Here is a 57,671-nt window from a genome sequence, read left to right as displayed (position 1 = left end):
AGTAGCAGAAGAGGTTTTAACCGGAGCAAATAAAACGATTATAAATAATAATCTTTTACCTCACATGGCTATTAAACCTTCTGGGTATTAGAGTTAGTAGAAATGTATTTTATGTCATCCTGAATTTATTTCAGGATATTTTTATTGTTATACTAAAACAAGTTCAACATGACAATAAAAAGTCTGGATTCCCGCCTACGCGGGAATGACATAAGGAACAGCAGGAATGACATAAAGAACAGCAGGAATGACATAAGGAACAGCGGAAATGATATCGAACACGCTTTAAATTATCCACATAACAATGCTTCACAGGAATAGCACACAACACCAAAAAGTATTATTGTGATAAAATCATCCATTCAATATATTCCTTTTGCTAGAAAATATCGCCCTGGCGGCTTTTCTGAGCTACAGGGGCAAGAAGTACTTGTAAAAGTGCTCAGCCACACGATTCTTAATAATCGTCTTGCACAAGGTTATCTTTTAACTGGTATTAGAGGAGTTGGTAAAACTAGCTCTGCTCGTATTATTGCAAAAACTGTTAATTGTACTGCTTTGATTACTGAAGGGATAAATATAAGGACATGCGAGCAATGCTCAAATTGTATTAGTTTTAATAACCACAACCACCCCGATATAATTGAGATTGACGCCGCAAGCCGCACTAGTGTTGAGGATATACGTAAGGTAATAGAATCGGCAGAATATAAACCTCTATTATCGCAATATAAAATCTTTATTATCGATGAAGTACATATGCTATCTAAAGGTGCTTTTAATGCCTTACTTAAAACTTTAGAAGAACCACCCCCCCATATAATATTTATTTTTGCTACTACTGAAGTGCAAAAAATTCCTGCTACTATTATTTCAAGATGTCAAAGATATGACTTAAGAAGACTGACTTTTGAAGAAATTTTTAATTTACTTACATCTATCGCCAATAAAGAAGGCTTAAAAATTGAGCCCGCCGCTTTAAAAATAATTGCTGTTAAATCTGAAGGATCTGCAAGAGATGCCGTTTCTATTTTAGATCAGGCTGCCGGTATGTCGGCAAAGTCAGAAAGCTTAATCACTTGCCAAATGATCAATCAAATACTTGGATTGGCCGATATTGCCGTTATAATAGAGTTTATTAATTATGTAATTAAGAAAGACGTAAAGAACGCTATCGCTTTAGTAGAAAAATTATATATGTCTTCGAGCAATCTTGAGATTTTTATTGAGTCAGTAGCGGACTTTATAGCTTATCTTAGTAAAGTAAAAATGCTGCCTAATTACAGCCTGCCGATATATGAATCTTTTAGCGAAATTAAAGATATTTTAGCTAAAGTTAGTTTTTCGCATTTATCAATTCTTTGGCAAATTTATAGCAAAGGAACACAGGAAATTAAAATCTCCTATAATCAGCTAACCGAAACAGAAATGCTGACAATAAAGTCGATTTATTCCCAATCTCTGCCATCGATAGAGGAGCTAACAGGTATTAGCAAAGAAGTTGGCCCTCATACCAAACTTGCTTGTTCTCAGGAATTTGAAGGAAGTACGGAGCCTCAACCTGCAGCATACGCTATGGTACGTAAGGATTCGAGTGCAAGCTCATTGTCCCAATTACCAGAAGAAATGGAGTTTCATAAGAAGTCTGGTAAAAAAGATTATGAAATTATAGATTTCCTTAAATATCTCCATCAAAATAATGAAATGGAAATTTATTATTTATTGTTAAATGAAGTTGAGATAAAGAGCTTCGATAATAATAAATTAAGAATTGCCGGGCGCAACATTAGCAATAAAATACTACAACAAATTACAGAGTTGCTATTTCACTGGAGCAAAGAAAAATTTGAAGTAATAGGGACTAAACAGTTAGAAATTCAAAATCTAAAAAGTCAATTGACTAGTAAAATAGAGGCAAGTAAAGACTTGGAATTAATTAAAAAACATTTTCCTAATTCAGTAATTTCGGATATATTACTCAAAAACTAAAAGGTATAATCATGGTAAATATTAATCAGTTTGTTAAACAAGCGAAAATAATGCAAGAAAAAATGCAAGAGGCTCAGGCCCAGATGGCAAATACTAAATATACTGGTAAGGCAGGAGGCGGGCTAGTAGAAATAATCGCAACAGGACGTGGAGAAATCGAAAAAGTTTCAATAGATGCGTCTTTATTAAAGGAAGAAGAAAAAGAAATGTTAGAGGATTTAATTAAGGTTGCTATGAACGATGCAAAACAAAAATGTGATCAGGATTCGCAAAATTCTTTATCAGGCGCTTTTGACGGTTTAAGTTTACCGCCGGGTTTTAAAATGCCGTTTTAAGCACAAGTTATTTGATTTTTTAGTTAAATGAAAAATATTTTTCTGCAATCTTTAATCTTAGAAAATTATCGTAATTTCCGACATTTTGAGATCAAAATAGATAATAAACCGATAATATTAATCGGTGAAAACGGAAGCGGTAAAACCAGTATTTTAGAAGCGATCTCATTATTTTATCCGGGAAGAGGCCTGCGCTCTGCAAAACTTGCAGATATTTGTAAAAGTTCAGGGGATTATTGTTCTGTTAGTTCATTGTTACAAAGCAAACTTGGACTAGCAGAAATTATTACAAAATTTAATCGTAATTCTAATAAACGTATTACCGAATTTAACGGTGCCAAAATACCAAATAACGAACTAGGTAAATTTACTAGCATAGTGTGGCTGACTCCGCAAATGGAAGGTATTTTTTCTGCAGGAGTTAGCGAGCGAAGAAAATTTTTTGATAAAATTGTTTATAATTTTGACCCTAATCATGCGGTCCTGGTTAGTAAATATGAATATTATATGCAAGAACGCAATAAAATTATTGTAGAAGATTACATAGATGAGAACTGGCTTAAAGTAATTGAGGAAAAAATAGCAGAGATATCTGTTCAAATTGCCTCTAATCGACTTAAGACTTTAAGATATATGCAACAAGCAATTGATGAGCTTGATAATGAATTTCCTAAAGCCAATTTAGCCATTGATGGGTTAGTAGAGCAAAAAATATTAGCAAACGAAGAAGAAGTAACGGGGTTTATCATCGATGAGCTTTATAAAGCCCGCTCTAAAGATAAATTAATAGGACGCACTAGTTTCGGTGTTCATAAAAGCGATATTTTAGTTAAACATAAGAAAAAAGATATTTTAGCAAAATTTTGCTCTACCGGTGAGCAGAAAGCTATATTAATTGCCGTAATGCTGGCGGAAGTTAATTATTTTATTAAATCTAATCAAACCACACCTATTTTATTATTAGATGAGGTTTTTGTTCACCTTGATAATAGAAGGCGTGAATATTTGACAGAGTTTTTTATAAAAGCCGGTTTGCAATTATGGATTACCGCAACCGATTTGCAAGGCATCGAAAGCTTAGCAAGACATGCTCGGCTAGTAAAGTTGTAATACTGTTATATTCTCATTTAAATGGAAAAGATTGGGATAGCTTGAAAAAGCAGCCGTATGTTATTCTCACAGAGTGTTAGCATTGTTGCGTAAATCGGAATCGTTACAAAGTGTTCAGTGTCATACCGTGGCTTGACCACGGTATCCAGAAAAATAATTTATTAGTAGTAATTATTTTAGTTTTAACTGGATCCCGTGAATAAATCACGGGATGACATCCGTTTGGCTGATCCACCCAACAACACTTTCGCAGGAATGACATCTTAGAGTTTTTGTTGTACATAAAAATAAGGCGTTATTAAATAACGCCTTATTTATTAAGTAGAGGTAAGTTAAAGATAAAAATATTATTTACTCTCAGTATTAGTCGTTTCTGCTTTTTGAGGTAATAATATTTTTACATCGGCTTTGCTTTCCAGATCAGCGATATATTGCTTTAATGCTTCTCCTGCCAACTTATTATTTATCATTGTTTTAGCTTCTTCAAACGACGGCACACTTACAGGCCTTTTCTCAAGCACGGTAATGATATGCCAACCGAAATCAGTCTTTATAGGAGCGGAAACTTCGTTAACTTTTAAAGCAAATGCTTTCTTTTCAAATTCCGGTACTAGCTGACCTTGTTGATTTAAAATAATATATCCGATATCCCCACCATTTGATTTTGTAGCAGTATCGGTAGAGTAAGTTTTGGCTAATTTAGCAAAATTCTGACCTTTGCTTAATTTAGTTTTCACTTCATCCGCTTTTTCTTTAGTCTTAACTAAAATATGAGCAACTTTTATTTCTTCTTTACCTTTAAGGGTAGCAACAAGTTTATTATAATCTTCCTCAAGCATTTTATCGGTAACATGAGATTTTACATAATTTGATATTAATTCTTGCTGTGCTAGTTGATTTTTAACATTGTTGAGCTTTTCCTGAAATTCTTTAGAAGATTCAATACCTGATCTTTCAGCTTCTTGTTTTAACAAAATATTATTAACAAAAATCTTTATTAATTGTTCCTGTTGCTCAGGAGCGAAATCGGTAAATGTTTTATCCTTTAACTCCGGTTGCATGCTAAGTTGTGGAGCAAGCTCCTTCATAATTTGTGATTCTTTTACTTCTCCGCCTTTATAGGTAGCAATTACTTTATCGTCGGCAAACGCTATGCTTGATAACATACTGACAGATAAAAATATAACAGATAATTTTTTCATTAGATTATGGCTCATAATTGTTAAATATAAGTTAAATTCTATAAAAACTAATAACCCCCGTCAACAGCTATTTTATAATATTGTTTGATAATTTTATAACAATGTCTTATTTTAGTATTTTGTGTATATTCTAATAACTTGGAAATTTATCATGCCGTGGTGCATGATTAGCTGAACCCGTCATTGCGAGCGAAGCGAAGCAATCTAATTTCATAAGATTGCCGCGCGACCGAAGGTCGCTCGCAATGACAGATTGGGATTACAGATTAACACGTCGTTGCTATTGCAACTCCTCCCAATAACGGAGTGAGGTCGAAACTGCGTTTATTACTCGCAATGACGGTCTATGTTTTGCTACTTAAAACTATATTAACTAATTCAGGATTTTAATGTTTTCTTTATTTAAAAAACTTTTCGGAACGGCAAATGATCGTGCGGTAAAAAAACTATTTTTAGAAGTTAATAAAATTAATTCATTTGAGCCGATAATTCAAAAGCTTTCAGATGATGAGCTTAAAAATAAAGCGGCGGAATTTAGGCAAAAGCTGAAGAGCGGTGCTACGCTAGACGAAATTGCTTATGAGGCGTTTGCGGTTGTACGTGAGGCGGCCAAAAGAGTTCATGGAACAAGGCATTTTGACGTTCAGCTGATCGGCGGTTTGATATTGCATCGGGGTATGATAACTGAGATGCGCACCGGTGAAGGTAAAACCTTAACTTCAACGCTACCCGTATATTTAAATGCGCTACGTGGAAGAGGTGTACATGTGGTAACAGTTAATGATTATCTAGCAAAACGTGACTCCGAATGGATGGGGAAAATTTATAATTTTCTTGGTTTATCGGTCGGTTGTGTTGTTAGCGGTGTCAGCGATAATTTAAGACGTGAAGCCTATAATGCTGATATTACTTACGCTACCAATAATGAACTTGGCTTTGATTATTTAAGAGATAATATGAAGTATAGCTTACAGGAGAAAGTACTTCGTCCTTTTGAATTTGCCGTTATTGATGAGGTGGATTCGATTTTAATAGATGAGGCTAGAACTCCGTTAGTTATTTCAGGTCCTGTTGACGATAATTCTGAACTATATAGCAAAATTGATAAAATAATACGCAAGCTAGAGCAAGCTGATTATGAAAAAGATGAAAAATTAAAGACTATTAATTTAACGGAAAAAGGTATAACTCATACGGAAGAATTATTAACTCAGGAAAATATTATAAAGCCGGAGTCCGGTTTGTATGATTTTGAGAATCTAAGTCTGGTTCACTATGTTAACCAGGCATTAAGAGCCCATAACATGTTTATAATCGATGTAGATTATTTAGTTCGTGATGGCAAAGTAATGATTATTGACGAATTTACTGGTCGTGTCATGGATGGACGCCGCTATTCTGAAGGACTACATCAGGCATTAGAGGCAAAGGAAGGAGTAAAAATTCAAAATGAAAATCAAACTTTAGCTTCTATCACTTTTCAAAATTATTTTCGTAATTACCCTAAGTTATCGGGCATGACTGGTACGGCGATGACTGAAGCTTCAGAGTTAAAGGATATTTATAACCTTGACGTAGTTGCGGTGCCGACCAATAACAAAATTAGTAGAATTGACCTTGACGATGAAATTTACGGTACTAAGCAAGATAAATATGACGCTATTTTAAAACTTATTAAAGATTGTTATGAACGGGGGCAGCCGGTATTAGTCGGCACGGTTAGTATAGAAAAGTCGGAAGAGATATCCAGTTTACTAAATAAAAATCAGATTATCCATAAAGTATTAAATGCTAAATTTCATGAACATGAAGCTTTTATTATTGCTCAAGCAGGTCGATTTAAGGCTATAACTATTGCAACAAATATGGCGGGCCGTGGTACTGATATTATGCTAGGCGGTAATCCAGAAATGCTAATAGAGCAATTAACTAAAGAAAACCCATCCCCTGAAAATTATGACATAAAGATAGCTGAAATAAAGCAGCAAACAGCTGACGAAAAAAATCAAGTTATTCAGGCTGGAGGGTTGTTTGTTATAGGTACGGAAAGGCATGAAAGCCGCCGAATCGATAATCAATTAAGAGGTAGATCTGGTAGGCAAGGCGATCCTGGGACTACTAAATTCTTTCTATCGCTTGAAGATGATTTAATGAGGATTTTTGCTTCTGATCGTATTTCAGGAATTTTAAGGACTTTAGGACTTAAAGATGGTGAAGCAATACACCATCCGATGATTAGCCGTTCCTTAGAAAAAGCCCAGCAAAAAGTTGAAGGGCATAACTACGAAATACGTAAAAATTTATTACGCTATGATGACGTAATGAACGATCAGCGTAAAATAATATATGAACAACGAAATGAGATTATTAAATCTAAAGATAGTTACGGTTTTTTACAGGTAACAACAGAAGAATTAGTTAAAAAAATAATTTTAATATTTATGCCCGCAGGTTCGTATCGTGAAGATTGGGATTTAGAAAATTTGACTGTAGAATTACATCGTATTTTTGCTATTAAATTTGATCCTAATTTAGTAAATAAAAATGATGCAACCGAAGAAGATGTTATAAAAATAGTTACTCAAAACGCAAATGAAATATATAAAGCAAAAGAAGAGGCATATACTGTAGATTTAATGCATAATGCAGTAAAATATATTTTATTAACTAATTTAGATCAAGTTTGGAAAGATCATTTACATAGTTTAGATCATTTAAGGCAAGGTATATCCCTGCGTGCTTATGCTCAAAAAGACCCGCTTAGCGAGTATAAAAGAGAAGCATTTAATTTATTCGAACAAATGTTAAATAATTTAAAAGAGTTATTTATTCAAACCGTTTATCATTTTCATATCGATACTAGTCATATTCAGAAAGAAGATTTGTCGCTTGAGCATAAAAAGCTACAAAAAAATATGCGCGAGAGTAGAGAAGATCCAGCATTTAGTAAATATAATGCCGGCAGTAGCGTAGAAACGGAGTTAAAGCCAGTTATCTCCCGCGTCAACCCACAAGAGAGGATTGCATCCGATCCAGCTAGTTGGGGTAGGGTATCACGTAATGAATTATGCCCTTGCGGGTCAGGTAAAAAATACAAATATTGCCATGGCGCGAATGAGTAAATAAATAATATTATATTCATGAAAACTATTTACTTCCAGGTAATGCTGTAAAACATGGCTCCGATGTCATTCCCGCGAAGGCGGGAATCCAGATTTTTCTTTGTCATGCTGAACTTGTTTCAGCATCTTTTTTCTGGATTCCCGCCTTCGCGGGAATGACATAGAGAGCAGGAAATTACATAAAGGACAATGGGAATAATATACTGCTCTTTTATTGATCTACGCACAATGGGTCTTACGGGAATGACACAGAGCATGCTAACCTATCCCTAAAACAATACTAACCTAAAAAACTATAAAGCTACTTTAAATTCTGCTTCAGTTTTAGCTGTAATTTCGTCTAGTGTTGTACCATTGGCTATTTTGGTTAGTAACATTTCATCTTTATTAATATCAAAAATTCCAAGGTCGGTGATAACTCTACTGACCACCCCGGTACCAGTTAAAGGAAAGCTACATTCTTTAAGTAATTTAATACCGCCATCTTTTGCTGTATGCTCCATTATCACGACAACCCTTTTGGTATTTGCCACCAAATCCATAGCACCGCCCATACCTTTAACCATCTTCCCCGGAATAGTCCAGTTAGCAAGATCACCTTTTTGTGATACTTGCATTGCTCCCAAAATAGTTAAATCGATATGCGACCCTCTAATCATACCGAATGAAAAAGCACTATCGAAATAGCTACTTTCCGCTAAAGCGGTAATAGTTTGCTTACCGGCATTGATTAAATCAGGATCTTCTTCACCCGCATAAGGAAAAGGCCCCATACCTAGCATGCCGTTTTCGCTTTGAAATATTATATTCATTCCTTTAGGTATATAATTTGTAACAAGAGTAGGAATACCTATACCGACATTGACATATGATCCGTCTTGAAGTTCCTCCGCGGCTATTTGGCACATTTGTTCTTTATTCCACGCCATATTATCTTTCCCTAATTGTTAATTGCTCTATACGTTTTTCGTATTTTTCTCCTAAAACCAATCGCTGTACGAAAATATTAGGAGTGTGAATATTATTGGGATCAAGCTCACCTGTTTCAACTATTTCCTCTACTTCGCAAACAGTGACTTTAGCTGCTCCTGCCATTATAGGGTTAAAATTTCTTGCCGTCTTATTATATATAACGTTACCGCTTTTATCAGCTTTATAGCCTTTAATAATAGCTAGATCAGCATAAAGTGCGGTTTCCATTAAATATTTTTCACCGTTAAATTCACGTACTTCTTTCCCTTCTTCCACTATTGTTCCGACACCGGTTTTAGTATAGAATGCCGGAATACCGTTGCTACCGGCTCTAATTCGTTCCGCTAAAGTTCCTTGCGGATTGAGTTCCAGCTCTAACGTTTTATCCAAATATTGTTGTTCAAAAATTTTGTTTTCTCCGACATAAGAGGAAATCATTTTTTTTATCTGCTTGGTTTGTAGAAGTAGCCCAAGCCCGAAATTATCAACACCACAATTATTACTAATAACAGTTAGGTTTTGGACATTACTATTAAGTAGGGCGTTTATTAGATTTTCAGGGATGCCGCAAAGGCCAAAACCGCCTGCCATAATCGTCATACCGTCGTAAAGCAAATCTTTTAGCGCTGACTCAGAAGAGGAGTAAATTTTATTCATGTTAATTTTACCTGAAATAGTTAAGAACTATTGACTTTTTTTCTTAAATTATTATAAAATATAAAATTAGTCAATTTTTAAAGAGCTATTTATTATGCAATTAAAGTATCTTAAGACAATTTTACTTTCCGGTTGCTTATTCTATTCCACTGTAAGTAATGCGGCGGCGCAGGACTATCAAGATCGAAATCTGCCGAAGAAAAATTATAGTTATGTATTTACCTATGATAAGGATATGTCATCAAGAGCAAGTGCCGATATAGCAATGTCAGCAATTGAGGGCTATCGTCAACTTGATGATGCTGTTTTTGGCGATTCTGATAATATAGCAGTGAATATTTTAAGTTATATTACCAGATTTACAGCAACATCGTGGATTATGGTGGGTAACCATGAAATAGGGGGGCATGGTGCAAGAGCAAGAGAGTTTAATGTAAAAATAAGAAGCTACGAGGTAAGACCTTTTGATGGAGTAACTAAATTTAAGACATATCCTGGTCAGGTACATCAACGAGCTGCCATAAATACTGGCGGAATGCAAGCTAGTTATTTATTATCTGAAAATATAAAAGATAGATATATGGCGGGTAATAAAATAAACCCTACTTACGGTATAGCATATTTCCATTCAAGAACGGATCAACCAAGCTATATTTTTACTACTAAATTTAATGAAAGCGATAAAGATGGTAACGATATTAATGCTTATACCAAAGAGATTAATAGCATATACGGTGATAATTATATCACAAAAAATAAAATGCGTTCTTACGGTTATCTTGACCTTATTGATCCGTATTTATTCTATTCAGCTTACTCTTTTATAATGAATAAAGATCTCGACAATATTCCGATGATTGAATTGGGATCAGTTAGATATTTACCAGCTACCAGAGCGATTTTAGCACCATATGGTCTTGAGCGTGGTTTGCTTAATCATTTTATAATTAATGATCGCTACATTCAGCTTGGTATTAATTATGGTAAAAATTCAAAGTTTAAGTCTTATGGTGTTGGAGTTAAAACCGGTCCGTTAGTAGATTTAGACCTTATTTCTTTGGGTATTGAAGCTGCTTACTGGTCTCAGCCTAAAATGCTAACCGCTACTCCATTGCAGGAAAGTTGTAAAAAAGGTGGTTTTGGAGCCATTAACTTTGAGCTTAGCTTAAATGAAACCTTTAAAATAGTAGGTTCTGGCGGATATAAAACAGCCGGGTTCATTGAAGGGATGCCTTTAAAATCTTCAGCAATAATTAGAGCCGGTTTAAAACTGGATTTATAATTTTTAAATTCCTTCCTATATGGTATATAGTCATATAAAATAATATTGTATGACTATATGCTAATCTCTCTTGAAAAATTTTTATTTTCCCCCGTAAAAACGCAAATTAGCATTAGCCCGAATGCCCCAGATGTTTTAAAAAGATTAGGTATTGATAATATTCGTGATTTATTATTTTATCGCCCTGTTTCTTATCAGACAAAAATAGTAGAGCCAAATTTAGCAGAGGTAAAAGAAGGGCAGTTAATTCAAACTAAAGTAACGATTGAGCAAATATTTTTACCGGTAAAAAAGCATCAGCCATTAAAGGTTACGGCCGCTAATGATACCGGTTCTTTATTAATGGTATTCTTTCATAAATTACCACCATTTATTTTTAATAAATTAAAAATCGGAACCACCCATATAATTAGCGGTAAAGCGCAATTTTTTGATCATTATCTACAAATTTCCCATCCTGAATTTATTTATAATCCTAAATTTGAGAAGGCATACTCAAATGATTTGGATAATTGGAACGTAAAACAAGGGGTGAGTGCGCGCAGCCTATACTTAATAGGTGAGCACACGAATCCCCCGAAGTTTTACGGAGCCAATTCTTCAAATCAGAAGAGTATTGAACCGATCTATCCTTTAACGTTTGGTATTAATAATAAACAAATTTATTCCTATATATTAAAGCTAATTGATATATTTGAAGAGAAATATAATAAGTTAAAGCAAGAAACTAATATTAAGATAATAGAATATATAGAATCATTATTAGCCGATTTAAAAATTCTTCATTTTTATGAGGGACTAGATTCCCGCCTGCGCGGGAATGACATAAAAGAGCCCGGGAGTGACACTGAAGTAAAAGGTAATGCAAGTAGGGACAGCGTTATAGAAAAAGCTATAAAAAACTTAGCTGCTAAGGAACTTATCGCAAATCAAATATCTCTTTATAATATCCGCAAACAAATTCAGTTAAAACAGGGTAATAGCTTTAAAAAAGCTACCGACATACAACAATCTGTATTAGAGGAATTAGATTTTGAATTAACGGAAGGACAGCAACAAGTTATAGAAGAAATAGAGCGTGATCAGCAATCAGCAACTGAGATGATGAGGTTATTGCAAGGTGATGTTGGCGCAGGCAAAACTTTAGTAGCATTATTGACTATGTTAAATGCAGTATATTCAGGGTTTCAAACAACGCTCATGGCGCCTACCGATTTGCTGGCAAACCAGCATTATGAGTTTTTTGTTAAAGCATTAAGTAAAGTAGATATTAAGATTGCGCTGTTAACAGGTAAAATACTTGGAACTGCTAGGAAAAATATTATGGAGCAGTTGGAAAACGGCGAGATTGATATATTAATAGGTACGCATGCTTTATTTCAAGAAAAAGTAAATTTTAAAAATCTCGGCTATATTGTTATAGATGAACAACATCGGTTTGGGGTACAACAGCGTTTGAACTTGATAAATAAAGGCGAGCATCCTGATGTACTAGTTATGACGGCAACACCGATTCCTAGGAGCTTAGCGCTGACGGTATTCGGCGATATGGCTATTTCAAAATTAATGAGCAAGCCTAAAAATCGATTACCTATCACGACAAATGTTATGCCCTTTAGTAAAATAGAAAATATCATAGAGGTACTGGATAAAAAGCTTAATGTAGGCGAAAGAATTTACTGGATATGTCCGTTAATCGATCAAAATGATAAAGAGGTTAAAATAGCAGAAAATGATACTCCTCTTATCGACGTGATGAGTCGTTTTGCGGCGATTGACCTAGTATATCCAAATATAGGCGGTATTATTCACGGTAAAATGAAAAATGAGCAAAAAGATGCGATAATGAGGCAATTTAAGGAAGGAGAAATTAAATTATTAGTAGCCACCACCGTTATTGAGGTAGGTATAGACGTTCCAGAAGCTACTTTAATTGTTATAGAAAATGCCGAACAATTTGGCCTCGCTCAGCTTCATCAGCTACGTGGAAGAGTAGGACGGGGAGCAAATCCCTCTTATTGTATATTATTATATAATCCGAAAAGATTAAGCAAAGTAGCGAGAGAGCGGTTTGAAATAATGAAAGCAATAAATAACGGCTTTTATATAGCCGAACAAGATTTAAAACTTCGTGGTGGGGGTGAGATTTTAGGCATGAAACAAAGCGGTGAAGTGCAATTTTTCTTTGCCGATATCGTACGTGATTTAGACATGTTAATCAACGCCAATAAATTTGCTGAAACAACCGCTAGTGAAAATAATGATTTTATTAATTTTCAGATTAAATTATTTGCAAGGACAGAATTAAGTGAATTGAATTGAGTACAGCGTCATTCTAGTTCCGTCCTGTCGCGTAGTTTGAAAAGTAGCAGTATGTCATTCCTGCGAATGCAGGAATCCAGTCTTTTCTTTGTCATACTGAACTTGTTTCAGCATTTTTTAGTAGTTTCAGAAATAAATTTAGAATCATAAAAAATATTTTTCTGGATTCCCGTTTTCACGGGAATGACATCGAACACGTTGCACTACTATACTTTTCTCAAAAATCGGTTTTTTATTTTTAATGCTATTAGTAAAGAAGGGATAGTAATAATAGTTGTAAAAGCAAAGAAATTTTGCCAGCCGAAATTTACTACTATATAGCCGGAAATAATCGGAAAAATTGCTCTTGAAAATCCCATCATAGAAGAGAAAAAAGAATATTGAGTAGCTCTAAACTTACCGTGGCAAAGCGAAGAAATAAATGCAATATAAGCTGTCATGGCCATACCTCCCGTGATGCTTTCTATACCTACCGTAATGAATAATAAAGAAAAGTTTTTGCCATATATTTCTAATGCTATGAATAAAATATGCGCTAATGAGTGGAGAATACCGAATAAAAATAGACTATCTAATATATTCTTTTTTTTCATCACAAAACTGGCTATTAAACCCCCGATTATAGCCCCTATTACGCCAAAAAATTTGCCGACGCTAGCTATTTCAATCGCATTATAACCTATGTGAATTAGAAACGGATTGATCATAACGTTAATAAAATTATCGGGTAGCCTATATAAAATTAGAAAGGTTATTATTAAAAAAATAAAGGAAAGTGATCCGATAGGTTTTAATATGCTTAATATAAAATTACCGACACCGGTAGAATAATTTTCTGAAGTATTATTTGCCGTAATATTAAAATCTTTGGTAAAGAAAATGAGAGGGATCAAATAAATAATTATCGATACGGCAAAAAATTTATATATTTCATTAAATGTTAAATAACTAGATAGGTAAATAGCACCTGAGCTAGAAAGCAGCATTCCGATTCGATAACCGAATATATATATCCCTGAGGCGGTTCCTTGAGCTTCTTTTGCTATTATTTCCGTTCTAAATGCGCTTAGAATAGTATCTTGCGCTGAACTTAAAAAAGAAATAATCAAAGCTACTAGAGCAAATAATAATAAGTTTTCAGTAGGATTTAGAAAACTTAAAATAAATATAGCAAATGTTAAAAAAATACCGATAAGGAAAAGCCAAGATAATCTATGACCGAATATTTTATTTAATCGTCCAAGTTGTACCGTGTCAAAAATCGGTGCCCATAAAAAATTAATAGAGTAGGGAAGAAGAATAAAAGAAAATATACCGATTAGTTGTAAATTAATATTTTCCTTAGCAAGCCAATAATTCAAAGTATTGCCGCTGATCATTAGCACAAAACCGCTGATAAAACCAAATAACGAAGCAATAAATAATTGAAAATTTCTTGCCATAAATAATTAAATTTTTAGATATTAGCTACGATATAATAATAAATCTATCCCTGCAAGGGTATACTTATCTTTTTTAAGATTGCTTTATTACCTTCGGGTAGTTATATTATTTTTTTTAAATAATAATAATAATGTTTTATATGAATCTTAAAAAATTTTTAACTATTAAGTTTTGCAGTAAGATATTATTGTTATTAATATTATTTCTTGTAATTCTAGGTTTATTTATTAGATATAAAAAAATAAATTATATTTTAACTCATGCAGAGGATGTCATTCCTTATAGTTATATGAAATTTTATAGTATAGCTAATGAAAATAGACTAATATTTGATCTAGCGCTTGAAGATTTAAATAAAAAAAACTTAAATAAAGATGACAAGAAAAAACTAGAAAAAATATGTAATTTTCATATTGAAGAAGGAGTAGAAAGATTAGAAGTAGCAAAAGGTTATGACTGTTTACTACGATTATATGCGAACGATAATTCTACATTAGTAGAAAAATATAAAGCGATAAAAAACGGTAGTCATGGTTTAGAGGCCTTGTATACTAAAAATGCTGCTTTAAATTTAGCAAAATTAATTATCACTGGTCACGAAAAAGAAGTAAAAGAGTTATTAAGTTTAGAAAATAGTGAAGACTTTTTAAAATATTTTACTGGCTATGCTTCTAGCGAAATACTTTTCTTAAAAAAACTAATTTCTCTAAATATACCTGAGCTCACGGCAAAAAGCTTGTATAGGCTCAGTTTAATTCATATTTTGGGGAGATCGTCTTTTAATGAGGAAGCTTTGCCTCCTAATTTTATTCTTGCGGCGAAAGAAGCAGAGCAGGTTATTAAGCTTACGAAAATTAAACAAGATAATATGTTTGATATAGCGTTAACTATTAATGACAAATTTGCGGAGCATGCAGCAGTAGTCATTGCTTCCGCTTTGCTTAATTCAGACTTAAATAGTTTCTATAGATTTCATATAATTATGGATCCGAATGATCCAGTACTACCAGAATCGCAAGAAAAATTAGCGACTATGAAATATATAAAAGATTACTCTATAGATTTTACTAGTTTTCCTGAAAACTTAATAGATAAACATTTGATACAAAAGAAGTTAAAATTTTCATCTAGTTGGCCGTTGCTAGTGCTTTATCGTTTATACTTAGATCAAATTTTTCCTAAATTAAATTCCATATTATATCTTGATTCAGATATAGTAATATTGCAAGATTTAACTTCTCTTAAAAAAATAAATATGGAAGATTATATTGCAGCGGGCGTTATAGATAATGGCTTAGTTCATGGCACAGGCGTTCAATATGAATGTAATAAAAGTATAAATGTTTTCTATAAAAATGGTGGCATAATGTTTTTTAATTTAGAAAATCTAAAAAAGAAAAAAGAAAAAGAAAAAGAATTTTTATTAAAGATATTAAATAAATCAAAATGTAATTTTTTCTTTCTAGATCAAGATTTATTTAATATTGCTTTTCATAATTATATATATCCTTTGTCAATAAGATGGAATTTTTCTACTTATTTTGATAATGTAAGTTTATATTTTTCTAATTTTATCTTGCATTATGCAGGCCCTCAAAAACCTTGGGATAAAAAAATAAAAGAGTTATGGAAATCTGACCCTAATAAATTAAGTGAAAATGTAAAAAATTACTGGCGGTACAGAGAGTTAACGCCATGGAAAAATTAATAATATATCGTACTAAATAAAAATTGATATTGTTGAGCGGCTCAATCTTACCACGTCATTGCGAGCGGGCATCGTTGCATGGATACCTCAACCGTCATTGCGAGCGACCAGCGAGAGCGCGGCAATCTAAAAAATAATAAATTTATAGCGTTTTTTGCTATTTTATTTTAGATTGCCACGTCGTTGCTATCGCAACTCCTCGCAATGACAATATCTATATTTAGTAAGTAACACTAGATTAATAATATATTTGTTGTTGACTTTAATAGTTAAGAGATTTAAAAGTTTATTTTACTCTTTATAAAGGGTTACAGTATAAAATAATGTTACCGGCAAAAACCATTCTTAATAAAATTCAAGAAATCATTTGGCCGATAGAAAAAGAAGAGCTGAAGCTTTTTTTGCCTATGGCCTTAATGATGCTTTGTATACTTTTTAATTTTGGAGCTCTACGTTCCATTAAAGACGCGCTTGTAGTCCCTTCCATGGGGGCAGAAGTTATTAGCTTCTTAAAATTATGGTTAGTTCTCCCTTCTTGTATTATTTTTACTATTTTATATGTTAAACTTAGCAATAAGTTTAATTTTGAATATATCTTTTACATTATAGTTAGTTGCTTTTTATTATTTTTCTTAATATTTGCTTATGTTATTTTTCCAAATCAAGATTTTTATCATCCAAATCCTGAATTAATAAATCGTTTAATTCTTTCTTATCCTAATTTTCAATGGTTCATCAAAATAGCTAGTAAGTGGAGCTATGCGGTGATGTATATTTTCTCCGAATTATGGAGTGCAGTAGTTATTAATTTAATGTTTTGGCAATTTGCCAACCATATTTTTGATACCAGCAACGCAAAAAGATTTTATCCTGTTCTCGGTATGGTTGGAAATGTCGGTCTTATACTTGCCGGAAATGTTTTAGTTGCTTTTTCGCAGGTGAAAGAAGTAATAGATTTTGATTTATTACCTACTTCTTTTACCCCGGAATATCAATCAGAAGCAATGCTAAAGCCTGTTATGTCGATAATAGTTATTGCGGGCATAACGGCAATGATATTATTCAGGGTAATTAACCGTTTTATTTTAACCGATGCGACACATACTCTTGATTTGAAAAAAGTAAAAGCTAAAACAAAAACATCACTTTCAGTGATGGATAGTCTTAAGTTAATAATTAAGTCGAAATATATTGGCCGTATAGCATTATTAATAATTTGTTACGGATTGCTTATTAATATAGTCGAAGGGCCATGGAAAGCTAAAGTAAAAGAACTTTATCCAAATACGATAGATTACGTTCATTTTATGGGCAAATTTAATATTTGGATGGGGTTATCGTGTGTTACATTTATGGTAATCGGTAGTAATATCCTCAGACGGCTTAGCTGGCTTATTGCTGCTTTATTAACGCCGCTTATGTTATTCATCACTGGCTTTTTATTCTTTATCTTTATAATCTTCCTGGATGAAATAGGGGCAGCTGTAGAAAATATTAATCTTTTATATGCGGCAGTACTGGTCGGCGGAATACAAAATATATTAAGTAAATCAGCAAAATATTCTTTATTTGATTCTACGAAAGAAATGGCTTACATTCCGTTATCTTTAGAGCTTAGGACTAAAGGAAAAGCTGCAGTTGAAGTTATCGGGACCAAATTTGGTAAGTCTCTCGGCGCATTTACTCAATCTTTAATATTTATAATAATTCCGAGCGCTACTTTTGACTCAATAATATTCTATTTATTAATAGTATTTATTGTTATAGTGGCCGTATGGCTATGGGATATAGTAAAGCTAAATCAAGAATATATTAAATTGTGTAAGTAATATTGTTAGGTTGATACCTCAAACGTCATTACGAGGAAGCGTTGTTGTGTGGAAGGAAAAAGCAGTGGTATGTGTCATTCCCACGTAGGCGTTTGCCCGCGTGGATCAGAATCGTTACAAAAACACCGTCATTGCGAGAAGGGACGTAGTCCCGACGTGGCAATCTAGACTTTCACCGTCATTGCGCCATGGAGCGAAGCAATCCAGATATTTTTTGTTTAGATTGTCGCGTCGCTACGCTCCTCGCAATGACGCGTGGGGTATATCCACGCGCGCAACACTGACACGGTATACCACTTTATATTGTAAGCATTTAAAATTATTATACCAATGAAAAAAAAGCTTAAGTTAATATTAGCTTTACTTGTAACACTTCTATTATCATATACTGCAATATGGTTTGCACTTCTTTTCTCTTTATCAAACTATATTAATAAGCAATATGCTAATCGTTATATTGATGCGAAAGAATTAAATATTAATGAACCGTATTTTATAAAATTCTCTAAAGTTAAACCTCAGGGTTTTCCTTTTAAATTTGCTATTAATATAATTAATTGGTCGGAAGAAAGTGCGACCAGAAAAATTGAAACTAATTTTCCTATTCATATCGGTTATGATTTATTAAAACAACATTTATTCTTGTCTTTCAGCGGAGAAGCAATAGGATGGCATAAACCTATAGAAAGAGGCTTTGGCGTAAAATATAATAATAAAGGAAATATTTTATCCGTTAAAATTCCTTTAAGTTTTCGATTATTTAAAATATTTTGGTATCAAAAAGATTTATTTGAAGTTGTCAATTTAATAAAAAACTTAAAATTTCAATCTGATAAAATAGAAATTTTTGACTTAGTCGATAATAAAAAACTTTATGAAGAAGATTATACGTTATTTTTTTTAGCCTTTAATAAAAGTAAATACTATTTAAATAAAGAAGATTTTTTGAATAATATACCGCAGAAGTTAGATATTACTTATTCAACTAAAATATTGGAAAGTAATCTTGTGGATAGAATAATACCCGCTGGATTATTATTCTATAGATTTGCGTGGCCGGAGAAATTTACTTTTGATAGTAAATTTTATATTGAGACTAAAACATCAAATTTTAACGATCTAGCTAAAGATTTAGCAATAAAAATAAATTATGCAAAAATTACGAGTAATAATTATGAGGCTTCCGCAAGCTTATTATATAAGGGTAAATTGGATGATTTAGGTAATAATAATATAGCTCTTAAAATTGATTCACAAATTAAGTTAAATCAAGGTTTTATAGAAAAATTATTAAATAATATAAAAACCTATAGTGAAATCTATAATAATAGGCAAGCATATTTATTAAATCTTACCGAACTTAAGGGGACCGAAGAAGAACTTATATATATAATTAACAATAAAGATAAGTTTGATTTCACTCCTCTTGAAAATCGTGGATATACATTTGCCTTGGATATAGATTTAATTACGCAATTAAATCAGGTGACCAGAGCGCAAATAAATAATTTAAGTTTATTCTCAGGTAATTCCGGCTTTAATTTAACTAATGAAACTACATTAAACATACTTAAAAAATCTGTGAGTAAAGGAATAGTAATATTTAATAATTATTGCAAAATAATAGATATGTTAAGTCCATATTTTTATAATTTAGGAAAATTTAAAGATTTTTCAGATGAGAGTAGAGTTGTACATAAAAGCGCTTTACAATCCTTTTTAAAAACTATCTCGGATCATCCTAATTCAACCTCAAATGATATAAGTTTTGAGTATGAATTGGATTTAGCTAATTTCAATAATTCTAAAATAGGAAAGATTGACGATATAAATAAAATTATACCATTATATTACTTATCTTTATATAAAAGTGCGATGAGAGAAGTTAAGCCAGGAGATAATATAAAAGAAAAAATGCAGGAGTTAATACCTGATTTCAATCAACATCAAAAAATATTAGAACAATTAATATTGCCGGAGTTTCAAGAGATTAATAAAAACCTTTGGCAAGAAATTATAAAATAAAGCATTCTAGATGTCATTCCTGGGAAGGCCTTGTTGCGGTGGATCGAAATCGTTACAAAGTGTACAGTGTCATGCCGTGGCTTGACCACGGTATCCAGTCTCTTTTTAAGGTTTTTTTCTGGATGCCGTGGTCAAGCCACGGCATGACACTGTACTTGCATTAACCTTAATACGATAATATGATCCACGCAACAATTCTTTCACGGGAAGGACATAACAAAAAATTAAAAAATAAGGTTTGAAAATTGGACATTATAGAAAAAATACAGCATGATTTGAAAGATGAGATCATTAAATTAAATATCTTAATTATTAGTTGTTTAAAAAGTGATGAAGAGTTAATTGAGTGCGTCGGAAAATATTTACTAGAAGCAGGGGGGAAAAGAATACGCCCCCTTCTTACTATTCTAACTAGCAAAATATTTGACTATCAAGGTGACGATCATATAAAGCTTGCCAGTGCTGTGGAATTTATCCATACCGCAACATTGCTACATGATGATGTGGTGGATGATAGCACTATGAGAAGATTTAAACCTACGGCAAATGTGATTTGGGGAAGTAAAACTAGTATTTTAGTTGGCGATTTTCTTTTCAGTCAATCTTTTAAATTAATGGTAGCTTCCGGTTCTGTTCCAGCTATGGAAATTTTAGCAAAAGCCTCAGCAATTATTTCTGAAGGAGAAGTAGCGCAGCTAGTAAAACTGAATGAACACCGAATTATTACGAAAGAAGAATATTATGAAATAGTTCGCTCGAAAACTGCTGAATTATTCGGTGCTTCCTGCGCAGTTGGCGCTGTTATTGCCGGGCAATCCGTTGCTATTTCTACTGTAATGCAGAATTTTGGTAAGTTATTAGGCAATATATTTCAAATTATCGATGATTTACTTGATTATTTAGGCAACAGTAAGCAAGTTGGGAAAAATATTGGGGATGACTTTCTAGAAGGAAAAGTTACGTTACCGCTAATTTTTTTATATGAAAAATTAGATGAAGTAGGCAAGTTAAGGCTTGAAAATATGATTAAAGCTGATAAGCGTACTAACGATGAATTTCAGGAAATACAAGTTTTAATAATAAAAAATAATATAAAAAAGCAAATTATAGATCATTTAAATATTTTAGAAAATGAGGCTAATAAATTGTTAGCACACATTACACCACAAAATATTTATAAAGACTATCTTTCTTCTCTTATTAAATTTATTGCAAATAGGTCGTATTAAAATCAGTTTTTGTAAATTCTTTTATTAATCAATATAATGGGACCAAAATTAAAACTTTTTTTAAGAGAAAATCTAGAATCCTGAGTTAACAAAATAATAATTCTTAATTCTTCTGACTGTATAAAACCAATAAAAGCAGTAATATCATTAATATAACTGAAGTGAAAATTAAGTCTTTTTAGCTCAATTACTCATGACGAAACAGCCTTTAAGACTTGATGCTAGAAAAAAATAAAGTTTCCTTGGTAATAGCTTCTATATCACCTTTTTGATTTCCAAAAAGTTATTTTATAAACAGCCTCTCCCTTATAAAAAGTTGCAATTACGCTTTCTTGCAATTCAGTTTTTTGTAGTTCGATCTTTTCAATAAAATTTTTTAGTTTTAGCAGTAATTTTATCCGTGACTATGCAAAAGCGGTAAAAGACAACAATAGCATTATTACGCTAAAAAATATGATAAAAAATTTATTTAAGTTGCTGCTCATAAATAATAAGTTATCAAATCAAAGCCTAAATCTATTTTTAACTAAAATAATAATTTTAAATTTTCCTCACATTATAAAACCAATAAAAAAATTTAAATAGCTTAATCATTCTATTTTTCAACGCAAAAATACTGCGTTGTGTCATATAAATTTTAGCTTTTTTAGTTAAAATTTTCCAACTCTTCTATTCGCGTAGGATATTTAGAATATTTCTTTATCCATCCATCTTTTCCATATAATTTCTCACATAGATTATCACTAATTTTGCCCAAAGAACGCTCATGATAATCTTCATCAAGCATAATTAATTGCATTTCTTCCTCATATTCTTGTAGCATAAGTAAGGTAGAATGTAGAGTTTTATCAATAGTTGTGGCTACTATAATTTTTAGAAGCTCTAATTGGTTAGGCATAAGTTCATTATATTCATTATTTACAATTTCCTCCATTCCTTTTAATACGCTATCGCGCACAAAATCAATATATATATTTCCAAATTTTTCTAATAATCTTTCTTTTCTCATAGTTTTACCTTTAATTGTTATTCCTACTTTTTATTATACTAGATATATGCTCTTGTAAAGTATATATTTATACAATCAAAATAAAAAATATTACTTTTCCTAAACTATCTAAAATCCTACATTATACTAACTAATTTTGTTTTCAGAACCTAAACCTTAAGTTTTGAATTTTCTATTATTTTATAATTTTGATAAATCAAGAGATTCTTTAATAACATAGCGCCATAGTTTATCTATGCCTTTAGTAATACCGATACGAGAGGTTATAGAAAAAGAAGGTTTAAGTCCTATATCACTTACGAAAAATTCAGGATTATTAATAAGATCATATTTATTATGAGAAATATTAATTCCTAAATATCGGCATAATTTACCCGGTCCATTGAGATATTGAGTTTCAGGAGTAACAATATGCGCACCTCTTATTAATACTGCAGCAGGGAAACCTTCCGTTTCGGTTACGAAATTTAAACAATAATACATTCCGTAAATTAAGTAAACATAACTATAGCCCGCCGGACCAAACATAATATCCGTTCTTTTAGTTCTGCCCCTTGCAGCATGACAGGCGGGATCATCCTGACCGATATAACTTTCTGTTTCGGTAATAATAGCCGTCTTACCTTGGAAATATAGGGCTTTACCAATTAGCTCCTGGCTCACTATATTGGTATCACGAGCGAAAAACTCGCGTGGCAAGGGGACTAAATTCATTATACTCCTAGCTAAAAGCAATTTTGTGTTATAGTTCCTATGTCATTCCTAGCTAAAAGCAGAAACTCAGAGAATACTTATACTCGTCATTGCGAGAAGCGTAGTGACGTGTCAATCTCTCTTAAATTTTATTAGATTGCTTCGTCGGCATAAATACCTCCTCGCAATGACGAAGGTAGAAAAGTCTAGATTCCCGCTTTCGCGGGAATGACATCGAGATTTTTTTAAAAATTTTCCAGTACTATGATTTTGACCTGGAACGGCATCATATCCACCATCGCAAAATGGTTGGCATTTGATTATTCGTTTAAAAGTTAGCCATAATCCTTTCATATTGCCGTGCAGTGTTACAGCCTCTTTAGCATATTCGGAGCAAGTAGGGTAGAAACGACAATTATTGCCGAGTAACGGTGATATAAAAAATTGATAAAATTTAATTATAAGTAATAAGAGCTTAGTCATTTTGAAGTTTATTTATTATTTCTTCCATTTTTTCTGCGGTTAAATCCTCAAAATAGTCATCGTTAATTTGTACAACGGGAGCGTTTACGCAAGCTCCTAAACATTCTATTTCTACTAAACTAAACTTTTTATCTGGCGTTACTTCACCGCATTTAATTTTTAGTGTTCGCTCGCAAGCTTCAACTATTTGATCGCTACCACGAAGCCAGCAAGGTGTAGTAGTACATATTTGAATATGATGTTTGCCGACAGGCTTTAAATTAAACATAGTATAAAAGCTTGCTACTTCGTAAGCGCGCATATAAGGCATATCAAGTAAGTTTGCGACATATTCTATAGTAGCGTTAGGAAGCCAGCCGCCTATTTGACGTTGAGCAAGATCAAGCAGGGGTAAAATAGCACTTCTTTTGCCTTCCGCCGGATATTTTTTTATAATATCCTCTGCTAAATTTAAATTTTTCTTATCAAATGTGAAATTTATAATTTTTGTAGTCATATATTTATAATAAATAGGTTAATGTCATTCCGTTGATCGCAGGAATCCAGCATAAAGCGAGATAAATCGAGCTTTTAATTTTAAAAATTTGCCGTATTATATTTTTTCCTGGATTCCTGCGATCAACGGAATGACATAGGAATCATTTAAAAAGTTCCAGGGCTACGATCAGAAAACTATTCAACTAAATCCTTCCAGTCGGGATTAGTTTTTTCTATCAATTCTATTTTCCAGCTACGTTTCCATTTTTTTAAGTTTTTCTCTCTTGTAAGTGCTTCTTTGATATCAGCAAATTCTTCTGTATAAACAAGCTTTATAATATTATATTTTGAAGTAAAACCTTTTATTGTTTTTTGTCTATGTTCATAAGCACGACGTATTATATTATTAGTAATACCAATATATAAGGTACCATTGCGATCAGAGCATAATATATATACCCAATATGTTTTCATTTTTTAGTTTATTTTCTAGATTCCTGCTTTTAGCTAAGAATGACATAAGAATCTTTCTAATATTTATAATAACTACTATCTATCAATCTCGCCAAATACAATATCAAGCGTAGCAATAATAGCCACTATGTCAGCCATCAAGTGACCTTTCGCCATAAAATCAAGTCCTTGAAGGTGAGCGAAGCCTGGAGCTTTAATTCGGCATCGATATGGTCTGTTACTGCCATCAGAATATAAATATACACCAAACTCGCCTTTTGGAGCTTCCACTGCTTTGTAAGTTTCTCCTTTTGGTACGTCGTAACCTTCAGTGTAAAGCTTAAAATGATGAATCATGGCTTCCATAGATTCTTTCATTTTAGCACGCGAGGGCGGTGCAATTTTAGAGTCATTAGTTTTAATTTCCCCTTGCGGCATTTTTTCAATACATTGCTTAATTATTCTCAATGATTGATATATTTCTTCAACACGAACAAAATATCGATCATAACAATCGCCTGATTTGCCGATAGGGATATCGAAATCCATTTCATCATAAATATCGTAAGGGTTTGATTTACGTAAATCCCAAGCAATTCCTGATCCTCTAAGCATTGGGCCGGAAAATCCCCAATCCATAGCTTCTTTCTGTGAAACAACACCGATATCGACTAATCTTTGCTTCCATAACCTATTGTTATTCAGTAATGTTTCGACGTCTTGCAAGCGGGCAGGGAACTGCTCTATAAAAATAGCGATATCTTCTAATAAGCGATCTGGTAAATCCTGTGCAACACCCCCTGGTCTAAAATAATTGGCATGCATGCGAGAACCTGAAACACGCTCGTAAAATTCCATAATTTTCTCACGTTCCTCAAACAGCCATAATAAAGGAGTAGTCGCCCCGACGTCTAACGCTTGACTACCGATATTTAAAGTGTGATTCAGAATGCGGGTAAGTTCAGAAAACATAACTCTAATAAACTGTGCACGCCGTGGCACATCGCAGCCAAGTAGCGACTCAACTGCTAAAGCAAAAGCATGTTCTTGACACATTGGGGACACATAATCCAGCCGATCAAAGTAAGGTATGGCTTGCAGATAAGTTTTGTGCTCAATTAATTTTTCAGTACCCCGATGTAACAAACCGATATGAGGGTCGGCTAGATTTACTACTTCGCCATCCATTTCTAAAATTAGCCGCAACACTCCATGCGTTGCCGGATGCTGAGGGCCAAGATTTAAAGTTATAGTTTTGGGGTTATCGGTCATAATAAATGTATTATTTTAAAATTATTTTTTTTTAATCCTGAACAATACCTAATACCTGTAAAGCATCGTCTATCTCAAAATAATCAGCTGGTAAAGGATTAGAATGGTAAAAATCATATTTAGGAGAATTTTCACCTACCAGCATAACGCAACGCTCATTTGTATTGAAGCCATTAATTATTTCCAATATATTCTTATAAGTATCATTATTATTGCCCATTTTTATTTGATCAAAAATAATACCCCGAACTATATCTGATTCCTTACTATTTTCTGTACCGGGATTACCAAATACAGTAGATATTTCCCATTTATCATCCTTACTTGTATCGTTATATTCTATAAATGAACGATTTGAAGGAATAATTACTATATGCTTTAAAGTGTTTGTAACAGAACTAAAAATTACATAAGGTGTTTCTAGTTCCTTGAAAATGTTAAAAGATTCTTGATCCACTCCAGCTTCTACATCTTTAAGAAGTATAAAATTAATTGGCACACCTTTTTTTTTGACATTCTTAATTGCGTCTTTGAAAGAAATCATAGTGCCTTTGATTATATTAATGTTAGTAAAGTTTTTTATTAATTCTATTTCTGGATTCCTGCTTTCGCAGGAATGACATTGGTTGTCTTCTCATCACCCGGTAACACGTAACTCGGACCTTGCCAAGGTGAAGAAAAATCAAATTCTCGATACTCTATATCAAGTTTGACAGGTTCATATATCACTTTTTGTAAAGTTTCATCATACTTAACTTGCGTATAACCTGTTAACGGAAAATCTTTACGTAATGGATGTCCTTCAAAGCCATAATCGGTTAAGATACGCCGCATATCATGGCTATTTTCAAAACTTATACCGAACATGTCAAATATTTCACGCTCATACCAACAGGCAGCATTAAATATTTTAGTTATAGAAAGCGGAGTTTCATTCTCGGCAACAGCAATTTTTAGCAATAAACGCCTATTTAATTTTAAACTTAGTAGGTTATAAACTACTTCAAATCTTCTAGCACGCTCCGGAAAATCTGCACCGAATAAATCAGTTAAGATAGTAAAACGTAAATCTTCCGACTCTTTTAAAATCGTTAGAAATGATAATAAATTATTAGCCTCTATTTTATACGCTATAAAATCTTTTACCTTTATAGGTTGTGCATTGATATTATGCTTAGCTATAAGTTTATTAATAATTTCTACTGAATCATTCATATTTTCTGCCGTCATACTTAAAGCCCGTAGTACGCTTAATCTTTTTTTGTAACTGCATTAATCCGTAAATTAAAGCTTCGGCAGTCGGCGGGCAACCGGGAACATATACGTCAACCGGTACGATTCGGTCACAACCACGCACTACCGCATAGGAAAAATGATAATACCCGCCGCCATTGGCACAGCTTCCCATAGATAAAACCCATTTAGGTTCAGCCATTTGGTCGTATACTTTGCGCAGTGCCGGAGCCATTTTGTTAGTTAAAGTGCCTGCAACTATCATTAAATCAGCTTGCCGCGGACTCGGTCTAAATAACATCCCGAAACGATCCATATCATAGCGACTAGCTGCTGCCTGCATCATCTCAACCGCACAGCAAGCAAGCCCGAAAGTCATTGGCCACAAAGAATTTGCTCGTGCCCAACCGACTACGTCATCAACCGTAGTTAATAAAAAACCACGATTAGAAAGCTCTTCGCTAATTAATTCGTTTTCTGCCTGAAAATTATTTTTCATATAATTTTTAATTCCGAAAGTTGACATGTCCCTGTGCGATGCATAGTTCATCGAGTATACTCAAATGATTTTAAGAATTAAATTTTATTTTGAGGGACGACTGCACGGAATGTACACTTAGTACATGAGTACAGGAGTTCTCGATAAAATGAAAGAGTAATTCTTAAAATCATTTGAGTATATGATTATTCCCATTCCAGAGCTCCTTTCCTCCACTCATATATGAATCCTATAATAAGCACAAAGAGGAAAAACATCATTGAGAAAAAACCTATTTTACCGATTTTTCCAAGAGTTAAAGCCCATGGAATTAAAAACGTCACTTCAAGGTCAAAAATAATAAATAAAATAGCGACTAAATAAAAACGTATATCGAATTTAGCTCGTGCATCGCTAAAAGGTTCAAAGCCGCATTCATATGGCTCTAATTTATCTTTATTATATTTTTTATTAGCTAATAAATTCGGTAAAATCATTATTAACGTTGAGATTAATACCGCGATACCAAAAAAAACGCTGATCGGTAAATATTCCTGTAAAATTTTTGATTCTTGCAACATTATATTGTTTATATTTTGGTAGCTATGTTTTGGTATTTTTTGTACGATTTCCTTCATCGTCATTGCGAGCAACTGCAAGGAGCAGAGTAATCTAGAAAATAATAATTTTCATAACATTTTTTACTATTTTTTAGATTGCCACGTCGATTTTTCAAATCTCCTCGCAATGATGAGGTACAATTGCTCTACGCAACGGTGCCTACCCGGGGAAGGACATCGAAAATTCGAGCTAGCAACAATGACATCTATGAATTTTATATTTCCCTAGATTATATCAATCAATCTTAATTATCAATTATTATATCAGGTTTGACTAGTAACTTCATTAAGATCAATACCCAAATGCTGACGGCTACCCACCATACTTGCCAAATACTATAAGAAATCATACCAATAATATAATAATTTATAAAACAGGCATAGGAAATAGAACGATAGTTTATTGGTAAATTATTAATTTGTTTAAGATATTTATAAACTAAAGCTAAAAATAATAGAAATCCAATCAAACCCGTTTCAAGAATAATTTGTAGTATGTTATTATGAGGGTGCAAAGGCAAAGGATGCCATGCCATATTATTATATTTTATTATTTCATTATCCTTCACCTCTATATATTTTGAAGAAGCAAATCCATATCCAAAAATTGGTTTTTCTACAATTTTATCGGCAACAAAATGCCAGATAAATAGTCGATGTTTTGCTGAGTCCTGAATAGCTGTAGAATATTTTTCTGATATATATTGTGGATTTATATTACTCATAATCATTGGAATTGATAATGAGCCGGCTATTAAGCTTATAGTTATTAACCGAAAAAATATTTTTTTTATTATTTTGCTAATTAAAAATGTTAATCCTCCAACTAAAAAACCTAGAAAACTTGCTAAGCTATCAGAGATAAACAGTAAATAAAGCACTGATGCGTAAAATAATAAGGAAATAAAAGTTTTTCTATAAGAAATTAAGATTGCTATTATTACCCATGCAGTGATTGCGAGTAATGCGCAACCTCGATCTAGCATAAAAAGGTTAAAACTTTGTGTAGAAGAAGGCTGAAAAATAGCACGAAAAAATTTAGTTATTAAACCATTAGTCAGATATTCAATAAAAAATAAAATTATTGCTAAAAGAAATCCGCTTATAAGGTAGCATTTAATAGTTTGGTTATTATAAAATATAGATTTATTTAGGTGGTTATTAACAATAAAACCTAGAAATAACACCGAAAAAACTTGTAAAAAAGTTAGTAAACTATTTATAGGATTAATGGCGTAGGAGCATGATATAAAACACCAGCTAGTAAATAATAATTCTAATTTATAGTTAATGAAAAATTGAAATGTTATTTTATCTCTTATAGAAAATAAAATAATTATTAGAAAAATAGGTATGGTAGCTGCAAGTGATAATCCACCTATTATACCGATAGCAGGAATTAAAAATATTAAGCCAAAAATTAAATAATTATACATATCAATATCTTACAGGCAATCTTTAGCGAAAATCTCATAAATTGGATGTTCAAAAGTGGAGAGTGAGATACTGCTACTTAGCATCCATCCTTGAAAAAGTAATTTGGGGTCTTCATCAATTTTATATTCAGTAATTGTTAATAATAAATAATTGTCTTCTTTATAAGGATCAAGGTTTTTAATACATTTATGTAGTTTAATTTTTATATTACTAAAATATTTTTCTTCACCAGTTTTAAAAATTAACTCCTGCGAAGCGGCAGTAATTTTGTTTAAAGCAATAATTTTGCCCTGCTGATAATTTTTTAATTCCGCATTATTATTAAGCTCAATATTATCGGAACTAGGTAAAGTATTCTCAATATTAGGAGTAAAATCCCCACTTTCAGTATCTTCGGTAGTATAAAAAGATTCTATATCAATATCCGTATTTTCAGCATGTACTAAGCTAGTAAAACCTAGCAGGATAGCAAAAACTAAAATAATTTTAGGTAATATCATAAGTCGTAATATATTTTTTAAAAATTATACAGCATCACCGATTAATCACAACAAAGTTTTATGTTAATCTGCTTACAAATATAAAAAAACATAAATATCAATGCCTTACTCGAAAGATCTACTAAATGCTGTATTACGTCAAGATTTTCATAGTTTTATTATTAAAGTTTTTAATACTATTAATCCAGGCGTAGAATACCGTCTAAATTGGCATACCGAGCTAATTAGCAATTATTTACAGGCAGTGCAAAACGGCGATATTAAACGTTTAATAATTAATGTACCGCCAAGGTCTCTAAAATCATTGTGTATTAGCGTTGCCTGGGCAGCCTGGATACTAGGGCATGATCCAACTAAAAGAATTATGACTGCTAGCTATTCGCAAATATTAAGTATTAAACATTCTTTAGATTGCCGGTTTGTTTTATCCTCTAATTGGTATAAGCAACTTTTTCCGGATACTATTTTAAGCAAAGAACATAACCAAAAAAGTAAATTTTTAACTACAGTTAACGGTTTCAGATTTGCGACTTCCATTGGAGGTTCAGCAACAGGTGAGGGCGGGGATATTTTAATTATCGATGATCCTCATAACCCTGGCCAAATAAATTCTTATAAAATGCGTAAAAAAGTAATTGAGTGGTTTGAACAGGTTTTTGTAACCAGACTGAATAATAGAAATGCTGGAGCAATAATATTAGTTATGCAAAGATTACATGAGGAAGATTTAACCGGCTATCTTTTAGCAAATTCTAATTCCTGGTATCATTTAAAAATTCCGGCCATCGCTGATAAAGATTATTTTTTTAATTTAACAATAGATAGACAAATAAAAGAATATCAATACCTTAGTGGCAGTATATTAGATAATTTTAAAGATTCTCCGAGTGAGCTAATTAAATTAGAGGAAGAAATAGGTAGCTCTAATTACTCAGCGCAATATTTACAACAACCTCTACCTAAAGGGTCTTCACTGCTTAATATTGAAGATATTAGTTTTTATGATTTTTTACCGGAAAAGTTTGACTATTTTATTCAGAGCTGGGATACGGCCATTAAAATTTCAGAAAATTCCGATTATAGCGTTTGTACCATTTGGGGAATTCTGGATAAAAAATACTATCTTGTTACAATGATGCGAAAAAAACTTGCCTACCCTGAACTTAAAAATTTAGTAGAGAAATTAGCGGAGCAATATAATCCACGATATATATTAATTGAAGATAAAGCCAGCGGGCAACAAATACTTCAGGACTTACGAAGCTTTAGCGATAATATACGTATAATCGGTATAAAACCGAAGCTTGATAAAATTACCAGATTTGCGTCGGTAGTACCATTATTTCAAGCATCTAAGGTTTTAATCCCTAAGCAGTCAACATTAAATAATACAATTTTGAAAGAACTATTATATTTTCCACATGTGAAAAATGACGATATTGTAGATTCTATTAGCCAATTTTTAAATTTTGTTAAAGAGTTATCATTAAAACCAGTAGCGAGGATTAGGGAGTTGTAGTTATATAGATACTTGAAACGTCCTCGGTGTCTCATTCCCGCGAAAGCGGGAAGCCAGAAAATTATAGTCATCCTGAATTTATTTCAGGATCTAATTACAAAAAGATGCTGAAACAAGTTCAGCATGACAAAGTAAAGCCTGGGTTCCCGTTTTCACGGGAATGACATCAAAAATTTGAGCCCTGCAACAAAGCTCGCCGCAGCTAGGAATAACATCCTCAAAGTTCGTATAGTACAAGCCGCGGTATCTCAAGCTTATTTACCAAAAATCTTAAAAATAAACACTAGCTCATCGGCTGCTTCTTTGAGATAGTCAAAACGACCTGATGCACCTTGATGTCCAAATTCCATGTTGGTTTTTAACAGTAAAATATTATCATCTGTTTTAGAGTCTCGCAGCCTAGCAACCCACTTTGCTGCTTCCCAGTAACCTACACGTGGGTCAGATAGACCGCAAATTACAAATAGAGCAGGGTAGTTTTGTGGCTTAACGTTATCATAAGGAGAATAGGATTTGATATAATTAAAATATTCTAGCTCTTTAGGATTTCCCCATTCCTTATATTCCAGAAGAGTTAGCGGCAAACTCTCATCTAACATAGTGTTTAACACGTCAACAAACGGCACGTGAGCAATAGCAACTTTATAAAGCTCTGGCTTTTCATTAATAACATAACCGATTAACATTCCCCCGGCACTTCCGCCGGCTATCACTATATTACCTTTACTAGTATATTTTTCTTTAATTAATGTTTCGGTAGCCCTAATAAAATCTTCAAATGTTCTTTTTTTATTTAAGAATTTAGCTGCTTCATACCAATCATGACCAAGATCGTCACCACCTCTAATATGAGCAAGTGCATAAACAAACCCACGATCAGCAATGGAAATAGCGGTATTTCTAAATGCAGCGGGCATATTAATACCGTAAGAGCCGTAACCGTATAAATATAAAGGATTTGAACCATCTTTTTTAAACAAGGATTTTTTATACAATAACGTAATCGGAACACGTACATTTTCGTTATCGGCAAATATTCGCTCTACTTGATATTCATCTGGATTAAAACCACTGGGAATTTCCTGTACTTTCAATATCGATAATTTATCATTATTAAAATCGTAACTATAAGTAGTAGCGGGTCTCGCTAGTGAAGAGTAATTTACTCTAATATCGTCTTCGTCGAAATTTGTGGAATAGCTACTAGCTTCAAAAGCGCTATCGGGAAAATGAATATTATTTTCTGTGCTATCTTTAAGGTTTTTGACTTTAATTAATGGTAAGCCCTGATCACGATAATTTAATATCAAATAATTATTAGTGATATCGAAGCTTTTTAAATACTTATCTTTCTCTTCCTTAATATAGTTATCATCCCAATTGATATTTTCAAGATTATCTATTTTTACTCTGGTGATTCGGAAATTTTTAGCACCTAAATTGGTTTTGATATAAAAATAATCACCGTTATGATCGATATCGTAAAATATGTTATTTTGAGCAGCTCGCAGTAATTTTGGGGTAAAGCTTGCATCTTGCATTGAAATTATATAAACCTCATCTTCATTATGATCACCGGAATGAATAAAAATATACTTCCGACTTGAAGATTTTCCGGTACTAACAAAATGCAAGGGATTTTTTACATGAAATATTAATTTATCATTATCTGGGTTTTCACCAAGGCGGTGAAACATAATTTTATCCGGACGCTGTTTTTCGTTAATCGTAACGTAGAAGAAACCGTTTAATTTTTCATGCCAAGTTATAGCTCCGCTAATGCCTTTTATTTCGTCGGGTAAGTATTTTTGGGCTTTAAGATCGAATATTCTAATATCGTATTTCTCATCACCATTAAAATCAACACTATAAGCCATGAGATTTTGATCAGGAGATATAGCAACTGAACCTACTTGCGTAAATTTATTATTCTTAGCTAGAAGATTAACATCTAATATTATTTCTTCTTGCGCTTGTAGGGTGCCGTGCTTTCTGCAATATATCGGATAATTCTTATCAGCTTCTGTTTTATGGTAATAATAATAATTTTCTTTTTTAGTGTAAGTAGATATATCATCTAATTTGATACGAGATTTTAATTCTTCAAAAATCTTTTCTTTCTCATTTTGTAAATCAGCAAAGAAATTCTTGGTGTATTTATTTTCTTCTTTTAAATATTCCAAAATCTTTGGATCTTGTACCTCTGGCCATTTAGGGTCACGTAACCAATGATAATCATCGCTAATTTTCTGTCCGTGAATGTCAAAGCTAAAGGATTGTTTATCGGCTATTGGTGGTTTCATAATTTTCTCAGTATTAGAGTTGGTAAAAGAAGGGAAATTTAATAAAAAAATTATAAAAGAGCTATAAAATAATTTCATATCATAAAAGTTACAATCAAACTAATTAATAAAAATACTACCATAAATATACTAGCTTGCTGGTTATGGAAAGCAGTTATTTTATGTAAAATATTTTGTATGAAAGGTTTTAAGTAAGAATATTGCTGTGCTTCTTCCTGCTCAATATTTTCTTTCTTATATTTATCGGCAAGGTATCTTATAGTTATCTCGCTTAATTGAAATAAATCAAGATTAATAGATTTTGTTGAAAATCTTGGAATTTTTCTAAATATTAAGACGGAGATTACTGAAGCTATTATGATAATTATTTGCTTTACTATTTCGGGTTTCTGTATCTCCAATATTTGTAGAGGATAACCTTGCCAAGTAATTAATAATATTTGCGGTAATAGTAAGCAAATAGTTAAGGTAGTAATAAGGAAAATAAGAAGAATAAAATTTACCGGGAATTTTACAGAATTAGTTGAGGGTTTTGATAAAAACCCATGTTCTAAAAATATTGAAAATAATATTATACAGCTAGATATTTTTAAAAAGAGTACAGCATAATAACCGATATTATCTTCTATTAAATTCATTAGAGCAATTTTGGTAGTAAAACTAGCAAATATCGGCAGACCAGCAGCTATTGATATACCAACTATTAAACTAATTAATAATATGGGATGTTGTAATAATGAAATATTTTTAAGTTCGGAATAATTTTTTATATTTTGTGAATCGGTAATTACGGCGATATATATAGCGAGTAAGCCGTTATATAATATATGGATAAAGAGAAAACCGGTAACGGCATAGGCTAACATATTAGAGTTTATACTAATAGCTATTACTATAAAACCAAGCTGAGCAATATTAAGATAACATAATAATCTTTTGAGGTTTTGCTCAATTAAAGCATATATCATGCCGTATATAATCATTGCTATGCCAAAAAATTTAAGAATAGCAAGACCACTAAATAACTTAAGCAATATTATTGCCCCAACCTTGCTAGTGAAGCTAATTAAATATATAAAACTGGAACTGGAAACAGCAGGATAGCAGTTGACCATCCAGCCGTTAAAAAACACACAACCGATATTGATTAAACAGCCGATAAGTATCAATATTGCAGGTAAGTCATAATTGCTAGCTAATTCAGTTAAGGATATAATTTTTATATCGTTAGTTTTAGCAATTATAAAGCTAATCCCAATAAGAATTAAACCGCTACTGAATAGATGAGTAAGGAAATATTGCCTTGCAAATTTCATGCTGTTTGCACGGTCGCCGTAAAAAATAAGCACACAGGCAAATATAGTCATGAATTCGAGGAAGATAACCATAGAAATAAAATCACCTGCAAATAAGCAGGTAAGCGAAGATAGGCAATATAAACTACCTATTAAAGCTTCAGTTTTTCTATTTTGACTAACTGCGTATAGACCAGTTACTACCGCAATAATTAAAAATGCCAGCGCTATTAATTTATTTTGCGGACTGAAATCGAAGATAAGAGTAAAACTAGTTAGGGGAAATGATAGTAGATTATTTTGGATAAACATCTTAATCTTTCAAAGAGACTGTTATTACTTCTAGCCCCTGAATTTTTTTAAAATCTTTTACATTCAAAGTAAGTATAGGATAACCGTTTGCGATTGCCGATGTAGCAATTAGCATGTCATTAGTATCAAGAGTTATTCTTTCTTTATATAAATTATGGATGATTTTTGAGTATATTCGTGCTTCTTCTCCTCCAAAAGGTAATATAATAAGTGAAGCTAATATATGCTCAATAAAAGCTAAACGTTTTATACGTCTATTTTCATTATCAGCTCTATCGACACCTATTAATAATTCTGTTAATGTAATAGGACTAATATATCCTTGTTCATATGCTTCCCATACTTCAGGATTTAATTTACCTTTTTCTAAAGCTATAATTATAGAGGTATCAATTATTAATCCCATTTATTATCCTTTTTAAAGTCGTATTTTTGTCGTGCTTTATAAATATCTTTTATAAATTGATCTGCATCATCAGGATCAAGTTTAGGAGCATTTTTAAAAAAATCCCCTAGAGTTTTTGTCGGTATAGAAGGTTTATTTTCTATGGGCGAAATTCTTGCTACTATATTATGTCCTTTTTGAATATCAAAACTTTCTCCTTTATAATAAACCCTGTTCATAATATCTGAAAAAGAACGTACTAGTTCCGTTGCTCTAATAACTTGTGCCATATTGTTTCTCCATAAAAATCATATAATAATATTATCAGATAATTTGATTATCCACAATAATTATATAATATATGCTAGAAATTCCTTGAGTAAGATTTGGATAAAATAAAATAATGTTATTGCTAACGAACAGGTAATCAGACTTAATTGCATAGAGTATGGCAGTTTTTTTGTTGCCTCTGCCTGCTCTTCTAATCGTGGTTTATAGATATAACTCAGTATTTTTATAAGATAAAGAGCCGAGAATATACTGCTAATTACTATAACTGTCATTACTAGGATTTGATCTTGTTCGGCAGCTGCAAGGAGTATCGAGAATTTACTAATAAAGCCGCTGAAAATTGGGATTCCTATTAATGATAGCGAAGCAATAAATATGATAAAAGATATTTTCGGTAGCTCCTTGCTTACGCCGACTAAATCCTGCACCTGATTAGTTTTTTTCAAGCTATAAATACTTCCCATGCTATAAAATAAACAAATTTTAGTAAACGAATGGGAAACAAGATGTAACGTTGCGGCTCCTAATGCTTTTGGGGTAAGCATAAATGCGCTAAGCAAAGCTAAGCCTAATTGATTCATAGTTGAGTAAGCAAGAATTTTCTTAATATTATCCGTCCCTAGCGCTTTGAATGAACTGTAAAATATGGTTATTATTGGAAAAAATAATAGCCAGTTAAAAGGTGTAAATATTGATTGTAGATACGACAAACCGAATATGTATATCAAAATTTTATAAATACAGAACAGACCGGTTTTAACTATCACCACGGCATGTAGCAGGCTACTCACGGGATAATGAGCGACCATAGCCGCCGGCAGCCATGAATGTACAGGATATAAAGCTGCTTTCGCTATGCCGAAAATAAACATTAACAGCAAAATAATGGATTCATTTTTAGAAAAATAATCTCTTATGAATCCTCCGCTTGTAAAATCTCCACCGCCTGTTTTAGCATAAATTATTAATATGGCAGGTAGAAATAATAACATCGCTGAAATCATCAGAATTTTTAAATATTTATATAAACCGGTTATAACGTTAGTCGAGGTGGAATGACCGATAAGAAAAGCAGTAGATAAAGTTAGAAGTTCATAAAAAATAAACATTGTGAAAAGGTTAGCCGATAAAGCAATAAAAACGCCGGCAAGTATACTTGTATTAAAGAAGAATAGAAACCTGTCCGAATCTTTAATATTATTAATTGCTAAATATTTTGGCGTGTAAAGTAGAGCGCATATCCATAAAAACCCAAGTAAACTAAGAAAAATAAGCCCCAAAGGCTCAAGATACAAGCCTATGGAATAATTGCCCGATATATGAAATGTAATATTAGTTCTTATGCCTTTCAAAAATAACCAATCGATAATTAAAATATTACCGAAGAAAAAAATACTCACTGCAATTAGTAAAAAATTACGAATAAAGCTATCTTCTTTAGTAACAAAAGGAATAATTAAATTTAACATACCGACCAATAATGTCGAAAATATCAAAAGGTTAGGTACGGCAAATAATTCAATCATGGTTGTTGTTTTTAATATTAACGTCATTGCGAACGACTGCAAGGAGCGTGGCAATCTGGAAAATAATAATTTTCATAGCATTATTTGCTAATTTTTTCTGGATTGCCGCGTCGTGGCTATTGAATCTCCTCGCAATGACGAGGTTTTTATTGAGCTAGCGTTACTACGTTGTTCCCAAAATAATATTTTAACTATTTTATAATGATAAAAAAGCGATCCTATTGAGCTAATTAATATAATGATAAAATCTAGCCACAAATTTTGTCTAATAAGTAAGTCGAAAATGTTGATTTTAATCATAAATAACGGGCTAATAGGTAAACCGGTACTACAAATAACGCTAATTATCACTAAAATACGCCAGGAGATTTTTTCCTGAATAAACTTACCATAAGCTTCATGACAGGCAACCATTAAAAATAAGGCGATTTTATTAAAACTGTCGGCTATTAAAAATGTTGGTAAAATTGTCTCCCCTTCTTTTACTGCCAGCAACAGAAAGGCATAACCGATTTGTGTTAAGCTAGAGTAAATTATAATAGTTCTCAGATTTTTTGCCTTATAAGCAAAATAGGGGGCTATAAAAATTGTAAATAAAGCTATTGGCCTTATAAAATTTGCTAAAGGCGTAGCTATTTCGTCATAATTTAATACTAAACGGCTAAATTTAAATATTATATAAATACCTATTATGGTGGAAATACCGGCAAGATAAGTTAAAATAATCGGAGCAATACCGGTATATGCTCTTACCATCCAAAAATGTAGAGGAAAGAAAGAGGTTTTAAGGATAGCGCCGATTAAAAAGAAACTAATACCTGCTACTACTATTCGAGAATTATAGTAACCTTGAATACGAGCAGTAGCATCTAGCATATTAAGGCTGCCGGTAAAACTAAGTAAAAACCCAATGCCTATCAGTATGAAGGTTGCGCCGATACTGCCCATTATTAAATAATCAAAAGCTCCGACTAAAGCTTTCGGGTTATTACCTTGCGCCATTAAAACGTAGCTGCTAAGCGAGGCAATTTCAATAAATACGTAGAGATTAAAAAAATCGTTAGTACTAACCATCCCTAAATAACCGGTATGAGCAAATAATAATACCGAATAAAATAGCGATTTTCTTTTATCGTTAATGAATTTTGTTACCGTATCCTCAGTAAGCTTGTTGAAAAAAAACAAGAAAAATAGCAAAATAAAATTAAGGTATATAATAATAGGTTGATTAAAGTAAGTTAATTGATACTCAATACCGACCCACGGCTTCCACCCTCCAAAGGTATAGGATACTTGCCCACCGTCTATGATAATAAAGCCATAGATACTAAGGATAAAATTTGCAAAAACGCAGGTAATAGCAATTAACCTGGCAATAAAAATACGTTGGAAGGTTAATATTATTAGTAAAGCGCCAAAAAAAGGTAATAATATCTGTAAAGACGGGAAATGTTGTGTTAGTAAAGTCATTTATTATAGTTAAAAATTAATTTCATCTTCCGAGATTGTGCCGAATTGTCTGAAGATTTGATATATTAGGCTCAGCCCTACCGATAAAGTAGCAAATCCGACGACAATAGCCGTAAGCATTAATACGTGAGGTAGAGGGCTAGAATATACTGTCATTTCAGCTTGTTGAATCGGAACGCTACCGCCGTTAACTTTGCCGAGGGCTAAGTAAAAAATCAATACGGAACTTTGAAAAACCCCAAGCCCTATAATTTTATGAATATAATTATGACTTGTAAGCATTATAAATAACCCACATGTTAAAACTATTAAAGCAAAAAAATATATTAAAAGATGCATAAATTTATATCGTCATTGCGAGGATACATTAATATGCCTTAAAAGATTCATTAAATACACATGTGACTTTTTTACTTTCGCGTATCGATAATTTTGGGAAAACCCCTTCAAGGATGATTCTGTTAGGAGTGGTTTGATCTAAGCGATAATTTACCATAGATTCCCTTAAAGCATCATCAACGGCAAAAACAGACGGTATTTTGGCATTTTTATCTCTAAATTGTAAATAAGTAAATTCTCCATCATCAAAAATTTTGATAGGAGCGATTTCCTCGTTGCCGCTAATATAATAATTAAAATTGTATTTTTCAGGGTGGCCTAAGTCAGGACTTGCTGAAGATGTCGCGTAAGTTTGCATATGGCCGCTACTATCTGTTTCATCATCAGGATAAATAAATCTTACATTAAAAGTTAAGTTTGGATCTCTTATATCAAGCGTTTCTTTTGCATATAATTCAAAAAAGTAAGTACGTTTATTGGTGATAAGAGTCATATTAGTGGTGGCATCTTGCTCCATTGGTTTTATAAAAATTCTATGTCCAGCCGTTACGATCTGCCATGAAGTAGTATCACCCATCGAAATACTAACGATTTCTTCATCTCTTGCAAGTTCTATACTTGCTTGATAGCCATAATAACCAATAAATTCGAAAACGTCATTGGGGTTGTAAACTATAGATCTAATTCGTGGGTCTGTGCCAAGTGGTCTTGAGGCTATAATAGCAAAGACGTTTAGCGCCCCGAATATTAATATACAAAATAACAATAATTGTTTCATATTACTTCTTATTTTTATCTTTTAATAATTTTAATTTATAACTAGTAACAGTAAAATTATAAGGTGATCCCGGAGATAAATCTAGACTAATCTGATCCATCACGAAACCTATTGTTGCTTCCCATACCATATTTTCTAAAATTTCACCGGTAGTATTTTTCGCTAGTGATTCAAAAGTAACAATTATTTCATTATTATTATTGTTAGTAATTGCTAATATTTTAATAGAACGTCTAAATAGTTTTTGATATCGCATAACCGGTGATAAAGGATTATCGATATTCATAAAATTAGCAAATTGTATATAAACTATACGAGTAGAAGTATCTTGGATAAAAACAAATTGTTTTTTTAGCATATCATAATCATATGCTTCTCGCTGCATTACGTAATTTCTAATTATAATATTAGCAACGGAATTATAAGGATCATGTTGTGTTGATTGCTTTGTATTGATTATCGTTGCGTGCTTTTCTTTGTTAGAGTTTATTGCATAACTTATCTTTTGATTTATAGGTAACAAAGCGTTAATAGCTAAACAAATTGTTAAAAGTAATGCTATGAAGATAATACAGGCTAAAAATAACAAAGACCTCTGGCTTAAAGGAGTTATATATTTAAAATTATACCATTTTCTTGCATCGGCAAAATAATCACCCGATTTAATATATTCTTGTACAGCACTAAGTATTGGATCCATAGTTACTTAATTATTAGTTCGCTAAAGCTTAACATATTTATTTGAATATAATTATTATTTATTAACGTAGCGAGCCGTTTAAATTAGTAAATAATCTATTTTGTTGCTACAATATCAAAATAGTCCTTAATAATTAAATATAATTTGGACTAAAAAAACTGATTTGTAAATATTAAATCTTTAAATGATCGTTATTATATCAATTAGCTATCGATAACTTAAATTTTATTCACAGAACTTAATTTATTTTTATATAAAAGCAAATTTTTTATAAAAAATGCTTGAGAAGTATTTTATACTCAGTTAATTTAAAGCGTAACAAAGAATTTTATAAATATTAAGGATGATGTTAAGATTATTAAAAATTTCAATATCGCTAATTATACTGTTGCATTTATTATCATGTACGCCTTCGGCTCCTTATGAAATAAAGAGCCCGTGCGTATCCGCCGAATCAAATGATCATTTTATCCCTTGTGTTCGTAGACCGGTTAATTTACTAATTGATATAGCATAAGTACAAAAAGGTTATTATTTAAAAATTAAATATTGTTTTTCTTTGTAAAATTGAAAAATTAGTGCTTTTATAATACTTTAAATAGTGAAATATAGATAATGTTTAAAATATTTAGCTTCTTAAAACCAAACGCGGGTAAATCGCAAAATGAGCAACTACAAAATGAAAGTAATTTACAGAATCCAGCAAATAACCAAGCCCCTAATGCCTTAAGACGTACTCAAAACTGGTATGAAGAACGATCCAATAAAATAATTGTGCAACGTAATTTATTAATAATATTATTGTTAATCCTCGCAGTTTTTATGATTGTTGCTACTTTAGTAATCGCTTTTGTAGTAAATTCCAAACAGTTTGATCCTTTCGTAATTCAGCTTGATGATGATACGGGAAGAGCGTCGGTAGTAAATCCTATCTCTTCAACGTTATTAACTGCCGATGATTCTCTTGCAAGATATTTTCTTAAAAAATATATCACGGCAAGAGAGACTTATAATCCAGTAGATTTTACAACTACAGCGCGGACGACAGTACGATTATTTTCTACAAGCAGTGTTTATTATAATTATCTAGGATATATAAGAAATAAAGATATTGATCCTACTTTAAAATATAAACAGGACAACACTACCTTTTTAACAATAAAATCGTGGTCGCAGTTGGCGGCAGATAAATATATAATAAGGTTTTCGATTACCGAAACCTCAGGAAGTCAACAGGTTTATAATAAGATAGCAGTAATAAGTTTCGGTTACATACCGATGGAATTAACGGATACAGAACTTGATATAAATCCGGTAGGGTTTCAAGTAAACGCATATAGGGTAGACGATGATAATAGTTAGATTTTGTTTCTTAGTTTTAGTATTAGTAAATAGCTTTACGGTAAAAGCTGAGTGTCCTTTAGAATCATCTAGATCGTATAATAATTATATGGATGATTTGGCTATAACGACTGATAACAGAATAAGAACTTATATATATAACCCTAATGAGGTTTATAAATTAGGCTTGCATTTCGGTTTTCAATCTCATATTGAATTTGCTAAGAATGAAGAAATTCAAACTATAGTTTTAGGAGATAATTACGCATGGAAAATAACCTCGTTAGCTAACAGGTTATTTATAAAGCCTTTAGAAAAGGGTATTTACACGAATATGACTATAATAACTAATAAAAGAACTTATGAGTTTGATATTTCAGCTAAGGAACTCGAAGAAGGGCATGAAAAAGAGTTAGTATATGTGGTTAGGTTTGATTATCCTAAAAAAAGGTCTAGCAGTTTTTGAAAGGTAGCTTTTGTCATTGTTGCGTGTATAGATTAAGCGTGTTCTATGTCATTCCCGTGAAAACGGGAATCCAGCCTCACGTCATGCTGAACTTGTTTCAGCATCTCATTAATAGATCCTGAAATAAATTCAGGATGACCTTGTGATACTTTGCTGGATTCCTGCCGTTGCGAGAATGACATAGAAAAATTGGTATGCCGATGAGAATTAAAAATATTTAAATTTAATATAAATTAAACTATGGCCGAAGAGCAAAACATTAATAACCCGCAAAACTCTTCAGAGACAGATTTACCTGAAGTTCAGAAAGAGCTTTCAAAAATTTCCCTCGGCTTTAGTAAAAGTATTGCAATTTTAATAGTTATTTGTGGTATTTTTGCATATATATTTTTTCAACTTTTTTTTGGTAGTAAAAAGAGTAATTCGGAAGATTATTTACCGCCAGTCAATAATATTGCAAAACCAGCTCAAGATGATCAGGATAATGTTCCTGAAATTCCTAAATTACCTGAACCTCCTAAGCTAGAAGTACCGACAGCTCCCCCCCCGCCGCCTATAACGGTTGCGCCGCCGGTTTTACCTACTCCTGTAGAAGATAATAAAAGTAAAGCTTTATTACCGCCTCCTATTTCCTTACCGTCTGCGCCATCAAATTTAGTAGATAGTGATGCAGAAAAACAACGCCGTGAAGCAAAAAGAAAATCTTCTATAGTGTTAATAGGTGGCACAGAAGTTAAAAAAACCCCTGATCAGATAACCCAGGAAGCCACTTTTAAAGATCGGGGTGATATGACTTTTGTTTTGGGGAGAGGGAAAATAATTGATGCGGTGTTAGAGACGGCTATAAATAGCGATTTTGGTGGTGAAATTAAAGCCATGGTCAGCAGAGATGTATTTTCAGAACAAGGCAAAGTTATTTTAATTCCGAAAGGATCAAAAATCTTTGGAACTTATGGAACTTCTACTGAAACCTATGGCAGAATTTCTGTAATATGGAATAGAATTGACCTTACCAACGGTTATACCATAGAGTTTGATTCCCTTGCCGTCGATGGTTTAGGAAGAAAAGGAATGCAAGGAAGGGTAGATAATAAATTTAAAGAACGTTTTGCTAACTCTATATTGCAATCAGCCTTTAATATTGCGTTTGCTAATGCTCTTGACAAAGTAGTAACGCCGCCAATTAACTCACAAGCTGCAGCAGCTAATAGTGCCGTTGCAACGCAAATACAAAATATAGCTCAATCGAATGCTGCTAATACTACTGTGACCGAAGATGTAAGAATTGTAATGATTTGTACTAGCGTGCTTGGGGCTATTACTGACACAACTTCAGCTGCTTATTCTTCAATGACTCAAAGTTGTCTTACAGCGCAAAATCCGTCAACCGCAAATACTGCAGCTCAAAGGCTTGCGGCGTTGGTACAAGCGGTTAACTCGGCTGCCGCAAGTTTATTAACTACGGCTGCTACCGCTTCTACTCCCACGCAAGCACAACAAGCATCTACTCAAGCTTTTACAGATGTGACCAATACTGTTAAAGCTATGATAGCGCAGCAGGAATTTAAGCCGACTACCACCATTGATCAAGGTACTGCAATTAAAATATTTGTTAATAAAGATTATAAATTCCCTAAAGCTGTGTTATTAAAATCAAGGTTAATGAAATGATATATTTTTTTGCTTTGAAAAATGGGTTTCGCAAAACTGTAGGGAATTCGTATGCTCACTTACTAAATGCACGTGTGCGTAGTTACCTCTCGAAATCAGGCAGTTTTATGTATAGTTGGGAGTTAATATGAAGGAAGAATTTGCTGCTTTAGAGACATTTTTATTACCTTTCAAAGATTTATTTGCCGAAGACGGTATTAATGAAATTATGGTTAATAAACCCGGTGAAGTATGGGTTGAAAAAAAAGGCGAGATATATTCTAAGCAAATCCCAGAGCTTGGCCTTGACCATCTTATGGGCTTAGGACGTTTAGTTGCTCAATCTACGGAGCAAATTATTTCTGAGGAAAAACCTTTACTCTCTGCTACTCTACCGAACGGTTACCGTATTCAAATAGTATTTCCGCCTGCTTGCGAGATAGGTCAAATTATCTATTCGATCAGGAAGGGTAGCACCATGAATTTTTCATTAGATGAATATGCCAAAATGGGTGCTTTCGATGCCACGGTTACTGAAGCTTTAGTTGATGAAAATGAAGGCATTTTAAATGATTATCTTGCTAAGAAAGAGATAAAAGAATTTATTAGACATGCAGTTACTTCAAAAAAGAATATTATTATTAGTGGCGGAACTTCTACCGGTAAAACTACTTTTACTAATGCAGCTCTTGGTGAAATACCAACGCAAGAGCGAATAATTACGGTGGAAGATGCACGAGAAGTGTTATTGCCGAAACATCCTAATAGAGTGCATTTGCTTTCTTCTAAAGGAGGGCAGGGGCGAGCTAACGTCAATACTCAAAGTTTAATAGAAGCATGTTTACGGCTTAGGCCAGATAGAATTGTTGTCGGAGAATTACGAGGTGCTGAAGCTTTCAGTTTTTTGCGAGCAATTAATACCGGTCACCCCGGTTCGATCTCAACTTTGCATGCCGATAGCCCGGCTATGGCAATAGAGCAAATGAAGCTTATGGTTATGCAAGCAGATTTAGGTATGCCGCCTGATGAGGTAAGAAAATATATTATATCCGTAGTTGATATCATAGTTCAATTAAAACGTGGCGACGGCGGAAAAAGATACGTTTCGGAAGTATATTATAAGAAAAATAGGAATATTATTAATGGAGTTATATAAGCTACTTAGAATTACTAGAAATATATTGGGACATGCTATAATTCACCCATGTGTTATTTTTGCTACATTGTGGATAAGTGGTGTGTTTGTTGCGATTTCTACCAATGAGCTGGGCAGCATAGGCGTAGACGTAACTGCTATAAATATTGCTTATAAATGGGCTTATTGGCTTCTTAACGTATGGGGACAATTAAAATTTACTGACTACAATTATTTAAAGTTAAAATTAATATTATCTCTTCTTACTCCTTCTTTAATCGTTATAATTTTTTATATCAAAAATTTTAATAGAATAAAGTCATTACAATTTTTCAAACAGCAAGAAAAAGTATACGGTGATGCACGTTGGGCAAGTCCTAGTGACGTTGACGATGCCGGTTTGCGTGCTAAAAAAGGTATGTTAATAGGAGTTGATAGCGGAGGATATTTTGTTGCCGATGGATTTCAGCATGCTCTACTATTTGCTCCTACAGGTTCAGGGAAAGGTGTAGGGTTTGTAATTCCGAATCTGTTATTTTGGAGCGATTCGGTAGTGGTACATGATATAAAACTGGAGAATCACGGTTTAACTAGCGGCTGGCGACAAAAGCAAGGTCAAGAAGTTTTTGTTTGGGAGCCATCAAATCCTGACGGTATAACTCATTGTTATAATCCTATTGATTGGGTTAGTACTAAGCCCGGACAAATGGTGGATGACGTTCAAAAAATTTCTAACCTTATTATGCCAGAAAAAGATTTTTGGAACAACGAAGCACGCAGTTTATTCCTTGGCGTAACGCTATATTTAATTGCCGATCCGAATAAGACTAAATCTTTCGGGGAAGTAGTTAGAACAATGCGCAGCGATGATGTAGTATATAATTTAGCAGTGGTGCTTGATACTTTAGGCAAAGTAATCCATCCTGTTGCTTATATGAATATTGCAGCGTTTTTGCAGAAAGCCGATAAGGAGCGTTCCGGGGTGATCTCTACGATGAACTCGTCACTTGAATTATGGGCAAACCCGTTAATTGATGCCGCTACCGCTTCTTCAGATTTTAATATTCAGGAATTAAAAAGAAAAAGAACTACGATATATGTCGGTCTTACCCCTGATAATATCCAGCGTTTACAGAAGTTAATGCAGGTATTTTATCAACAAGGTACGGAATTTTTAAGTCGTAAAATGCCTGATCTTAAGGAAGAGCCTTATGGTGTGATGTTTTTATTAGATGAATTTCCAACACTTGGCAAAATGGATACTTTTAAGGCTGGTATTGCTTATTTTAGAGGATATAGAGTTCGCTTGTTTTTGATTATTCAAGACACTCAGCAACTTAAAGGAACATATGAAGATGCAGGGATGAATTCGTTTTTATCAAATGCTACATACCGAATTACTTTTGCCGCTAATAACTATGAAACGGCTAATTTGATATCACAACTTGTCGGTAATAAAACAGTGGAACAAAGATCATTTAGTAAACCTATATTTTTCGATCTCAATATTTCGACTAGAACGCAAAATGTGTCGCAGGTTCAAAGAGCTTTACTTTTACCTCAAGAAGTAATACAGTTACCGAAAGATGAGCAAATTGTTTTAATTGAGTCTTTTCCTCCTATAAAATCTCGTAAGATTAAATATTATGAGGATAAGTTTTTTACCAGTAGGCTATTACCTCCTACATTTGTACCTACGCAGGTGCCTTTTGACCCTAAAGCAAATAGCGAATCTTCCGAAGAAATATCAGCAGAAACAGAAAATATTTCTGTTGAAATAAGTAAATAATAATTATCATGCGTTCAGCTATTATTGATATAGGCTATAATGCCGTAAGGGCCGTAGTTTATGATTGTGATGAACTTGGAGCCCCAGAGATTTTTAATTATAAATTTAAAAATTACATTATTAATTTACTTGATTTAGACAATTTAGAAATAAAACATCAAACTTACCTATCTTTACAATATCTTATTCATATTTTTACAAGCCTTAAAGTTAATAATATAAAATGTGTTGCTACTGCAATACTTAGAGCTCATCCAAAAGCTGAAGAATTTAAGGAAATAATTAAAAAGAAATTTAATATAGATATTGAAATTATTTCCGGAGAGAGAGAGGCTTATTTAACTGCTGCTGGTTTGATTTCTGGTATAAGCGATGCTTTAGGCATAGTGGCGGATTTAGGAGGAGGAAGCCTTGAACTTGCACAAATTGAAGATAAAAAAGTTGGTAAATTAAGGTCTTTGCCTTTGGGTACAAAAGTTATTACTAGTAATAACTTGGATACTCACGTGATTACCAAAATGATTCAAGAAGAATTTGGTGAAAAACATTATCCTAATTTATATTTAATAGGTGGAGCTTTAAGATTAATAGGTCGCTTATATATGGACTCTATTAATTATCCTCTTAAAAATTTACATAATTTTGAAATAAATAGAGCAGAGTTTGAATTTTATCTTGAAAAATTATTTCACATCGACAGGTTAAAGCTAAGTTATTATGAACAAAAAGCTATTAACTATAATGCTATTTTAATAGTAAAATCTATTATTAAAGTTTTTTCGCCGGAAAAAATAATAATTTCTAATTATGGTCTGAAAGAAGGAGTTAGATTTGACTCATTACCGCCTTCTGAACAGAAAAAAGATATTATTTACGAACGAGTAAAAAAATTAGTAAAATTTGATAAAAATATTTGTAAAATTGATAAATATGTTGAGGCTATAAAATATCTCCTAATTAATCCTGATCCTACAACGCTTATTACGATAGAGCTAGCAATTATGCTTGCGCAGTATAACAAAAATATTGATAAGACGCTTAGAGCAAATTTCGTTTCAGAATTTATTTTATCTTCCGATATTCCTTTTAGTCATCGTCAGCGTCTAATGCTTGGCATTGCTGTTGCTCTTGCTTTCACCTATACTGTTAGAACGGATATCTTTATTAATAAAATAGCAAAAAAAATGATTAGTAAATGTGATTATTATAATAGTCATATAATAGGTTATTTTATAAAAATTTCTCGTGAAATCGACGGACCGGAATTCTATGAGCCATCTTTTTCTATTAAGTTGAAAGATAATAAATTTTTGCAGATTAATACGTCAGATATTTTACCTAAACAAGTATTTGAAAAAGTATATGAGCGTTTAAAAAGTATAGGTCTTGCAAGAAGAAATATTAATTATACTGCTACGGCTATAGGTTCTGTGAACAAAATTTAAATTAGTCTATTTTAGTTCTTTTTTGCTGCAAATTATAGAATTTTTTTGAAATATGAATAACTATTCCTACAAAAATCTTATTAATTTTTGCTAAAAAATATCTTAAAATATAAATAACTTAAATTTTGTTTACAGAACCTAGTTAATTGAAAAGTGTTTTATGTCGGTATTACGCTATGTAAATCGATAGAATGCTCTTGGGTGTCGTTTCCTAGTTCAGCATTGCCCATACGGAACTTAACGTTCTCGGTGTCATTCCCGCTCTAGGTGAGGAATCCAGAGAATACTTATACTCGTCATTGCGAGGAGCGTAGCGACGTGGCAATCTCAAAATAATAAAAATTTCGTCATTGCGAGCGAAGAGAACAATCTAATCATAAGATTGCCACGTCGCCCTAGCAAGCTCCTCGCAATGACGGCGGTAGAAAAGTCTAGATTCTAGCTCGCAGGAATGACATAAAATAAAAACTGTCCGGTACATGCTTAGATACTCAAGTACCTCTATGTATGTTGCGAGCCTTTATTCTGCGTCTCTTTCAAATTTCTTCCTATAAGTTTTAATTTTGTAAGAAGTCTAATTTCAAAAAGCCATGTAAGTCATCCTAAAACAAGTTCAGGATGAATTTTTCTTTTCTAATTTTTATTGAATATTAATAATATTATGTTTTGAAATCAATGTGAAAAACTGTTTCAAACTTGGATGCCTACAATTTGTAATTTGCTATTAGAGCTATATTCACATATCATGGCCAGCTAGCATTATCTCATCTCCCTCATCGCTTGAGGATAGCTCTTCTGTTTTAGAACAATCATCTGAAGATATTGGTTGATTATTCTCCTGGAGGAAACTTCCTTTCATAGGTTTAAGATTGTTCAATAATTCAACAATCTCTGTTTGACGATTAGGATCTTGCTTTGTTTGAGTTGCCGACTCAACCGGAGTAAAACCTTCATTATTTTTTAACCCAATATCAGCTCCTGCCTGAATAAGGAATTCTATAATTCTCTTAGTTGAGGATAGATTAATTGAATCCCTTGTTGCAAAGTGTAAAGGAGTAAGTCCATTATAATCTTGGGCATTTAGATTTATCTGTGTTAAGGAACAAAGATATTTTACTATCTGCTCATTTTCCTGTGCAACTGCTTTATGTAAAGGAGTAAATTTATGATAATCTATAGCATTTACATTAGCTCCAAGTTCTATAAGAAGTTTTACTGCCTTAAGCATATTATTCTTAGCTGCTTGATGTAATATAGTAGTAGAAGATCCATCATAAGGGGAAGAAAAAGTATTGACAATGGATGAGACGGCATCTAAAGTATATTTTTCTTTTATCTCTGTTAGGATTGCGATTGTTTTACTTTCATTTCCTATTTTCCGATCGTTTACTGTTTGAAATATCCGCTCGTTTACTGTTTGAAATAAATTAATTTTTATATTATTAAACATATAAGCTACCTTTTTATAATTTAAAAATAAGTAAGTAGTAATTTCTCGCTATAGACGAGATTTTACAAACGAACTTTATCCATAGTTTGCGTTAGTTAATAAATTACGGGATGATATCGAAAAAACCGATCCATACAACAATTCCCAAAAGCAAGATAACATTAAACCAAAAAATTAGGGATTTAAAGCTAATTTATGTTTTAAATTTACTAATTTAATATGACAGTTAACGCTACATTTATTACTAGCTAGTTTAGTCGAAGAGCGTTTTTTTAAAGTGGCTTTTTTTACGGTATAATTTTCTTGAGGTTGCAATTCTATATTTTTTAAAAATCTCTCTGTTTCATGAGCTAGATATTCTAATTTAACTTTTGTTACTCCTTGCTGTTTAAATTTTAAGACCTCGGCAGCTTTTTCTGACACGTCTACAATACGATTTTTTTTGAAAGGTCCTCGGTCGTTAACCATAAGTATAACTGAACGATTATTAGCTTGATTTGTTACTTTAATAAGACAAGGCAAGGGAAGAGTTTTATGAGCGGCAGTTAATAAGTTTTTATTATATCTATCGCCATTGGCAGTTTTTTTTCCGTGAAAGCCGTGTTTACTGCCATACCAAGAAGCTAGTCCTATCTGAGTGTAGCTTTTATTAGGGCTTTGAGGTTTATAGGTTTTACCTTTTATCTTATAACTTTTGCCGACTTTATAGTGGCCTTGGTAACTTAAATTATGTGGATCTTCTTTGGAGAGTTTTGTATGAAATTGTTGTTTTGAAGTATTACAGCCCGTAAGACCAAAACTTATAATTAATAAAATTAATAATTTTACTTTATTACATTTGAACATTATCCGAATCATTATTTTCGTTAGAATTTGAAATATTATCCATTATTTTAACATAACAAACAACTTTTTCTACACCTTTTATTTTAGAAGAAATAGTAGCTATTTTTTCTAATTCTTCTTCTGAGCGAGCAATACCGAATAAATACACTACATCATTTACCGTAAGGACTGTATAATTTGCAAATTTAATATCTTTTCTAACCAGGCTTTTTGTTTTAATTTGCGCTGTTATAATACTATCTTTGGTATATTGCACTAAATCAAAATGATTACTTTTTTTATTTACCTTAAGCTCATTAATGACTTCTTTGACGCCTTTTTGATTCCAGGCAATTTCTATCGCTTTTAAAGCATTTTCTTCTTTTTCAATACTGCCGGTAAATAAAACCCGTGCTTGTGATACTTCTACCTTGATTTTTGTTCCTAATTCTTTAAAATTATGTTTTACAAGAGATGCTTTAATCGCAGCTGAGATTTTTGCATCATTGATTGTTTCGGATAGTGATTGATCTTTTGAAGCGGCAACGCCGGTAGTGGCAGCTGCAGTAAAAATTGCAGGTAGACAACCGCTTAGCGTAAAAGATAAGAAGATAATAATTAAAATTATCGGCATATTTATAATTCTTTATCAGGTTTATCCGGTAGTTTATTTTTTAATAAATAAGGTATTTGTAATAAAATAAATATAAAGGTAATCGGAATTACGCCGAATACTTTAAATTTTACCCATGTTAATTCTGTAAAGTTGCGCCAAACTAATTCGTTGATTATAGCCATGAAAAAGAAAAACCCAGCGGCTCTATAGCTTAAAATAATCCAGCTTTCTTCTTTAAGCCTAATTATACTTTCTGCTGCATATTTTATAAAAGGATTTTTTCTTATACCGCTCATAAGAAAAATAGTGCCGAAAATAACATATAATATAGTCGGTTTTATTTTTATATACATTGGGTTACCGCTGATTAGCGTGATACTACCAGAAACAAGCAAAACACTTACAGAGATTAGCGATAATTTAGATACTTTTCCGTCTATGAGATAACAAAGAGTGATACAAACAATAGCGGTGATAAGCATATATAAAGTAGCACTTTGTATGCCGCCACCATAAAAGAATCCAGCAAAAAATGCTATTACGGGACCAATTTCTGATAATAATTTAAACATATAATATTTTTTAAATGTGTTTGGAATGCCTGTCATTTCAAATGAATAAAGGCATTGGTGCATGACTCAAAAATTAACCACAAAATCGTCATTGCAAGGAGCTGAGCTGTGCGGCAATCTTATGAAATTAGATCGCTTCGCTCGCAATGACGAAGTTATTATTTTTCTTCAGATTGCCGCGTCGATGCTAACGCATCTTCTCGCAATGACGGCTAAAAATCGAGTCGTGCAACAACGCTAGTATATGCTAGAATAACACATTTGGCATTATTCCTTAACTTGAGGTGAAAATCTAGTATATTTAAGTTTTATTTTTATTAAGATATTGATTAATATTATAGTGCAAAAATAGGCTGCAACCTGCAAACCATTTGGTCTTGCAATATAACCAGTAACAATATGTATTATATTACCTGTCATGCTTCTATCCGAGATTAGCCATGAACTGTCCCAAAGCTGATCCGATAAACATGTAATCAAACCTGAAGAAGTTAAGATACCGGCAGCATTTGCAGCGAATCCTCCGGCGATCAGCATTAATAAAATAGTAGAAATTTTGAAAATATATTTTTGATTAGTAAGTTTTATTAGTCCGAAATATATGGTTAGACCGAGCAAAAACCCACTTGTGGCGCCTATTATAAGCCCTTGTAAATAGACGGTGCTGTTAATTGTTTCAACGGAGGAAATACTATATACTAAAATAATAATTTCTGCACCTTCACGTAAAATAGTACTAGCAACAAGTAACACTAACATTATATAGCTGCCGCTACCTTCATTAATTCTTTCTGATAAATTGTTGAGATGGAGCTTTACTTTAGCGCCATAACCTTGCATCCAAATTATTGTCCAGCTAATTAAAATAGTAATTAATATCATAACACCGGAATCAAATAGCTCATCTCCCATACCTCCAAACGATAAAGAGATTTTACGAGTAAAAAACGCAAAAATTGAAGCCCAAACTACTCCAAGCATAACGCCGGCAATAATGTATAAACGTGATTTCTCTATCTGTTTCGTTACTGCAAGTATTACTCCAAGTAATAAAGATATCTCTAAACATTCACGAAATACTATTAGAGCAATTTTAAACATTTTATCCTGTACATCTAATTAACAATGAGAGCGCCTTGCGCGGTTTCCTGATGAAAATCACCAAAAAAATCATACCTTCCTGGTGATAAAGGAGCAAGTATAATATTTATGGAGGAATTAGGCATTACTATTTTTTCCCGATGCAGATCATTACTTTCAAATTCTTCTACCGTGTCATCCTGGTTATTAATAATTAAGCGTAATTTTGTATTTTTAGGTACTTCAACTATATCAGGAATGAAGCGGTGATTTTTTATAATAATATTCACCTCTAAAATTTCTTGCTTTGTATCTTTATTAGGAGGTTTATTTATAACGATAATTATAATTATTGCTAGTAAAAAACCTATTGCACCTAATAATAAAATAATATTTCGCATATTAATATTATTACCTATTTAAGAATTTAGCGTTTATTTAGCTAGAAATTTTTATTAAGGCCACAAAATACATTAATATAACCATAATTACAAGGATAGTTAATAAAATATAATTCTTTTGTTTTTGAATATTTTTTTTTGAAGGCATATTATTATTTTAAGTTTTCTTAGGTTAATACGTACGGTTTAGCCTCTAATAACGCTGTTAGAAAGAGCTGAAATTACTTAACTCTAACATTAAATATTCCTCTAAAGGTAATGATTCGTGATAAATAATCTTATTTAGATTCGACCCCGTGGCTTTAAAATTTCTGCCTTTGGCAATGACCGTCCTAGTTCCTACTGGTACTTTACCGTGAAGGGCATACGAAAAAATTAATGGATAAGTAATATCGCCGATTTTCATATCAATTTTTTTTTCTGATAACTTTGAATTATATAATATTTTGCCGTCAGATAAGCGAGTAATTTTAGCATCAAAAACTACTTTTTCTCCACACAACAAAGGCATACGATAAGCTATTTCATCATCAAAAATTTTTACTTCATTACTTGATATAAAATTTTGAGGTAATATTGATTTTAATACTACATTAAGCCTGAATGGACTATTTGGATCAATATTTTTATTTTGATATTCCTGATTATAATATGCATATTTTGCTGGAATAATTGCCGTGCGGGTTTGACCGACCATCATCCCAACTATTACGCTATCCATTCCAGGTAATATAGCTCTTGAGCCTAATGTAAAAGTTTTGGTATCCTCAGTAAGTAAATTATTATCAATATCGGATAATTGATAATAAACCGTTACAAGATGACCGCAAGAGGCAGGACCGATATTGCCAGTACCGATAGTGTTAATTTTAAATAATGGCGTTACTAAGTCTTTGTGTACTTCTATGGTGTAATTTTCAGTATCAAGAGGTTTATTTAAAGGCTGAAGAAGATTTTCAAAGAATACTCTTCCTTCTTCAGTTTTAAGAGCATTTATTATTACTTTTGAAATAGTCTTCTCGATTAGATTACCAGTTAACGGACTATTTGGTTCTGCAGGAAGAGAAGATTGATTCTGGCCGGTAATATTATCGGTAGTTGCCTGTTCTTTAGGGTTGTCATTTAAAGAAGAAGATGATTTTATCTTTACTATATTATAAAGTATTAGTATCACGATTAATAAAGTTAAAAGTTTTTGCATATTTTAAAGCACTTTAGAGTTTATATGAGCAATAATTATATACTAACAATCAATAATCAATTGATCAACAGACAAATAAAAATTATATTTAAAATTAATTTGATTAACTGCACTAATTGATCTACTAATTAATATATTCTTTTGCTTTTAAAAATTGCTCTTCATTTTATTGAGGATTTTTGTATTCACGTACAAAGTTGTATGCTGTGCGCAAGTCACCTCTCAAAATAAAATTCGATTCTTAAAATCATGCAAGTATTAAAGTTTAATAAATACAATTAAAGTGGAAAACGTGAAAAAATTTTTATTTTGTTTACTTTGCTTCTGGGGTATGAATGTATTTGCTACTACTCCGCAATTTTATAGTAATAATCTTAATAGTTGTAAAATTACAAAAAATATATTAAATGACTATGAACCGAAAGTTTTTGAGTCTACTAATAACTTACTTCGTAAAACAGGACAATTATCTAAATATAGCGGAGAAAAAATTTTGATAAAGGGTAGGGTACTTGATCAAAATTGCGTACCTGTTTCAGATGCAAAAATATATTTATGGCAAGTTGGGCAGGATGGAAGATACCCGTATGAACCGTTGCGGGTGAGAGTTGATAAAAAAAGATTTTATGTTAATAAAGATTCAAGCTTTACAGGTTCCGGCATTGCTACTAGTAATAATAAAGGAGAATATCACTTTATTACTATGCGATCCTCCCGTTTTAAGAATGCCAATATTAGAGTTGAACATCCTAGCCTAAAAACATTACAGACTCGCTTAGAGTTAGTTGATAAAAATATTTGTACCGATGAATGCGGAGAAATAAGTCAGGATTTATTTACTATAGAACAGGAAATAAAAGCATATTGTTTTGATTTAGTGTTATCTGGTACTACTTTAAAAAGATATTAGTGTATACTACTCATTCAAAATAAAATTCAAAATAAAATTCAATTTTCAAAATACGAGCAGTATACATTGCAAAAATACCGTCATTGCGAGGAGTTGCGATAGCAACGACGCGGCAATCTAATTATTGTCATGCTGAACTTGTTTCAGCATCTTTAGTAGATACTGAAATAAATGAAGTAATGACTATAATTTCTGGATTCCTGCCTTTGCAGGAATGACATCAGAAATACGAGCAGCATAAACTATATATTACTAGATGTTTGTTGAGGAACCTCTAAAGGTTTTTTGATACCGCAACCGCTCAATGTTGCAGATAATAATAAAAAAAGCAAAAACGTTTTCATTATATTATGAGTTTAAAAATTTACAGTAAATATTCTTTTATTATTATAACAAGCTTATTGTTAACTACAACTAGTTTTGCTTTTTCGTCATTCGGTAAATCTTCAGTAAAATTTTTAAACGGCTCAAATGTTCCGGGTAAAGTAATATTTTACGACGAAGAAAAAAATCCGTATTCTCTTGTTCAATTTGAGGAGAAAACTATTTTATTAGTATTCTGGGCAACATGGTGTGGAGCCTGTACTAAAGAAATGCCCGACCTTGATATTTTGCAAAATGATTTTAGAAAATTACCTTTTGCAGTAATTCCCGTATCACAAGATGATCAAGGAATAGAAGTTATTAAAAAATATTATAAAGACTATCAAATAAGCTATTTACCAATTTATCATGATTATAAAAATCAATTATTTAAAGCCTTTTCAATTGTAGGAATACCTACTAGTATATTAATCAGCCCTGAGGGAAAAAAAATAGCTAAATTTGTCGGTAATACAAATTGGCATGATGAAGAAATTAGAAAAATTATTTTATCTAATATTCCAGGAAATTACCCAGAACCGAAAAATAGCTATGAAGAAGCTTCTCTTAATCAATCACCTAAACCTTCAAAACATACAAATTCAAAAGCTAAAAATCAAAGTAAAGCAGAAAAATCAACCAACGATAAAAATGAGCAAGATAATGAATAAAATAAATAAAAGCGTTGCCGCTAAAGCAGAATTTGACGCAATAATAAGTAAACGTCAGATGAGTAAATTAGAACAATTATTTCCTTTTTTTCCATTAATTTTTACTAATTCTAAAAATGTTGTAGCAGTGTTACGGCTTAGCGGGGTGATAGGTAAAGTTGGTGCGATGCAGTCAGGTCTTACTTTGGAATCATTGAATGAATTAATAGAAAAAACTTTTAAGATAAAGAGACTTAAAACAGTTTGTTTAGTAATTAACTCTCCGGGCGGTGCGCCTGTGCAGGCAGAGCTTATTTCCAAGCGCATCCGTGAACTTGCTAAGGAAAAAGGAATAAAAATTTATAGTTTTATAGAAGATGTTGCAGCATCGGGCGGATATTGGCTTGCTTGCGCAGGCGATCAAATATACGCATCGCGCAGCTCAATCATCGGCAGTATTGGAGTTATAGCAAGCGGTTTCGGTTTTCAAGAAGCTATTGCCAAGCTTGGAATAGAGAGACGAATTTATACCGAAGGAAAAAATAAATCAATTTTAGATCCATTTAAACCGATACAAAAAGATGATCTTAAAATAGTAAAAAATTTACAGAAACAAATTTATGATCATTTTGTTGATTATGTAAAAGAAAGGCGAGGGGGTAAATTAACCCAGCAAGATAATATTTTATTTAACGGTGAGTTTTGGTCAGGGCAAACGGCAGTGGATTATGGCTTAATTGACGGCATTGATGATATGTATAGCGTTATAAAAGAAAAATTCGGTGAAAATATTAAATTTCAATATATTAGTGCTAAACAGTCATGGCTTAAAAAGAAATTAGGTATGGCAAGTAAAAATTTTTCTGATAACTTAGCAAGTTCTTTAATTGGAGCAGTAGAAAATAAACTTATGCAAGATAAGTTTGATATAAAATAATAAAGTTTTCCTTAAATCTATATTTTCTTTTGTCATACTAGG

General features: G+C 32.3%; 54 protein-coding genes and 2 pseudogenes (1 of these 56 running past the window's edge). 23 read left to right on the top strand and 33 right to left on the bottom strand.

Going from position 1 to position 57,671, the window contains the following annotated elements:
* From hflK to recF, 4 genes are all read left to right on the top strand, one after another.
* Window positions 1-91 carry the 3' portion of an FtsH protease activity modulator HflK gene (gene hflK, locus OTR29_RS03885; protein WP_422229352.1) on the top strand. It extends 956 nt beyond the left edge of the window, so only the last 91 of its 1,047 coding nucleotides appear in the window; its start codon lies off the left edge, out of view; the stop codon is at window positions 89-91.
* Window positions 92-339: 248 nt separating this feature from the next.
* Complete coding sequence (gene dnaX, locus OTR29_RS03880) at window positions 340-1,989, top strand: DNA polymerase III subunit gamma/tau (RefSeq protein ID WP_422229513.1); 1,650 nt, start codon at window positions 340-342, stop codon at window positions 1,987-1,989.
* A gap of 11 nt (window positions 1,990-2,000) precedes the next feature.
* On the top strand, window positions 2,001-2,324 hold the full coding sequence (locus OTR29_RS03875; RefSeq protein WP_422229351.1) for a YbaB/EbfC family nucleoid-associated protein: 324 nt from the start codon (window positions 2,001-2,003) through the stop codon (window positions 2,322-2,324).
* Between the two features lie 27 nt (window positions 2,325-2,351).
* Window positions 2,352-3,434, top strand: a complete 1,083-nt coding sequence (gene recF, locus OTR29_RS03870; protein WP_422229350.1) for a DNA replication/repair protein RecF — start codon at window positions 2,352-2,354, stop codon at window positions 3,432-3,434.
* 347 nt (window positions 3,435-3,781) lie between these two features.
* Here the strand turns inward: recF and OTR29_RS03865 are convergent, their stop codons facing one another.
* Window positions 3,782-4,636 (bottom strand): peptidylprolyl isomerase, encoded by an 855-nt coding sequence (locus tag OTR29_RS03865; protein ID WP_422229511.1) that lies wholly within the window; start codon window positions 4,634-4,636, stop codon window positions 3,782-3,784.
* 389 nt (window positions 4,637-5,025) lie between these two features.
* Between OTR29_RS03865 and secA the strand changes: the two genes are divergently transcribed.
* Window positions 5,026-7,758, top strand: coding sequence for a preprotein translocase subunit SecA (gene secA, locus OTR29_RS03860; RefSeq protein ID WP_422229349.1), 2,733 nt, complete (start codon window positions 5,026-5,028; stop codon window positions 7,756-7,758).
* 293 nt (window positions 7,759-8,051) lie between these two features.
* On the opposite strand, the gene OTR29_RS03855 is transcribed toward secA, so the two are convergent.
* Window positions 8,052-8,687 (bottom strand): 3-oxoacid CoA-transferase subunit B, encoded by a 636-nt coding sequence (locus OTR29_RS03855; RefSeq protein ID WP_422229348.1) that lies wholly within the window; start codon window positions 8,685-8,687, stop codon window positions 8,052-8,054.
* Between the two features lies 1 nt (window position 8,688).
* Window positions 8,689-9,387 carry a CoA transferase subunit A gene (locus OTR29_RS03850; protein ID WP_422229347.1) on the bottom strand — a complete coding sequence of 233 codons (699 nt, stop codon included), beginning with the start codon at window positions 9,385-9,387 and terminating at the stop codon, window positions 8,689-8,691.
* Between the two features lie 94 nt (window positions 9,388-9,481).
* On the opposite strand from OTR29_RS03850, the gene OTR29_RS03845 reads away from it, so the two are divergent.
* Both OTR29_RS03845 and OTR29_RS03840 read left to right on the top strand, forming a co-directional pair.
* The gene (locus tag OTR29_RS03845) at window positions 9,482-10,669 is read left to right on the top strand and encodes a hypothetical protein (protein ID WP_422229346.1); all 1,188 of its coding nucleotides are present in this window, start codon (window positions 9,482-9,484) and stop codon (window positions 10,667-10,669) included.
* Between the two features lie 57 nt (window positions 10,670-10,726).
* Window positions 10,727-12,991, top strand: coding sequence for an ATP-dependent DNA helicase RecG (locus OTR29_RS03840; protein WP_422229345.1), 2,265 nt, complete (start codon window positions 10,727-10,729; stop codon window positions 12,989-12,991).
* A gap of 206 nt (window positions 12,992-13,197) precedes the next feature.
* Here OTR29_RS03840 and OTR29_RS03835 read toward each other — a convergent pair whose 3' ends face one another.
* Window positions 13,198-14,433 carry an AmpG family muropeptide MFS transporter gene (locus OTR29_RS03835; RefSeq protein ID WP_422229344.1) on the bottom strand — a complete coding sequence of 412 codons (1,236 nt, stop codon included), beginning with the start codon at window positions 14,431-14,433 and terminating at the stop codon, window positions 13,198-13,200.
* Window positions 14,434-14,564: 131 nt separating this feature from the next.
* Here OTR29_RS03835 and OTR29_RS03830 point away from each other — a divergent pair, with 131 nt between their 5' ends.
* The 4 genes from OTR29_RS03830 (at window position 14,565) to OTR29_RS03815 (ending at window position 21,225) form a co-directional block, all read left to right on the top strand.
* Window positions 14,565-16,142: a glycosyltransferase family 8 protein gene (locus tag OTR29_RS03830; protein WP_422229343.1), complete on the top strand. Its 1,578-nt coding sequence runs from the start codon at window positions 14,565-14,567 to the stop codon at window positions 16,140-16,142.
* A gap of 323 nt (window positions 16,143-16,465) precedes the next feature.
* Window positions 16,466-17,971 (top strand): Npt1/Npt2 family nucleotide transporter, encoded by a 1,506-nt coding sequence (locus tag OTR29_RS03825; RefSeq protein WP_422229342.1) that lies wholly within the window; start codon window positions 16,466-16,468, stop codon window positions 17,969-17,971.
* 330 nt (window positions 17,972-18,301) lie between these two features.
* Entirely contained in the window at window positions 18,302-19,996 is a 1,695-nt protein-coding gene (locus OTR29_RS03820) for a hypothetical protein (protein ID WP_422229341.1), read from the top strand.
* Window positions 19,997-20,241: 245 nt separating this feature from the next.
* The gene (locus tag OTR29_RS03815; RefSeq protein WP_422229340.1) at window positions 20,242-21,225 is read left to right on the top strand and encodes a polyprenyl synthetase family protein; all 984 of its coding nucleotides are present in this window, start codon (window positions 20,242-20,244) and stop codon (window positions 21,223-21,225) included.
* A 646-nt stretch (window positions 21,226-21,871) separates the two neighbouring features.
* Here the strand turns inward: OTR29_RS03815 and OTR29_RS03810 are convergent.
* The 12 genes and pseudogenes from OTR29_RS03810 to OTR29_RS03755 form a co-directional block, all read right to left on the bottom strand.
* Window positions 21,872-22,234 carry a hypothetical protein gene (locus tag OTR29_RS03810; protein ID WP_422229339.1) on the bottom strand — a complete coding sequence of 121 codons (363 nt, stop codon included), beginning with the start codon at window positions 22,232-22,234 and terminating at the stop codon, window positions 21,872-21,874.
* 180 nt (window positions 22,235-22,414) lie between these two features.
* Entirely contained in the window at window positions 22,415-22,948 is a 534-nt protein-coding gene (locus OTR29_RS03805) for a DNA-3-methyladenine glycosylase (protein ID WP_422229338.1), read from the bottom strand.
* A 255-nt stretch (window positions 22,949-23,203) separates the two neighbouring features.
* Window positions 23,204-23,410, bottom strand: a pseudogene (gene yidD / locus OTR29_RS03800) (membrane protein insertion efficiency factor YidD); the annotation flags it as partial.
* Entirely contained in the window at window positions 23,403-23,906 is a 504-nt protein-coding gene (gene nuoE, locus OTR29_RS03795; protein WP_422229337.1) for an NADH-quinone oxidoreductase subunit NuoE, read from the bottom strand. The gene nuoE and the pseudogene yidD, both read right to left, overlap by 8 nt.
* A gap of 176 nt (window positions 23,907-24,082) precedes the next feature.
* Entirely contained in the window at window positions 24,083-24,361 is a 279-nt protein-coding gene (locus OTR29_RS03790) for a GIY-YIG nuclease family protein (protein WP_422229336.1), read from the bottom strand.
* 75 nt (window positions 24,362-24,436) lie between these two features.
* A complete protein-coding gene (gene nuoD / locus OTR29_RS03785; RefSeq protein WP_422229335.1) occupies window positions 24,437-25,612 on the bottom strand; it encodes an NADH dehydrogenase (quinone) subunit D in 1,176 nt (391 codons plus the stop codon).
* Between the two features lie 31 nt (window positions 25,613-25,643).
* Window positions 25,644-26,156 carry a hypothetical protein gene (locus OTR29_RS03780; protein WP_422229334.1) on the bottom strand — a complete coding sequence of 171 codons (513 nt, stop codon included), beginning with the start codon at window positions 26,154-26,156 and terminating at the stop codon, window positions 25,644-25,646.
* A 44-nt stretch (window positions 26,157-26,200) separates the two neighbouring features.
* Entirely contained in the window at window positions 26,201-26,827 is a 627-nt protein-coding gene (locus tag OTR29_RS03775; protein WP_422229509.1) for an NADH-quinone oxidoreductase subunit C, read from the bottom strand.
* Window positions 26,820-27,344 carry a NuoB/complex I 20 kDa subunit family protein gene (locus OTR29_RS03770; RefSeq protein WP_422229333.1) on the bottom strand — a complete coding sequence of 175 codons (525 nt, stop codon included), beginning with the start codon at window positions 27,342-27,344 and terminating at the stop codon, window positions 26,820-26,822. The genes OTR29_RS03775 and OTR29_RS03770 overlap by 8 nt, the downstream gene beginning before the upstream one ends.
* 185 nt (window positions 27,345-27,529) lie before the next feature.
* Window positions 27,530-27,904, bottom strand: coding sequence for an NADH-quinone oxidoreductase subunit A (locus tag OTR29_RS03765; protein ID WP_422229332.1), 375 nt, complete (start codon window positions 27,902-27,904; stop codon window positions 27,530-27,532).
* Window positions 27,905-28,188: 284 nt separating this feature from the next.
* Window positions 28,189-29,379 carry an O-antigen ligase family protein gene (locus OTR29_RS03760; RefSeq protein WP_422229331.1) on the bottom strand — a complete coding sequence of 397 codons (1,191 nt, stop codon included), beginning with the start codon at window positions 29,377-29,379 and terminating at the stop codon, window positions 28,189-28,191.
* Between the two features lie 9 nt (window positions 29,380-29,388).
* Window positions 29,389-29,880: a DUF2155 domain-containing protein gene (locus tag OTR29_RS03755; protein WP_422229330.1), complete on the bottom strand. Its 492-nt coding sequence runs from the start codon at window positions 29,878-29,880 to the stop codon at window positions 29,389-29,391.
* Between the two features lie 100 nt (window positions 29,881-29,980).
* On the opposite strand from OTR29_RS03755, the gene terL reads away from it, so the two are divergent.
* On the top strand, window positions 29,981-31,399 hold the full coding sequence (gene terL, locus OTR29_RS03750) for a phage terminase large subunit (protein WP_422229329.1): 1,419 nt from the start codon (window positions 29,981-29,983) through the stop codon (window positions 31,397-31,399).
* A gap of 254 nt (window positions 31,400-31,653) precedes the next feature.
* Here the strand turns inward: terL and OTR29_RS03745 are convergent, their stop codons facing one another.
* The 9 genes from OTR29_RS03745 to OTR29_RS03705 form a co-directional block, all read right to left on the bottom strand.
* Window positions 31,654-33,702, bottom strand: a complete 2,049-nt coding sequence (locus OTR29_RS03745; protein ID WP_422229328.1) for a S9 family peptidase — start codon at window positions 33,700-33,702, stop codon at window positions 31,654-31,656.
* Between the two features lie 74 nt (window positions 33,703-33,776).
* Window positions 33,777-35,309, bottom strand: a complete 1,533-nt coding sequence (locus OTR29_RS03740; protein WP_422229327.1) for a proton-conducting transporter transmembrane domain-containing protein — start codon at window positions 35,307-35,309, stop codon at window positions 33,777-33,779.
* 1 nt (window position 35,310) lies between these two features.
* Window positions 35,311-35,715 carry a PIN domain-containing protein gene (locus tag OTR29_RS03735; protein ID WP_422229326.1) on the bottom strand — a complete coding sequence of 135 codons (405 nt, stop codon included), beginning with the start codon at window positions 35,713-35,715 and terminating at the stop codon, window positions 35,311-35,313.
* Window positions 35,706-35,984 (bottom strand): antitoxin, encoded by a 279-nt coding sequence (locus OTR29_RS03730; protein ID WP_422229325.1) that lies wholly within the window; start codon window positions 35,982-35,984, stop codon window positions 35,706-35,708. The genes OTR29_RS03735 and OTR29_RS03730 overlap by 10 nt, the downstream gene beginning before the upstream one ends.
* A gap of 60 nt (window positions 35,985-36,044) precedes the next feature.
* On the bottom strand, window positions 36,045-37,511 hold the full coding sequence (locus tag OTR29_RS03725) for a proton-conducting transporter transmembrane domain-containing protein (protein ID WP_422229507.1): 1,467 nt from the start codon (window positions 37,509-37,511) through the stop codon (window positions 36,045-36,047).
* A gap of 87 nt (window positions 37,512-37,598) precedes the next feature.
* Window positions 37,599-38,981, bottom strand: a complete 1,383-nt coding sequence (locus OTR29_RS03720; protein ID WP_422229324.1) for a proton-conducting transporter transmembrane domain-containing protein — start codon at window positions 38,979-38,981, stop codon at window positions 37,599-37,601.
* Between the two features lie 9 nt (window positions 38,982-38,990).
* Window positions 38,991-39,320, bottom strand: a complete 330-nt coding sequence (locus OTR29_RS03715; RefSeq protein ID WP_422229323.1) for a Na+/H+ antiporter subunit C — start codon at window positions 39,318-39,320, stop codon at window positions 38,991-38,993.
* Between the two features lie 28 nt (window positions 39,321-39,348).
* A complete protein-coding gene (gene virB9 / locus OTR29_RS03710) occupies window positions 39,349-40,098 on the bottom strand; it encodes a P-type conjugative transfer protein VirB9 (protein ID WP_422229322.1) in 750 nt (249 codons plus the stop codon).
* 1 nt (window position 40,099) lies between these two features.
* Window positions 40,100-40,798 (bottom strand): VirB8 family type IV secretion system protein, encoded by a 699-nt coding sequence (locus OTR29_RS03705; RefSeq protein WP_422229321.1) that lies wholly within the window; start codon window positions 40,796-40,798, stop codon window positions 40,100-40,102.
* A gap of 346 nt (window positions 40,799-41,144) precedes the next feature.
* On the opposite strand from OTR29_RS03705, the gene OTR29_RS03700 reads away from it, so the two are divergent.
* The 7 genes from OTR29_RS03700 (at window position 41,145) to OTR29_RS03670 (ending at window position 48,624) form a co-directional block, all read left to right on the top strand.
* Window positions 41,145-41,315, top strand: a complete 171-nt coding sequence (locus OTR29_RS03700; RefSeq protein ID WP_422229506.1) for a DUF2706 domain-containing protein — start codon at window positions 41,145-41,147, stop codon at window positions 41,313-41,315.
* 95 nt (window positions 41,316-41,410) lie between these two features.
* On the top strand, window positions 41,411-42,160 hold the full coding sequence (locus tag OTR29_RS03695; protein ID WP_422229504.1) for a VirB8 family type IV secretion system protein: 750 nt from the start codon (window positions 41,411-41,413) through the stop codon (window positions 42,158-42,160).
* Window positions 42,147-42,605, top strand: coding sequence for a TrbG/VirB9 family P-type conjugative transfer protein (locus OTR29_RS03690; RefSeq protein ID WP_422229320.1), 459 nt, complete (start codon window positions 42,147-42,149; stop codon window positions 42,603-42,605). Before OTR29_RS03695 ends, OTR29_RS03690 begins: the two co-directional genes overlap by 14 nt.
* Before the next feature lie 240 nt (window positions 42,606-42,845).
* The gene (locus tag OTR29_RS03685; protein WP_422229319.1) at window positions 42,846-44,276 is read left to right on the top strand and encodes a TraB/TrbI/VirB10 family type IV secretion system protein; all 1,431 of its coding nucleotides are present in this window, start codon (window positions 42,846-42,848) and stop codon (window positions 44,274-44,276) included.
* A gap of 127 nt (window positions 44,277-44,403) precedes the next feature.
* Window positions 44,404-45,411 carry a P-type DNA transfer ATPase VirB11 gene (gene virB11 / locus OTR29_RS03680; protein WP_422229318.1) on the top strand — a complete coding sequence of 336 codons (1,008 nt, stop codon included), beginning with the start codon at window positions 44,404-44,406 and terminating at the stop codon, window positions 45,409-45,411.
* A complete protein-coding gene (locus OTR29_RS03675) occupies window positions 45,398-47,179 on the top strand; it encodes a type IV secretory system conjugative DNA transfer family protein (RefSeq protein ID WP_422229317.1) in 1,782 nt (593 codons plus the stop codon). The genes virB11 and OTR29_RS03675 overlap by 14 nt, the downstream gene beginning before the upstream one ends.
* Window positions 47,180-47,187: 8 nt before the next feature.
* Complete coding sequence (locus OTR29_RS03670) at window positions 47,188-48,624, top strand: Ppx/GppA phosphatase family protein (protein WP_422229316.1); 1,437 nt, start codon at window positions 47,188-47,190, stop codon at window positions 48,622-48,624.
* Window positions 48,625-49,360: 736 nt separating this feature from the next.
* On the opposite strand, the gene OTR29_RS03665 is transcribed toward OTR29_RS03670, so the two are convergent.
* The 4 genes and pseudogenes from OTR29_RS03665 to OTR29_RS03650 all read right to left on the bottom strand — a co-directional run bounded on the left by OTR29_RS03665 (window position 49,361) and on the right by OTR29_RS03650 (window position 52,087).
* Window positions 49,361-50,074 carry an ankyrin repeat domain-containing protein gene (locus OTR29_RS03665; protein ID WP_422229315.1) on the bottom strand — a complete coding sequence of 238 codons (714 nt, stop codon included), beginning with the start codon at window positions 50,072-50,074 and terminating at the stop codon, window positions 49,361-49,363.
* A 174-nt stretch (window positions 50,075-50,248) separates the two neighbouring features.
* A pseudogene (locus tag OTR29_RS03660) lies at window positions 50,249-50,896 on the bottom strand (septal ring lytic transglycosylase RlpA family protein); the annotation flags it as partial.
* Window positions 50,897-50,906: 10 nt separating this feature from the next.
* Window positions 50,907-51,533, bottom strand: coding sequence for a BON domain-containing protein (locus OTR29_RS03655; protein WP_422229314.1), 627 nt, complete (start codon window positions 51,531-51,533; stop codon window positions 50,907-50,909).
* Window positions 51,534-51,535: 2 nt separating this feature from the next.
* The gene (locus OTR29_RS03650) at window positions 51,536-52,087 is read right to left on the bottom strand and encodes a septation protein A (RefSeq protein ID WP_422229313.1); all 552 of its coding nucleotides are present in this window, start codon (window positions 52,085-52,087) and stop codon (window positions 51,536-51,538) included.
* A 61-nt stretch (window positions 52,088-52,148) separates the two neighbouring features.
* Here OTR29_RS03650 and OTR29_RS03645 point away from each other — a divergent pair, with 61 nt between their 5' ends.
* Window positions 52,149-52,328, top strand: a complete 180-nt coding sequence (locus OTR29_RS03645; protein ID WP_422229312.1) for a hypothetical protein — start codon at window positions 52,149-52,151, stop codon at window positions 52,326-52,328.
* A 26-nt stretch (window positions 52,329-52,354) separates the two neighbouring features.
* Here OTR29_RS03645 and OTR29_RS03640 read toward each other — a convergent pair whose 3' ends face one another.
* From OTR29_RS03640 to OTR29_RS03630, 3 genes are all read right to left on the bottom strand, one after another.
* On the bottom strand, window positions 52,355-53,188 hold the full coding sequence (locus OTR29_RS03640; RefSeq protein ID WP_422229311.1) for an FTR1 family iron permease: 834 nt from the start codon (window positions 53,186-53,188) through the stop codon (window positions 52,355-52,357).
* Window positions 53,189-53,202: 14 nt separating this feature from the next.
* Entirely contained in the window at window positions 53,203-53,568 is a 366-nt protein-coding gene (locus OTR29_RS03635; protein WP_422229310.1) for a cupredoxin domain-containing protein, read from the bottom strand.
* A gap of 205 nt (window positions 53,569-53,773) precedes the next feature.
* The gene (locus OTR29_RS03630) at window positions 53,774-54,769 is read right to left on the bottom strand and encodes an FKBP-type peptidyl-prolyl cis-trans isomerase (protein WP_422229309.1); all 996 of its coding nucleotides are present in this window, start codon (window positions 54,767-54,769) and stop codon (window positions 53,774-53,776) included.
* A 292-nt stretch (window positions 54,770-55,061) separates the two neighbouring features.
* Between OTR29_RS03630 and OTR29_RS03625 the strand changes: the two genes are divergently transcribed.
* Window positions 55,062-55,679, top strand: coding sequence for a dioxygenase family protein (locus OTR29_RS03625; RefSeq protein ID WP_422229308.1), 618 nt, complete (start codon window positions 55,062-55,064; stop codon window positions 55,677-55,679).
* 242 nt (window positions 55,680-55,921) lie between these two features.
* Here the strand turns inward: OTR29_RS03625 and lptM are convergent, their stop codons facing one another.
* The gene (lptM, locus tag OTR29_RS03620; RefSeq protein WP_422229307.1) at window positions 55,922-56,023 is read right to left on the bottom strand and encodes an LPS translocon maturation chaperone LptM; all 102 of its coding nucleotides are present in this window, start codon (window positions 56,021-56,023) and stop codon (window positions 55,922-55,924) included.
* Window positions 56,024-56,029: 6 nt separating this feature from the next.
* Here lptM and OTR29_RS03615 point away from each other — a divergent pair, with 6 nt between their 5' ends.
* Both OTR29_RS03615 and OTR29_RS03610 read left to right on the top strand, forming a co-directional pair.
* Window positions 56,030-56,713: a TlpA family protein disulfide reductase gene (locus OTR29_RS03615; RefSeq protein ID WP_422229306.1), complete on the top strand. Its 684-nt coding sequence runs from the start codon at window positions 56,030-56,032 to the stop codon at window positions 56,711-56,713.
* Window positions 56,706-57,629, top strand: coding sequence for a S49 family peptidase (locus tag OTR29_RS03610; protein ID WP_422229305.1), 924 nt, complete (start codon window positions 56,706-56,708; stop codon window positions 57,627-57,629). Before OTR29_RS03615 ends, OTR29_RS03610 begins: the two co-directional genes overlap by 8 nt.
* Window positions 57,630-57,671 lie beyond the last annotated feature (42 nt).

It is taken from the genome of Rickettsia endosymbiont of Halotydeus destructor (genome assembly GCF_049278075.1).
Taxonomy (GTDB): domain Bacteria; phylum Pseudomonadota; class Alphaproteobacteria; order Rickettsiales; family Rickettsiaceae; genus Rickettsia.
The sequence above is the reverse complement of the archived record's forward strand: the minus strand, read 5'-3'. Positions and strand labels throughout refer to the sequence as shown.

Coding starts and splice junctions, on each gene's coding strand:
- OTR29_RS03875 (WP_422229351.1), top strand. CDS start 2,001: ATGGTAAATATTAATCAGTTTGTTAAACAAGCGAAAATAATGCAAGAA.
- recF (WP_422229350.1), top strand. CDS start 2,352: ATGAAAAATATTTTTCTGCAATCTTTAATCTTAGAAAATTATCGTAAT.
- OTR29_RS03865 (WP_422229511.1), bottom strand. CDS start 4,636: ATGAAAAAATTATCTGTTATATTTTTATCTGTCAGTATGTTATCAAGC.
- secA (WP_422229349.1), top strand. CDS start 5,026: ATGTTTTCTTTATTTAAAAAACTTTTCGGAACGGCAAATGATCGTGCG.
- OTR29_RS03855 (WP_422229348.1), bottom strand. CDS start 8,687: ATGGCGTGGAATAAAGAACAAATGTGCCAAATAGCCGCGGAGGAACTT.
- OTR29_RS03850 (WP_422229347.1), bottom strand. CDS start 9,387: ATGAATAAAATTTACTCCTCTTCTGAGTCAGCGCTAAAAGATTTGCTT.
- OTR29_RS03845 (WP_422229346.1), top strand. CDS start 9,482: ATGCAATTAAAGTATCTTAAGACAATTTTACTTTCCGGTTGCTTATTC.
- OTR29_RS03840 (WP_422229345.1), top strand. CDS start 10,727: ATGCTAATCTCTCTTGAAAAATTTTTATTTTCCCCCGTAAAAACGCAA.
- OTR29_RS03835 (WP_422229344.1), bottom strand. CDS start 14,433: ATGGCAAGAAATTTTCAATTATTTATTGCTTCGTTATTTGGTTTTATC.
- OTR29_RS03830 (WP_422229343.1), top strand. CDS start 14,565: ATGTTTTATATGAATCTTAAAAAATTTTTAACTATTAAGTTTTGCAGT.
- OTR29_RS03825 (WP_422229342.1), top strand. CDS start 16,466: ATGTTACCGGCAAAAACCATTCTTAATAAAATTCAAGAAATCATTTGG.
- OTR29_RS03820 (WP_422229341.1), top strand. CDS start 18,302: ATGAAAAAAAAGCTTAAGTTAATATTAGCTTTACTTGTAACACTTCTA.
- OTR29_RS03810 (WP_422229339.1), bottom strand. CDS start 22,234: ATGAGAAAAGAAAGATTATTAGAAAAATTTGGAAATATATATATTGAT.
- OTR29_RS03805 (WP_422229338.1), bottom strand. CDS start 22,948: ATGAATTTAGTCCCCTTGCCACGCGAGTTTTTCGCTCGTGATACCAAT.
- nuoE (WP_422229337.1), bottom strand. CDS start 23,906: ATGACTACAAAAATTATAAATTTCACATTTGATAAGAAAAATTTAAAT.
- OTR29_RS03790 (WP_422229336.1), bottom strand. CDS start 24,361: ATGAAAACATATTGGGTATATATATTATGCTCTGATCGCAATGGTACC.
- nuoD (WP_422229335.1), bottom strand. CDS start 25,612: ATGACCGATAACCCCAAAACTATAACTTTAAATCTTGGCCCTCAGCAT.
- OTR29_RS03780 (WP_422229334.1), bottom strand. CDS start 26,156: ATGATTTCTTTCAAAGACGCAATTAAGAATGTCAAAAAAAAAGGTGTG.
- OTR29_RS03775 (WP_422229509.1), bottom strand. CDS start 26,827: ATGAATGATTCAGTAGAAATTATTAATAAACTTATAGCTAAGCATAAT.
- OTR29_RS03770 (WP_422229333.1), bottom strand. CDS start 27,344: ATGAAAAATAATTTTCAGGCAGAAAACGAATTAATTAGCGAAGAGCTT.
- OTR29_RS03765 (WP_422229332.1), bottom strand. CDS start 27,904: ATGTTGCAAGAATCAAAAATTTTACAGGAATATTTACCGATCAGCGTT.
- OTR29_RS03760 (WP_422229331.1), bottom strand. CDS start 29,379: ATGTATAATTATTTAATTTTTGGCTTAATATTTTTAATTCCTGCTATC.
- OTR29_RS03755 (WP_422229330.1), bottom strand. CDS start 29,880: ATGATATTACCTAAAATTATTTTAGTTTTTGCTATCCTGCTAGGTTTT.
- terL (WP_422229329.1), top strand. CDS start 29,981: ATGCCTTACTCGAAAGATCTACTAAATGCTGTATTACGTCAAGATTTT.
- OTR29_RS03745 (WP_422229328.1), bottom strand. CDS start 33,702: ATGAAACCACCAATAGCCGATAAACAATCCTTTAGCTTTGACATTCAC.
- OTR29_RS03740 (WP_422229327.1), bottom strand. CDS start 35,309: ATGTTTATCCAAAATAATCTACTATCATTTCCCCTAACTAGTTTTACT.
- OTR29_RS03735 (WP_422229326.1), bottom strand. CDS start 35,715: ATGGGATTAATAATTGATACCTCTATAATTATAGCTTTAGAAAAAGGT.
- OTR29_RS03730 (WP_422229325.1), bottom strand. CDS start 35,984: ATGGCACAAGTTATTAGAGCAACGGAACTAGTACGTTCTTTTTCAGAT.
- OTR29_RS03725 (WP_422229507.1), bottom strand. CDS start 37,511: ATGATTGAATTATTTGCCGTACCTAACCTTTTGATATTTTCGACATTA.
- OTR29_RS03720 (WP_422229324.1), bottom strand. CDS start 38,981: ATGACTTTACTAACACAACATTTCCCGTCTTTACAGATATTATTACCT.
- OTR29_RS03715 (WP_422229323.1), bottom strand. CDS start 39,320: ATGCATCTTTTAATATATTTTTTTGCTTTAATAGTTTTAACATGTGGG.
- virB9 (WP_422229322.1), bottom strand. CDS start 40,098: ATGAAACAATTATTGTTATTTTGTATATTAATATTCGGGGCGCTAAAC.
- OTR29_RS03705 (WP_422229321.1), bottom strand. CDS start 40,798: ATGGATCCAATACTTAGTGCTGTACAAGAATATATTAAATCGGGTGAT.
- OTR29_RS03700 (WP_422229506.1), top strand. CDS start 41,145: ATGTTAAGATTATTAAAAATTTCAATATCGCTAATTATACTGTTGCAT.
- OTR29_RS03690 (WP_422229320.1), top strand. CDS start 42,147: ATGATAATAGTTAGATTTTGTTTCTTAGTTTTAGTATTAGTAAATAGC.
- OTR29_RS03685 (WP_422229319.1), top strand. CDS start 42,846: ATGGCCGAAGAGCAAAACATTAATAACCCGCAAAACTCTTCAGAGACA.
- virB11 (WP_422229318.1), top strand. CDS start 44,404: ATGAAGGAAGAATTTGCTGCTTTAGAGACATTTTTATTACCTTTCAAA.
- OTR29_RS03675 (WP_422229317.1), top strand. CDS start 45,398: ATGGAGTTATATAAGCTACTTAGAATTACTAGAAATATATTGGGACAT.
- OTR29_RS03670 (WP_422229316.1), top strand. CDS start 47,188: ATGCGTTCAGCTATTATTGATATAGGCTATAATGCCGTAAGGGCCGTA.
- OTR29_RS03665 (WP_422229315.1), bottom strand. CDS start 50,074: ATGTTTAATAATATAAAAATTAATTTATTTCAAACAGTAAACGAGCGG.
- OTR29_RS03655 (WP_422229314.1), bottom strand. CDS start 51,533: ATGCCGATAATTTTAATTATTATCTTCTTATCTTTTACGCTAAGCGGT.
- OTR29_RS03650 (WP_422229313.1), bottom strand. CDS start 52,087: ATGTTTAAATTATTATCAGAAATTGGTCCCGTAATAGCATTTTTTGCT.
- OTR29_RS03645 (WP_422229312.1), top strand. CDS start 52,149: ATGACTCAAAAATTAACCACAAAATCGTCATTGCAAGGAGCTGAGCTG.
- OTR29_RS03640 (WP_422229311.1), bottom strand. CDS start 53,188: ATGTTTAAAATTGCTCTAATAGTATTTCGTGAATGTTTAGAGATATCT.
- OTR29_RS03635 (WP_422229310.1), bottom strand. CDS start 53,568: ATGCGAAATATTATTTTATTATTAGGTGCAATAGGTTTTTTACTAGCA.
- OTR29_RS03630 (WP_422229309.1), bottom strand. CDS start 54,769: ATGCAAAAACTTTTAACTTTATTAATCGTGATACTAATACTTTATAAT.
- lptM (WP_422229307.1), bottom strand. CDS start 56,023: ATGAAAACGTTTTTGCTTTTTTTATTATTATCTGCAACATTGAGCGGT.
- OTR29_RS03615 (WP_422229306.1), top strand. CDS start 56,030: ATGAGTTTAAAAATTTACAGTAAATATTCTTTTATTATTATAACAAGC.
- OTR29_RS03610 (WP_422229305.1), top strand. CDS start 56,706: ATGAATAAAATAAATAAAAGCGTTGCCGCTAAAGCAGAATTTGACGCA.